Annotated in this window: 53 protein-coding genes (2 of these 53 running past the window's edge); 30 read left to right on the top strand and 23 right to left on the bottom strand. The window is 71.3% G+C overall.

The features are described 5' to 3' along the window. The 3 genes in view from mnmA to BN39_RS18505 are tightly spaced (at most 9 nt apart) and all read left to right on the top strand, a layout consistent with a single transcriptional unit that may run on beyond the window. On the top strand, positions 1–1,074 hold the 3' portion of the coding sequence (gene mnmA, locus BN39_RS18495) for a tRNA 2-thiouridine(34) synthase MnmA (RefSeq protein WP_019203937.1). 24 nt of this gene lie to the left of the window's left edge; the window shows 1,074 of its 1,098 coding nt (coding positions 25–1,098); its start codon lies off the left edge, out of view; the stop codon is at positions 1,072–1,074. A 2-nt stretch (positions 1,075–1,076) separates the two neighbouring features. Next, positions 1,077–2,084, top strand: coding sequence for a hypothetical protein (locus BN39_RS18500; RefSeq protein WP_019203938.1), 1,008 nt, complete (start codon positions 1,077–1,079; stop codon positions 2,082–2,084). A 9-nt stretch (positions 2,085–2,093) separates the two neighbouring features. Beyond that, positions 2,094–2,489, top strand: a complete 396-nt coding sequence (locus tag BN39_RS18505) for an Atu4866 domain-containing protein (protein ID WP_148281531.1) — start codon at positions 2,094–2,096, stop codon at positions 2,487–2,489. On the opposite strand, the gene BN39_RS18510 is transcribed toward BN39_RS18505, so the two are convergent. Both BN39_RS18510 and BN39_RS18515 read right to left on the bottom strand, forming a co-directional pair. Further along, a complete protein-coding gene (locus BN39_RS18510) occupies positions 2,470–2,898 on the bottom strand; it encodes an MmcQ/YjbR family DNA-binding protein (RefSeq protein ID WP_019203940.1) in 429 nt (142 codons plus the stop codon). The two genes, BN39_RS18505 and BN39_RS18510, sit on opposite strands and share 20 nt — an antisense overlap. Before the next feature lie 53 nt (positions 2,899–2,951). Continuing rightward, on the bottom strand, positions 2,952–5,225 hold the full coding sequence (locus BN39_RS18515; RefSeq protein WP_020693899.1) for a hypothetical protein: 2,274 nt from the start codon (positions 5,223–5,225) through the stop codon (positions 2,952–2,954). A gap of 326 nt (positions 5,226–5,551) precedes the next feature. Here BN39_RS18515 and BN39_RS18520 point away from each other — a divergent pair, with 326 nt between their 5' ends. After that, positions 5,552–6,415 (top strand): LLM class F420-dependent oxidoreductase, encoded by an 864-nt coding sequence (locus tag BN39_RS18520; RefSeq protein ID WP_019203941.1) that lies wholly within the window; start codon positions 5,552–5,554, stop codon positions 6,413–6,415. 68 nt (positions 6,416–6,483) lie between these two features. Here the strand turns inward: BN39_RS18520 and BN39_RS18525 are convergent, their stop codons facing one another. Continuing rightward, complete coding sequence (locus BN39_RS18525) at positions 6,484–6,915, bottom strand: hypothetical protein (RefSeq protein ID WP_019203942.1); 432 nt, start codon at positions 6,913–6,915, stop codon at positions 6,484–6,486. Between the two features lie 127 nt (positions 6,916–7,042). Between BN39_RS18525 and ligA the strand changes: the two genes are divergently transcribed. After that, a complete protein-coding gene (ligA, locus tag BN39_RS18530; protein ID WP_019203943.1) occupies positions 7,043–9,103 on the top strand; it encodes an NAD-dependent DNA ligase LigA in 2,061 nt (686 codons plus the stop codon). Further along, a complete protein-coding gene (locus BN39_RS18535) occupies positions 9,100–9,909 on the top strand; it encodes an IclR family transcriptional regulator (RefSeq protein WP_040768693.1) in 810 nt (269 codons plus the stop codon). The genes ligA and BN39_RS18535 overlap by 4 nt, the downstream gene beginning before the upstream one ends. On the opposite strand, the gene hutC is transcribed toward BN39_RS18535, so the two are convergent. Next, complete coding sequence (hutC, locus tag BN39_RS18540; protein ID WP_019203945.1) at positions 9,879–10,628, bottom strand: histidine utilization repressor; 750 nt, start codon at positions 10,626–10,628, stop codon at positions 9,879–9,881. The genes BN39_RS18535 and hutC overlap by 31 nt on opposite strands. Before the next feature lie 159 nt (positions 10,629–10,787). Here hutC and hutU point away from each other — a divergent pair, with 159 nt between their 5' ends. From hutU to hutG, 3 genes are read left to right on the top strand one after another with little or no spacing between them, the layout of a single operon-like run. Then, on the top strand, positions 10,788–12,455 hold the full coding sequence (hutU, locus tag BN39_RS18545; RefSeq protein ID WP_019203946.1) for a urocanate hydratase: 1,668 nt from the start codon (positions 10,788–10,790) through the stop codon (positions 12,453–12,455). Beyond that, complete coding sequence (hutI, locus tag BN39_RS18550) at positions 12,455–13,633, top strand: imidazolonepropionase (protein WP_019203947.1); 1,179 nt, start codon at positions 12,455–12,457, stop codon at positions 13,631–13,633. The genes hutU and hutI overlap by 1 nt, the downstream gene beginning before the upstream one ends. Then, positions 13,630–14,565: a formimidoylglutamase gene (gene hutG / locus BN39_RS18555; protein ID WP_019203948.1), complete on the top strand. Its 936-nt coding sequence runs from the start codon at positions 13,630–13,632 to the stop codon at positions 14,563–14,565. Before hutI ends, hutG begins: the two co-directional genes overlap by 4 nt. A gap of 250 nt (positions 14,566–14,815) precedes the next feature. On the opposite strand, the gene hutH is transcribed toward hutG, so the two are convergent. The 4 genes from hutH to BN39_RS18575 form a co-directional block, all read right to left on the bottom strand. Next, positions 14,816–16,351, bottom strand: coding sequence for a histidine ammonia-lyase (hutH, locus tag BN39_RS18560; protein ID WP_019203949.1), 1,536 nt, complete (start codon positions 16,349–16,351; stop codon positions 14,816–14,818). Next, a complete protein-coding gene (locus BN39_RS18565) occupies positions 16,351–17,727 on the bottom strand; it encodes an amino acid permease (protein WP_019203950.1) in 1,377 nt (458 codons plus the stop codon). Before BN39_RS18565 ends, hutH begins: the two co-directional genes overlap by 1 nt. Positions 17,728–17,850: 123 nt before the next feature. Then, positions 17,851–18,426, bottom strand: a complete 576-nt coding sequence (locus tag BN39_RS18570) for a class I SAM-dependent methyltransferase (RefSeq protein WP_019203951.1) — start codon at positions 18,424–18,426, stop codon at positions 17,851–17,853. Positions 18,427–18,445: 19 nt separating this feature from the next. Next, positions 18,446–19,099 (bottom strand): amino acid-binding protein, encoded by a 654-nt coding sequence (locus BN39_RS18575; RefSeq protein ID WP_019203952.1) that lies wholly within the window; start codon positions 19,097–19,099, stop codon positions 18,446–18,448. Between the two features lie 110 nt (positions 19,100–19,209). Between BN39_RS18575 and BN39_RS18580 the strand changes: the two genes are divergently transcribed. From BN39_RS18580 to gatA, 5 genes are all read left to right on the top strand, one after another. Continuing rightward, complete coding sequence (locus BN39_RS18580) at positions 19,210–19,821, top strand: antibiotic biosynthesis monooxygenase (RefSeq protein ID WP_019203953.1); 612 nt, start codon at positions 19,210–19,212, stop codon at positions 19,819–19,821. A gap of 59 nt (positions 19,822–19,880) precedes the next feature. Beyond that, positions 19,881–20,816: an AraC family transcriptional regulator gene (locus tag BN39_RS18585; protein WP_019203954.1), complete on the top strand. Its 936-nt coding sequence runs from the start codon at positions 19,881–19,883 to the stop codon at positions 20,814–20,816. Further along, on the top strand, positions 20,813–21,358 hold the full coding sequence (locus tag BN39_RS18590) for a dihydrofolate reductase family protein (RefSeq protein WP_019203955.1): 546 nt from the start codon (positions 20,813–20,815) through the stop codon (positions 21,356–21,358). Before BN39_RS18585 ends, BN39_RS18590 begins: the two co-directional genes overlap by 4 nt. Before the next feature lie 88 nt (positions 21,359–21,446). Then, complete coding sequence (gatC, locus tag BN39_RS18595; protein ID WP_019203956.1) at positions 21,447–21,755, top strand: Asp-tRNA(Asn)/Glu-tRNA(Gln) amidotransferase subunit GatC; 309 nt, start codon at positions 21,447–21,449, stop codon at positions 21,753–21,755. Further along, a complete protein-coding gene (gatA, locus tag BN39_RS18600) occupies positions 21,752–23,248 on the top strand; it encodes an Asp-tRNA(Asn)/Glu-tRNA(Gln) amidotransferase subunit GatA (RefSeq protein WP_019203957.1) in 1,497 nt (498 codons plus the stop codon). Before gatC ends, gatA begins: the two co-directional genes overlap by 4 nt. Before the next feature lie 119 nt (positions 23,249–23,367). Here the strand turns inward: gatA and BN39_RS22425 are convergent, their stop codons facing one another. The 5 genes from BN39_RS22425 to BN39_RS18625 all read right to left on the bottom strand — a co-directional run bounded on the left by BN39_RS22425 (position 23,368) and on the right by BN39_RS18625 (position 27,227). Continuing rightward, complete coding sequence (locus BN39_RS22425; RefSeq protein ID WP_159103264.1) at positions 23,368–24,264, bottom strand: DUF559 domain-containing protein; 897 nt, start codon at positions 24,262–24,264, stop codon at positions 23,368–23,370. A gap of 190 nt (positions 24,265–24,454) precedes the next feature. Beyond that, positions 24,455–24,886: a carboxymuconolactone decarboxylase family protein gene (locus BN39_RS18610; protein WP_019203959.1), complete on the bottom strand. Its 432-nt coding sequence runs from the start codon at positions 24,884–24,886 to the stop codon at positions 24,455–24,457. 74 nt (positions 24,887–24,960) lie between these two features. Further along, positions 24,961–25,440 carry an Rrf2 family transcriptional regulator gene (locus BN39_RS18615; protein WP_040768697.1) on the bottom strand — a complete coding sequence of 160 codons (480 nt, stop codon included), beginning with the start codon at positions 25,438–25,440 and terminating at the stop codon, positions 24,961–24,963. Positions 25,441–25,473: 33 nt separating this feature from the next. Then, positions 25,474–26,622, bottom strand: a complete 1,149-nt coding sequence (locus BN39_RS18620) for an alpha/beta-hydrolase family protein (RefSeq protein WP_148281532.1) — start codon at positions 26,620–26,622, stop codon at positions 25,474–25,476. 50 nt (positions 26,623–26,672) lie between these two features. Further along, positions 26,673–27,227, bottom strand: coding sequence for a phospholipase A2 (locus tag BN39_RS18625; RefSeq protein ID WP_148281533.1), 555 nt, complete (start codon positions 27,225–27,227; stop codon positions 26,673–26,675). 111 nt (positions 27,228–27,338) lie between these two features. On the opposite strand from BN39_RS18625, the gene BN39_RS18630 reads away from it, so the two are divergent. The 5 genes from BN39_RS18630 to gatB all read left to right on the top strand — a co-directional run bounded on the left by BN39_RS18630 (position 27,339) and on the right by gatB (position 33,239). Then, positions 27,339–28,634, top strand: coding sequence for a sensor histidine kinase (locus BN39_RS18630; protein ID WP_019203963.1), 1,296 nt, complete (start codon positions 27,339–27,341; stop codon positions 28,632–28,634). Between the two features lie 17 nt (positions 28,635–28,651). Then, positions 28,652–29,308 (top strand): response regulator transcription factor, encoded by a 657-nt coding sequence (locus tag BN39_RS18635; protein ID WP_019203964.1) that lies wholly within the window; start codon positions 28,652–28,654, stop codon positions 29,306–29,308. 58 nt (positions 29,309–29,366) lie between these two features. Further along, entirely contained in the window at positions 29,367–30,398 is a 1,032-nt protein-coding gene (locus BN39_RS18640) for an ATP-dependent 6-phosphofructokinase (protein WP_040768846.1), read from the top strand. Between the two features lie 101 nt (positions 30,399–30,499). Next, the gene (locus BN39_RS18645) at positions 30,500–31,702 is read left to right on the top strand and encodes a DUF4878 domain-containing protein (RefSeq protein WP_148281534.1); all 1,203 of its coding nucleotides are present in this window, start codon (positions 30,500–30,502) and stop codon (positions 31,700–31,702) included. Positions 31,703–31,727: 25 nt separating this feature from the next. Further along, positions 31,728–33,239 (top strand): Asp-tRNA(Asn)/Glu-tRNA(Gln) amidotransferase subunit GatB, encoded by a 1,512-nt coding sequence (gene gatB / locus BN39_RS18650; RefSeq protein WP_019203967.1) that lies wholly within the window; start codon positions 31,728–31,730, stop codon positions 33,237–33,239. Between the two features lie 21 nt (positions 33,240–33,260). Here the strand turns inward: gatB and BN39_RS18655 are convergent, their stop codons facing one another. Continuing rightward, entirely contained in the window at positions 33,261–34,397 is a 1,137-nt protein-coding gene (locus tag BN39_RS18655) for a sorbosone dehydrogenase family protein (RefSeq protein ID WP_040768848.1), read from the bottom strand. An 80-nt stretch (positions 34,398–34,477) separates the two neighbouring features. Between BN39_RS18655 and BN39_RS22430 the strand changes: the two genes are divergently transcribed. After that, the gene (locus BN39_RS22430; protein WP_148281535.1) at positions 34,478–35,683 is read left to right on the top strand and encodes a DoxX family protein; all 1,206 of its coding nucleotides are present in this window, start codon (positions 34,478–34,480) and stop codon (positions 35,681–35,683) included. 65 nt (positions 35,684–35,748) lie between these two features. Here the strand turns inward: BN39_RS22430 and ilvD are convergent, their stop codons facing one another. Both ilvD and BN39_RS22435 read right to left on the bottom strand, forming a co-directional pair. Then, on the bottom strand, positions 35,749–37,590 hold the full coding sequence (gene ilvD, locus BN39_RS18665) for a dihydroxy-acid dehydratase (protein WP_019203970.1): 1,842 nt from the start codon (positions 37,588–37,590) through the stop codon (positions 35,749–35,751). 83 nt (positions 37,591–37,673) lie between these two features. Continuing rightward, the gene (locus BN39_RS22435) at positions 37,674–38,207 is read right to left on the bottom strand and encodes a PH domain-containing protein (protein WP_019203971.1); all 534 of its coding nucleotides are present in this window, start codon (positions 38,205–38,207) and stop codon (positions 37,674–37,676) included. 298 nt (positions 38,208–38,505) lie between these two features. Between BN39_RS22435 and BN39_RS18675 the strand changes: the two genes are divergently transcribed. The 6 genes from BN39_RS18675 to BN39_RS18700 all read left to right on the top strand — a co-directional run bounded on the left by BN39_RS18675 (position 38,506) and on the right by BN39_RS18700 (position 44,196). Next, positions 38,506–40,479 (top strand): acetolactate synthase large subunit, encoded by a 1,974-nt coding sequence (locus BN39_RS18675; protein WP_019203972.1) that lies wholly within the window; start codon positions 38,506–38,508, stop codon positions 40,477–40,479. Continuing rightward, complete coding sequence (gene ilvN / locus BN39_RS18680) at positions 40,476–40,979, top strand: acetolactate synthase small subunit (protein WP_013127475.1); 504 nt, start codon at positions 40,476–40,478, stop codon at positions 40,977–40,979. The genes BN39_RS18675 and ilvN overlap by 4 nt, the downstream gene beginning before the upstream one ends. Positions 40,980–41,030: 51 nt before the next feature. Then, positions 41,031–42,032 carry a ketol-acid reductoisomerase gene (gene ilvC, locus BN39_RS18685; protein WP_019203973.1) on the top strand — a complete coding sequence of 334 codons (1,002 nt, stop codon included), beginning with the start codon at positions 41,031–41,033 and terminating at the stop codon, positions 42,030–42,032. Positions 42,033–42,124: 92 nt separating this feature from the next. Then, positions 42,125–42,724, top strand: coding sequence for a TetR/AcrR family transcriptional regulator (locus BN39_RS18690; protein WP_019203974.1), 600 nt, complete (start codon positions 42,125–42,127; stop codon positions 42,722–42,724). Further along, positions 42,721–43,089, top strand: a complete 369-nt coding sequence (locus tag BN39_RS18695) for a DoxX family protein (RefSeq protein ID WP_019203975.1) — start codon at positions 42,721–42,723, stop codon at positions 43,087–43,089. The genes BN39_RS18690 and BN39_RS18695 overlap by 4 nt, the downstream gene beginning before the upstream one ends. A gap of 99 nt (positions 43,090–43,188) precedes the next feature. Beyond that, a complete protein-coding gene (locus tag BN39_RS18700; protein WP_019203976.1) occupies positions 43,189–44,196 on the top strand; it encodes a diiron oxygenase in 1,008 nt (335 codons plus the stop codon). Position 44,197: 1 nt separating this feature from the next. Here the strand turns inward: BN39_RS18700 and BN39_RS18705 are convergent, their stop codons facing one another. From BN39_RS18705 to BN39_RS18720, 4 genes are read right to left on the bottom strand one after another with little or no spacing between them, the layout of a single operon-like run. After that, positions 44,198–45,019, bottom strand: coding sequence for an NAD(P)H-binding protein (locus tag BN39_RS18705; protein WP_019203977.1), 822 nt, complete (start codon positions 45,017–45,019; stop codon positions 44,198–44,200). Between the two features lie 9 nt (positions 45,020–45,028). Further along, entirely contained in the window at positions 45,029–46,441 is a 1,413-nt protein-coding gene (locus BN39_RS18710; protein ID WP_019203978.1) for an NAD(P)/FAD-dependent oxidoreductase, read from the bottom strand. After that, entirely contained in the window at positions 46,438–48,222 is a 1,785-nt protein-coding gene (locus BN39_RS18715) for a DUF3556 domain-containing protein (RefSeq protein ID WP_019203979.1), read from the bottom strand. The genes BN39_RS18710 and BN39_RS18715 overlap by 4 nt, the downstream gene beginning before the upstream one ends. Positions 48,223–48,249: 27 nt before the next feature. Continuing rightward, positions 48,250–49,725: a class I adenylate-forming enzyme family protein gene (locus BN39_RS18720; RefSeq protein WP_019203980.1), complete on the bottom strand. Its 1,476-nt coding sequence runs from the start codon at positions 49,723–49,725 to the stop codon at positions 48,250–48,252. A gap of 149 nt (positions 49,726–49,874) precedes the next feature. Here BN39_RS18720 and BN39_RS18725 point away from each other — a divergent pair, with 149 nt between their 5' ends. Genes BN39_RS18725 through BN39_RS18735 form a run of 3 tightly spaced genes read left to right on the top strand, consistent with a single transcriptional unit; the run spans position 49,875 to position 53,778 of the window. Next, positions 49,875–51,137, top strand: a complete 1,263-nt coding sequence (locus BN39_RS18725) for a helix-turn-helix domain-containing protein (protein WP_019203981.1) — start codon at positions 49,875–49,877, stop codon at positions 51,135–51,137. A gap of 38 nt (positions 51,138–51,175) precedes the next feature. Beyond that, entirely contained in the window at positions 51,176–52,762 is a 1,587-nt protein-coding gene (serA, locus tag BN39_RS18730; protein WP_040768703.1) for a phosphoglycerate dehydrogenase, read from the top strand. Next, positions 52,759–53,778, top strand: coding sequence for a 3-isopropylmalate dehydrogenase (locus BN39_RS18735; protein ID WP_019203983.1), 1,020 nt, complete (start codon positions 52,759–52,761; stop codon positions 53,776–53,778). The genes serA and BN39_RS18735 overlap by 4 nt, the downstream gene beginning before the upstream one ends. A 114-nt stretch (positions 53,779–53,892) precedes the next feature. Here the strand turns inward: BN39_RS18735 and BN39_RS18740 are convergent, their stop codons facing one another. Beyond that, a complete protein-coding gene (locus BN39_RS18740; RefSeq protein ID WP_371190639.1) occupies positions 53,893–55,119 on the bottom strand; it encodes an MFS transporter in 1,227 nt (408 codons plus the stop codon). Between the two features lie 96 nt (positions 55,120–55,215). Here BN39_RS18740 and BN39_RS18745 point away from each other — a divergent pair, with 96 nt between their 5' ends. Next, on the top strand, positions 55,216–55,989 hold the full coding sequence (locus tag BN39_RS18745; protein ID WP_040768705.1) for a fumarylacetoacetate hydrolase family protein: 774 nt from the start codon (positions 55,216–55,218) through the stop codon (positions 55,987–55,989). Between the two features lie 4 nt (positions 55,990–55,993). On the opposite strand, the gene BN39_RS18750 is transcribed toward BN39_RS18745, so the two are convergent. Continuing rightward, a complete protein-coding gene (locus BN39_RS18750) occupies positions 55,994–56,347 on the bottom strand; it encodes a universal stress protein (RefSeq protein WP_040768857.1) in 354 nt (117 codons plus the stop codon). A 50-nt stretch (positions 56,348–56,397) separates the two neighbouring features. Further along, on the bottom strand, positions 56,398–56,654 hold the 3' portion of the coding sequence (locus BN39_RS18755) for a universal stress protein (protein WP_019203987.1). The gene runs 97 nt beyond the window's last position; the window shows 257 of its 354 coding nt (coding positions 98–354); its start codon lies off the right edge, out of view; it ends in the stop codon at positions 56,398–56,400.

The following is a 56,654-nucleotide window of genomic DNA, read 5'->3' on the forward strand; positions in this document are numbered from 1 at the left end:
GGAGGCGTCGATTCGGCCGTGGCGGCGGCGCGCGCCGTCGAGGCCGGACACGACGTGGTCGGCGTGCACCTCGCCCTGTCCGAGGCTCCGGGCACCCTGCGCACCGGCTCGCGCGGCTGCTGCTCTAAGGAGGACGCGGGCGACGCCCGGCGCGCCGCCGATGTGCTCGGGATCCCGTTCTACGTCTGGGATTTCGCGGAGCGCTTCCGCGAGGACGTGATCGACGACTTCGTGGCCGCCTACGCCGCGGGCGAGACCCCGAACCCGTGCCTGCGCTGCAACGAGAAGATCAAGTTCTCCGCCCTCGCGGAGCGCGCCTACGCGCTCGGGTTCGACGCCGTGGCCACCGGCCACTACGCGCGCCTCGAGAGCGGCGAGCTGCGCCGCGCCGTCGACGTGGACAAGGACCAGTCCTACGTGCTGGCCGTCCTCACCGCGCAGCAGCTGGACCGCGCCCTGTTCCCCGTGGGCGACACCCCCAAGCCCGCCATCCGCGAGGAGGCCGCTCGCCGTGGCCTCGCCGTCGCGGACAAGCCGGACAGCCACGACATCTGCTTCATCCCGTCCGGCGACACCCAGGCCTTCCTGGGCGCCCGGATCGGCGTCCGCCCCGGCGCGGTGGTGGACGCCGCGACGGGCGAGCGCATCGGCGAGCACGAGGGTGTGCACGGTTTCACGATCGGCCAGCGCAAGGGGCTCGGCCTGCCGGGCCCCGCGGCCGACGGGGCGCCGCGCTACGTCACCGGCATCGACGCCGGTTCGGGCGAGGTCCGGGTGGGCCGGGGCGAGCAGCTCGACGTCACGCGGATCGTGGCCGACGGTGCCGTCTGGACCTCCGGTTCGGCACCCAGCGGTCCGGTCGAGGCGACGGTGCAGGTCCGGGCGCACGGTGGGCTGGCCCCGGTGACCGCACGCGCCGAGGGAGACCGACTGGTCATCGACCTGCACACGCCGCTGCGCGGGGTCGCCCCGGGCCAGGCCGCGGTGCTGTACGCGCCCGACGACACCCGAGGGGACCTGGTCCTGGGCTCGGGCACCATCCGCTCCACCGAACACGCCGCGGTGGACGCCTGACGATGACCGATCTCCTCGCGCCCCTGATCGGTTCCGCGACGGGAATCGGCTCGCATCCCGGCACGGACCCCCGGGAGGCGGCGGCCACCGTCGTGGGTGAGCTCGCCGTGCCGTACCTGCCCGAGCTCCCCGCCCGGGGTCTCGGGGCGGACATGATCGGCCGGTCCGCCGGGCTGCTGGTGGACATGGGCCTGGACACCAGCACCACCGGGTACCGGATCGGCGTTCCCGCCGGGCGGACCGCGCAACTCGTCGTCGATCACCTGCGGCGCGACCTCGACGCCCTCGAGGAGGCGTACGAGGTGGCCGGGCGCAGGGGGAGCGGCCTGGTCAAGACCCAGGCCGCCGGCCCGCTGACGCTCGCAGCGGGCCTGGAACTGCCCAACGGGCACCGGGTTCCGCGTGATCGCGGCGCCATGCGCGATATCGCCGATTCGCTCGCCGAGGGGCTCTCCCGGCACGTGGCGGACCTGCGCGCGCGGTGCGGCGCGGACGTGGTCCTGCAGCTGGACGAGCCGTCGATGTCCGCCGTGGTCCGCGGCGGGGTCCCAGCGCTCACCCGCCTGGACCCGATCCGCGCAGTCCCCGCGCCCGAGGCCGCGGAACTCCTGGCGCGGGTGTGCGAAGCCGTGGACGCACCGGTGCTGCTGCACCTGTGCGGCCCGGTGGAGTGGGACGTCGTCCGCCGGGTGCCCGTCGACGGTGCCCTGGTCGACGTCACGCGGCTGTCCTCCGCCGACTACGACGGCTTCGGCGCGCTGGCCGAGTCCGCGACCGTCGTGGGGCTCGGTGTGGTTCCGCCCGTGCCCGGCGACCGGCCCGTCGCGGCCGAGGAGGCCGCCGCACCCGCGCTGCGCCTGTACGACGAGATCGGGCTGCCCCGGCGCGATCTCGCCCGCGCGACGGTGACTCCGACGTGCGGCCTCGCCGGCGCCGCGCCGGAGCGGGTGCGCTCCGCCCTGGAGCTCGCCGTGCGCGTTTCGTCCGTGTTGCACGATCCGCCCGAGTAGGCTGCCCGCATGAGGCGTACAGGGGTTGTGGCCGGTTTGATCGTCGCCGGCGTCGTGTTGGCCGGCTGCTCGGGCGGATCGGATTCGGCGTCCGAGGCCCCGACGACGGCCGCAACCGGCACGTCGTCCGTGCCCGCAGGCGCGTCGGTGAGCCCCGGGGCATCGGCGCCCGCGGCGATTCCGGCGACCGTCCCGGGCACCTACAGCAACGGCGACTGGGTGGTCCGTCTCGCGGCGGACGGCACGTGGGAGGAGGACCTCCGCGGCCAGAAGAACGCGTACGGCGGCACCTACACGGTGGACGGCGACACGGTCCTGCTGCGCGACCGGGGCGGGTCCACCGAGACCGCCACCCTGCAGGGCGACGAGCTGAAGCTCCCGTCGATCACGCTCCGCCGGCAGTAGCCGGGCCGGCGCCCGCGTCCAGTAGGGCGACGGCGCGTTTCGGCGCGATCCGGCGGTAGCTCGCGTCGATCAGTTCGGTCACCTCGTCCCAGTCGACGGGGCCCACGGTGAGGTCCAGCCCGAGCCAGCCGGCCGAGGCCATGTACGCGGGGAGGTAGATCCGTTCGTCCTGCTCGAGTGCCGCGCGTTCGGCGGGATCGGCGATGAACAGGACGCTGGTGTCGCGTTGAAGGTGGGGCCTCGTCGCCGTCTTCTTGGTCCCGCCGCCGTACATCGCGAACATCTTGCCGCAGCGGAACGTCGGCCGGCCGTGCGCGACCTTCTCCACGGATTCGGGGAAGGCCAGGGCGATCTCCCGCACGCGGGCGAGTACCGGATCGTCGTCGGAGAACATGATCGGATGCGGCATGCCGCCGAGCCTAGCGCCCGGCGGCACGCCGCATCAGGTGGTTCCGCGGCGGATCAGGCGGCGGCGTCCGTCGTCGTGGCGTCCGTGTCGGCCGCCCCGGTGGTGCCGCGATCCGCGGTGTCCGAGGACGCCGAGCCGCCCGCCGGCGACGCGGTCTCCGCCGCATCGGCCGCCTCTGCGGACGAGGGCGCGGCCGAGGAATCCTCCGGCGCAGCCGGGGATTCGGCCGGCGGCGTGGCCGAGGAGTCCGCCTGCGGCTCGGACGGGGACGCCGTGGGCGACGACTCCGTGATCGACGGCGCGCCGGTGGCGGGCGCCTCCGCCACGGCGGTCGGGGTCGCCGGCAGGGCGGCGGCCGACGGGGCGGGGGACGACGCCCGGACCACCGGTTCCGATGTCGCGATCACGGGTTCGCTTGCCGCATCCGCCGACTCGCCGACCGTCGGGACCGGCGCCGAGGGCGTCGGTGCCGCCTCGGGCAGGGCGGCGGCGACCTTGGGGAGCGCGTCGGCGATGAGTTTCACGTCGTCGACGACGGTGACGCTCTTCGCCCACGACGACAGTCCGCCGATCGGGTCGAACGGCGTGATCGGCACCGTGCCCAGGCCGAACGGGTTGTCCAGCTCCACCAGTCCGATCCGCGGGAACAGGCCTGCACCGGTACCGTCGGTGACCCGGGTGAGCGTCGGCAGGCCCAGGTAGTTCGGGCGCACGGTCCCGTTCACCTCGACCGCCGGGAACAGGGTGAGGCGGTAGCCCAGCCAATCCAGGGTGAGCGGCGAGCGCAGGCCGTAGTCGCTCGTCAGGAGGTATCGGGTGCTGGTGCCGTCCGCGGTCGTCCGCACGTCCTGGGTGAAGCGCACGAAGTCCTTCGTGACCTTGATGCGCTTCTCCTCGGAGAGGAGGGCCGCCACGGCGTCCTTGACGAACGGGTTCGCCAGCAGGGCGGTCACCTCGGAGAGGGGCGCCTTGCTGAGGTCGCCGCCCGCTACGGCGGTGAGCAACTCCATCACGCCTGGTGTGAGTACCTGGCGGAGCGCGTTGCCCTGGCCGAGGAACAGCGACGTGGGATCGGTGAGGCCCCACTGGGTCTGACGGCTCTGCCCGTCGACGGGGGCGCGCAGGTCCTTGTAGTAGTCGAAGAGTCCCAGGTAGTTCCCGCACTCTCCCAGTCCCGACGCGGAGGCCGACGTACCGACGCCGAGGCAGCTGACCTCCTTGAGATCGGGCAGGGTGATGCCCTCGACCGAGTCCATGATCGTGGTCAGGTCCATCCCGGGCGGGAGCATGTTGAGTTTGGCGGCGAGGTCCAGGATCTTCATCGACTTGATCCGGTCGAAGTCGAGCGGCGCGCCGAACCAGTCGAGCCCCACCTTGCTCGTGTTCATGTTGAGAGCCATGGCCAGGCCGAGGTTCGCGTACGCCTTCGAGACGGCGTCTGCGCCGTCTGCGCCGGCGAGGGCGAGGCCGAGCGCGTTCGGCGCCTCGGCGCGCGCCGTCCCGCCGTTCATGGCGAGGGCGAAGGCCAGGCCCTTGCCCGCGATGGTCGAGAAGCCCGACAGCGGGACACGCGGATCGAGGACGGTGGGCACGCTGTAGTCGTAGGTGCGGGAGTTGAGGAGGCCGGCGATCTTGAGGGCCTCGGTCCGGGTCGCCAGGTTCGCGTCGACGGTGCGCTGCTGCCAGCCGCCGGTGCACAATCCGAGGAACGTGCCGCCCGGGCAGAACCGTTCGGACACCGGCTTCACCGGGAGCGCGGCCGCGGCCGCGACCTGCTCCAGGGTGGTGTACTCGCCCATCGCGGTCGGGTCGACCTCCCCGAGATTGAGGATCTTGAGGCCCGTCGCGATGAGGCCCGTCGGCTTCACCGCGAGGACGCTGAGGATGCCGAACACGGTCTGATCGCCCATCGGCACCTTGGCGATGAGGAGGTTCATACTCGGACCGAGATCGACGGAGATCTGATCGGCGAGGGCGCCGAGATCGATCCGGCCCGGCAGGACAGCCGCCATGCCGGTGCCGGTGGCACTTCCGCAGTCGACGTTCGCGCCGCCGCCCGCGGAGCCGCCGCCGGCGAGGGCGCCGGTACGGCACGACTCGACGAGGGACGCGACCGCCGGATTGTCCAGCAGCGCGAGGAGCTTCTGCGGATCCACATCGCTGAGGTCGAGGCCCGCGAGCGCCGCCCCGATGTCGCCGCTGCTGAGGTCGAGACCGGAGAGGTCGAGGGTGCTGATGTCGATTCCCAGGTCGCTCAGCGACGTCCCGCCGATCGTGATCTCACCCTTCGTTCCGGTGTCGGCGGCGGAGGCGACGGGAACGCCCATACCTCCTACCAATGCGAAGGAGGCGACCGCGGCGACCGCGCCCGCGCGCCACATGGAGGTGCGTCGGGTCGCTCGTCGGTGAGAACGTTGTGACCTGCGCCTGATTGCTCGATTCGACGAGTTGACGATGGGGGTGTCCGGTGTGATCGACATGGAGGACTTCCTTGGCTCGACTGACCTGGGTCGATGACAGCAATGGCTGTCATGGGAGGACTTTAAGCCTGCAACGTGATCTGTGTCACGGGTATTCGCGTCATTGGTAAATATCCGATTTGTTTGCGACAAAACTTCCCTGCCGAACGATTGAAACGTGTTCTACTTCGGGGATGGTGGAACACGGTGTACGCGTGGGAATAGTCCAGTTCACGTCGGACAAGGGGGTGCCTCCACACAGGCTCGCGCCGCTCGTCGAGGCGGCCGGCTTCGCCTCGTACTTCGTGCCCGAACACGGACATATCCCCACTCGTCGCGATGCGGCGCACCCGGGGACGGGCACCTCGGAGCTCCCCGACGAGCGTTACCTGCGCACCCTCGATCCGTGGACCTCGCTGGCCGCCGCGGCCGCGGTGACCGAGCGCATCGAACTCGCGACCGCCGTCGCGCTTCCCGTGCAGTCCGATCCGATCACCCTCTCCAAGACGATCGCCACCGTCGACCACCTGTCGGAAGGGCGCGTGACCCTCGGCGTCGGATTCGGCTGGAACCTCGATGAGCTCGCCGACCACGGCGTCCCCGCGGGCCGCCGCCGGACGATGCTGCGCGAATACCTGCAGGCGATGCGGGCGCTGTGGCGGGACGAGGAGGCCTCGTACGACGGCGAATTCGTCTCCTTCGGGCCGAGTTGGGCGTGGCCCAAGCCGCCCGGGGCCGTCCCGGTCCTCGTGGGCGCGGGCGGCACCGACAAGAACTTCGCGTGGATCGCCAAGTACGCGGACGGTTGGATCACGACGCCGCAGGATCGGGGGATCGGCGAGGCCGCGGGGCGACTCGCGCGGGCGTGGCGGGAGAACGGGCGCGACGGCGCGCCGCGCATCGTCGCCCTCGACGGCCGACCGGATCCCGCCCGACTCGCCCGATGGGCGGACGCCGGGGTCACGGACGTGCTGTACCCCGTGGACGATTCGAGCGAGGAGGCGGCGGAGAGGTACCTGGAGGGGCTCGCCACCGCGATGGGGCCGGCCCTGAGGTGAGCCCGGGTGCGCGCGCCCGGTCGTGATCCGCTCCGCGAGCGGCTCGCCGCCGAGCTGGGCCGGGGACGTCAGGCGATGCGCGCGACCCCGTGGCACTCCAGGACGGGCGGGTTGATCCCGATCCTGTTGACGCGCACCGTGAACACCACCGTGCCCGAACCGGTCGGCACGTGGTTGAACACGGCCCGGCCCACCGGCGTCGGGGAGGTCGACGCGGTGCCGCGCAGCCCGGTGTTCGTGTTGCGCCACGACAGGGCGGCGTGCCAGTCGGTGTCGGTCCTCCACGGGTTGGCGACCGCCGTGACCATCATCCGGCCGGGGACGATCGTCGGAGTCTTCAGCGGCTCCGAACGCAGGGCGGTGCGGCCCTGCGCCTCCACGCCCGTCGGGTTGCTCGAGCAGACGGGGCCGACATCGGCGGCCACCGGGCCCGCGGTGGTGAGCGTGGCGGCGGTGCCGCAGGCGGCCGTGGCCGCGGCGACGATGCGAACGATGCGCATGGCGCGTTCCTTCCGTCGTGGGACCTCGGGGCACCGCGGGCTGGATACCCCCTACGAGGTACTTCGCAGCGCCCGGGCGGCCCGTTACCGCGCCGGGGTGTCGGACCCCTCGACTAATCTGGCACGCATGTCGAAGGAACTGACCGAGGACGACCGGCGCGCGTGGCAGGAGCTCGCGGAGGAGGTCCGCGGACACCAGTTCCGGTACTACGTGCAGGACTCGCCGGTGGTCTCGGACGGCGAGTTCGATGCGCTGCTGCGCCGGCTGCAGGACATGGAGTCGGCGTTCCCGGAGCTCGCGGTCGCGGATTCGCCCACCAAACTGGTCGGCGGCGGCTTCTCGACGGAGTTCACCGCGGTGGACCACCTCGAGCGGATGATGTCGCTGGACAACGTGTTCGACGAGGGGGAGCTGCGCGACTGGATCGCCCGCATCCAGAAGGAGGTGGGCTCGGAGGTCGTGTTCCTCACCGAGCTCAAGATCGACGGTGTCGCCCTCAACCTGGTCTACGAGGACGGGAATCTGGTCCGCGGGGCCACCCGCGGCGACGGCCGCACCGGCGAGGACGTCACCCTCAACGCGCGCACCCTGCGCGAGGTGCCGCACCGGCTCACCCCGTCGGACGAGTTCCCGATCCCGTCGGTGCTCGAGGTGCGCGGCGAGGTGTTCTTCCGGTTGTCGGACTTCGAGGAGCTCAACGCGGGCCTCGTGGCCGAGGGCAAGCCCCCGTTCGCCAACCCCCGGAACTCCGCCGCCGGCTCACTGCGCCAGAAGAACCCGCAGGTGACGTCCCGCCGCAGGCTGGGCATGATCTGTCACGGCCTGGGCCGGATCGAGGGCGGCTGGGCCCCCGCCTCGCTGCACGACGCGTACCGCGCGCTCGCCGCCTGGGGACTGCCGGTGTCCGAGCACACCAAGCAGGTCACGAGCGCCGACGCGGTGGTGGACCGCGTCTTCTACTGGGGGGAGCACAGGCACGACCCCGAGCACGAGATCGACGGTCTCGTGGTGAAGGTCGACGAGATCACCCTGCAGCGCCGGCTCGGCGCCACGTCCCGCGCCCCGCGCTGGGCGATCGCCTACAAGTACCCGCCGGAGGAGGTCACGACCAAGCTGCTGGACATCCGGGTCAACGTGGGCCGCACCGGCCGGGTCACGCCGTACGCCTACATGGCCCCCGTCACCGTCGCGGGTTCCACCGTGGAGTTCGCGACGCTGCACAACGCGTCCGAGGTGCAGCGCAAGGGCGTGCTCATCGGTGACACCGTGACCATTCGCAAGGCCGGTGACGTGATCCCCGAGGTGCTCGGGCCCGTGGTGGACCTGCGCGACGGCACCGAACGCGCCTTCGTCATGCCGGTCACCTGCCCCGAGTGCGGGGCGACCCTGGCGCCGTCGAAGGAGGGGGACGCGGACATCCGCTGCCCCAACACCGAGACCTGTCCCGCGCAGCTGCGCGAGCGCCTGTTCTACCTCGCCGGCCGGAACTGTTTCGACATCGAGGGCCTGGGCTACGAGGCGGCCACGGCGCTCACCGCATCGCCGGTGCTGCACAACGAGGGCGACGTCTTCTCCCTCACGGAGGACTCCCTGCAACAGGTGCCCCTGTTCACGAACGACGACGGTGCGCTGTCCGCCAACGCCCAGCGCCTGCTGGCCAATCTCGCTGTGGCCAAGCAGAAGCCGCTGTGGCGGGTGCTCGTGGGCCTGTCGATCCGGCACGTCGGGCCGTCCGCCGCGCGGGCGCTCGCGCAGGAGTTCGGCAGCCTCGACGCCATCGCCGAGGCGGACGTGGACAGGCTCGCCGACGTCGACGGCGTGGGCCGCACGATCGCCGAGGCCGTGATCGATTGGTTCACGGTCGATTGGCACCGCGAGATCGTCGAGAACTGGCGCGCCGCGGGCGTGACGCTGGAGGACGAGCGCGACGAATCGGTACAGCGCACGCTCGAGGGGCTCTCGATCGTGGTCACCGGTTCGCTGCAGAACTTCTCCCGGGACGAGGCCAAGGAGGCGATCCTGGTGCGCGGCGGCAAGGCCGCGGGCAGCGTCTCGAAGAAGACCGCCTACGTGGTGATCGGGGATTCGCCGGGGTCCAAGGCCGACAAGGCCGAACAGCTCGGAGTGCCGATCCTGGACGAGGCCGCCTTCGAGAAGCTGCTCGCCGAGGGGCCACCGAGCGAGTGAGCGCATCTCCCGCGGTGGGCCGCGCCCTCGACATCCTGCTTCTCCTGGCCACGAAGCCGGGGCCGGTGTCGGCGGCGGTGCTCGCCCGGGAACTCGAACTGCCGCGCTCCTCGGTGTATCACATCCTCACGGTGCTCCAGGACCGCGGATTCGTCGTGCACCTCCCGGAGCAGAACGGCTACGGGCTCGGCGTGACGGCGTTCGAGATCGGGTCCGCGTATCTCCGGCACGCACCGCTCGAACGGCTGGCGCAGCCCATCCTGCACCGCCTCGCGATCCAGCTGGGACAGGCTGTGCACCTGGGGGTACTGCACGGGAGCGAGACGCTGTACCTGCTCAAGGAGCGCCCGTCGTCGGGGCCCGCGGCGGAGGTCTCCCTGATCACCGACATCGGAGTGCGGCTGCCCTCGCACCTCACCGCGAACGGCCGCGCGATCCTGGCCGCGCTGCCGGAGCCTCAGGTCGCGGCCCTGTACACGCGGTCGGCGTCGCTCGTCAGCCGCACCGGCCGCGGCCCGCGCAGCCTGGCCGCGCTGCACCGGATACTCGCCGAGACGCGCGAGCGGGGCTGGGCGGGCGAGGTGGAGGAGGTCACGCCGGGCCTGCAATCGGTGGGCGCGGCGGTCTTCGACCACAGCGGCCATCCCGTCGCTGCGCTGTCCACCACGTGGAGCCGATCCCTGGCGCTGCCCGAGCCCGGCACCGTCGGACATCTGTTGCGTGAGGGCGCGATGCGGCTGACCACGCGGATCTCGGGGCGTTCGCCGGAGCAGGGCTACGCGTCGAACACGCCCTCCAGGCGGTAGCGGGTACCCGGGTGCAGCAGGCGCGCGGCGGAGACCACCCTGTCGTGCGACCAGGTGCGGCGCCGGATCAGGAGGCCCGCCTCGTGCTCGTCGAGCTGCAGGAGGCGGCGCTCCTCGGCGCCGGGCACGACGGCCTCCACCACGTGCTCACCGCGCATGAGCGGCGCGATGTCCATGAGGTAGGCGTGCGGCGTGCGATGCGTGAAGTCCTGCGCCAGGTAGTCGGGCGCCTGCGCGGGCACCACGAGCCGGTCCTCCAGCTGGATGGCGCGGTCGTCCTCGTAGTGCACGAGCACCGAGTGGAAGACGCGTGCGCCCTCCGGCACGTCCAGGTCGACCGCCGCCCGTGGATCGGCGGATTCGGCTGCGAGCGTGAGTACGTCGGCGCGGTGGCGGTGGCCGCGCGCCACCACCTCGTCGGCGATCGAGTGGACCTCGAAGAGTGCCGAGCTGGCCTTCGGTTTCGCGACGAAGGAGCCGACCCCCGCCGTGCGGACCACCAGGCCCTCGGCGGTGAGCTCGCGCAGCGCGCGGTTGACGGTCATCCGGGACAGGCCCAGGGAACTCGCGAGCTGTGTCTCCGCCGGGAGCTGTTGGCCCTCGGTCCACCGCCCGGTGCCGATCTGTTCGACGATGAGGTCCTTGAGCCGGCGGTAGGCCGGGCCGGGCAGGCGGTGCGCGCGAAAGAGCGACGCGACCTCCGTGTCCTGAATCGTCACCGCCGAACCTCCTCTGCCGTGCAAAGCCTACCCGGCGCACCGTCGACCAGATCCTGTCTCGGATCCGAGACTAATGGGTGTCGGGCCTGGCCGGGATGGGGCGGCGCGACGTGTCATGGATCACGACAGCCCGACCCGTCCCTTCGAGAGGACCGCCCCATGACCCACGACTTCTCCGCCGGCGCCCGCCCGGTGCGCGCCCCGCACGGCCTCGAGCTCGCCTGCCGCGGCTGGCAGCAGGAGGGCGCGATGCGCATGTTGATGAACAACCTCGACCCCGAGGTTGCGGAGCGCCCGGACGATCTCGTGGTGTACGGCGGCACCGGCCGGGCCGCGCGCAGCTGGGCCGCGTTCGACGCCATCGTCGCCACGCTGAAGACCCTCGACGACGACGAGACGCTGCTCGTCCAGTCCGGCAAGCCCGTCGGCGTGTTCCGCACCAACGCGTGGGCGCCGCGGGTACTGCTCGCCAACTCGAACCTGGTGGGTGACTGGGCGAACTGGGAGCACTTCCGCCACCTCGAGGCCGAGGGCCTCATGATGTACGGCCAGATGACCGCGGGCTCCTGGATCTACATCGGTAGCCAGGGCATTCTGCAGGGCACCTACGAGACCTTCGGCGCCGTGGCGCGCAAGAGGTTCGGCGGCACTCTCGCCGGCACCATCACGCTCACCGCCGGCGTGGGCGGCATGGGCGGGGCGCAGCCGCTCGCGGTCACCATGAACGACGGTGTCGCGATCTGCGTGGACGTCGACGAGTCGCGCATCGACCGGCGCATCGCCCACGGCTACCTCGACACCAAGGCCGCGTCGCTCGACGAGGCACTGGAGCTGGCGATCGCCAAGCGCGACGCCCGCGAGCCGCTGTCGATCGGCCTGGTGGGTAACGCCGCCGAGGTCTTCCCGGCGCTGCTCGCGCGCAAGGCGCCCATCGACATCGTCACCGACCAGACCTCCGCGCACGACCCGCTGTCGTACCTGCCCATCGGCATCGACGTCGAGGACTGGCAGAAGATGGCGGAGAAGGACGCGGTGTACTTCACCGAGCAGGCCCAGAAGTCGATGGCCGCGCACGTCAAGGCGATGGTCGAGTTCCAGGACGCCGGCGCCGAGGTCTTCGACTACGGCAACTCGATCCGCGACGAGGCCCGCAAGGGCGGCTACGACCGCGCCTTCGAGTTCCCCGGCTTCGTGCCGGCCTACATCCGCCCCCTGTTCGAGGAGGGCCTCGGCCCGTTCCGCTGGGCCGCCCTCTCCGGCGACCCGGAGGACATCGCGAAGACCGACAAGGCGATCCTCGAGCTGTTCCCCGAGAACGAGCACCTCAAGCGCTGGATCACCATGGCGGGGGAGAAGGTCCACTTCGAGGGGCTGCCCGCCCGCATCTGCTGGCTCGGCTACGGCGAGCGGCACCGCGCCGGCCTGAAGTTCAACGAGATGGTGGCGAACGGCGAGATCGGCCCGCTGGCCATCGGCCGCGACCACCTCGACTCCGGATCCGTCGCCTCGCCCTACCGCGAGACCGAGGCGATGGCCGACGGCACCGACGCGGTCGCCGACTGGCCGCTGCTCAACGCGCTGGTCAACACGTCGTCGGGCGCCTCCTGGGTGTCGATCCACCACGGCGGCGGCGTCGGCATGGGCCGCTCCATCCACGCCGGCCAGGTGTGCATCGCGGACGGCACCGACCTGGCCGCGCAGAAGCTGGAGCGCGTCCTCACCAACGACCCGGGCATGGGCGTGATCCGCCATGCCGACGCCGGCTACGAGTACGCGAACGAGGTCGCCCGCGAGCGCGGCGTCCGCATCCCCATGCAGGAGAACTGATGTCGGCCGGGTGGACGCTGATCGACGGCATCGGCACGCTGGTCACCAACGACCCCGAGGCGGGCGAGGGACGGCTCGGGGTGATCCGTGATGCCGCCGTCGTGATCGGCGACGGTGCCGTCCAGTGGGTCGGCCCGTCGGCCCGAGTTCCCGACGGTGCCGCCGGCACCCGGATCGACGCCGGCGGCCGAGCAGTGCTGCCGGGTTTCGTGGACAGCCACTCGCACACCGTGTTCGGCGGCGACCGGGCCGAGGAGTTCGCGGCGCGGATGACCGGCGCCGCGTACGGCGCGGGCGGCATCCGCACCACGATCGCAGCGACCCGCGGAGCCTCCGACGAAGCGCTCTCGGCCAACGCCGCACGGCTCGCGGCGGAGGCACGGGCGCAGGGGACCACCACCCTGGAGATCAAGACCGGATACGGCCAGACGGTGCGCGACGAGTCGCGGAGCCTCGACGTGGCCGCGGGGGTCTCCGACGAGGTGACGCTGCTCGCGGCGCACGTCGCGCCACCCGAGTTCGCCGGGCGCCAAGACGATTACGTCGCGATGGTGATCGACGAGATGATCCCGGCCTGCGCGTCACGCGCGAAGTGGATCGACGTGTTCTGCGAGGAGGGCGCGTTCACCGAGGAGCAGTCGCGGGCGGTGCTCTCCGCGGGCGCCGCGGCGGGGCTCGTGCCGCGCGTGCACGGCAACCAGCTCACCTACGGCGCCGGCGTGCGGCTCGCGGTGGAGTTGGGCGCGGCCTCCGTGGACCACGTCACCTACACCACCGCCGAGGACGTCGACGCCCTCGCGGGCGGGAGCACCGTCGCCACCCTGTTGCCCGGAGCGGACTTCAGCACCCGGAACAAGTACCCCGACGCGCGTGCGCTCCTGGACGCCGGCGTCACGGTCGCCCTTGCGGCCGACTGCAATCCGGGCACCAGTTACACCACGAGCATCCCGTTCTGCATCGCCCTCGCGGTGCGGGAGATGCACATGAGCCCGGACGAGGCGGTCTGGGCCGCCACGGCGGGTGGAGCGGCTGCTCTGCGCCGTACCGACGTCGGCGCGCTGCGCCCGGGCATGCGGGCGGACCTGATGGTGCTCGACGCGCCGTCGCACCTGCATCTGGCGTACCGCCCGGGCGTGCCGCTCGTGTCGCGCGTCTTCGCGGCGGGAGTGGCGCTGTGACGGTGGATCGCGCACCGTCGGACTGGACGGGCCGGGACGACGGCCCCGGCTCCGAGCACCTGCGCTGGCACAACGCCGTGCGTACGGGGGCGCAGGGCCGCGGAACCACGCTCATCGGCTTCGCCTCCGACGCCGGGGTGGTCCGGAACCTGGGGCGCCCCGGTGCCGCAAGCGGTCCCGCCGCGCTGCGCAGTGCCCTGGGATCGATGGCGCTGCAGTCGGACCCGGGGATCGCGGATCTCGGCGACGTGGTCGTGACCGGTGACGACGACCTCGAAGCGGGACAGGCGCGGCTCGGCGCGGCAGTCGCGTCCGTGCTCGACGGCGGCGGACTCCCCGTCGTGCTCGGCGGCGGCCACGAAGTGGCGTACGGCAGCTACCTGGGTATAGCGGACTCGCGCGCCGTCGCCGACGGCGCGCGCCTCGGTGTGCTGAACCTGGACGCGCACTTCGATCTTCGCGACGCACCTCGGCCCAGCTCCGGCACTCCGTTCCGGCAGATGGCGCTGCGCGAGGCGGGGCTCGGGAGACGCCTGGACTACGCCGTCGTGGGGATCTCGCAGCCGGGCAACACGCGCGCGCTGTTCGACGAGGCCGAGCGACTCGGCGTGCGGTACCTGCAGGACGACGAGTGCGGCGTGCTGTCGATGCCCGCGGTCGAGGCGTTCGTGCAGGACTTCCTCGCCGGCGTCGACGCCGTCTACCTCACGATCGACCTCGACGTGCTGCCCGCGGCCGTCGCTCCGGGCGTCTCCGCCCCAGCGGGACTCGGCGTTCCGCTGGAGGTCGTCTCGCGGGTGTGCGACGTGGTCGCGGCGAGCGGTAAGCTCCGCCTTCTCGACATCGCCGAGCTGAACCCGTCGCTGGACGTCGACAACCGCACGGCCCGCACCGCCGCCCGGCTGATCCACCGCATCGTCACCCGCCGCTGAACGGTTCGTGGACCGCCACAACGGGGACCACGCTTCTGTGGGAAGCCGCCAAGCGGAAGGGCGGGCGTGCCGGCCCCGGTGGCGTCGTCGATCTGTGGTCTGAGCACAGGGGGCCGGCACGGCCCGGATGGTGGGGCCATGTGCACGACGCATGGCCCCACCATCTGATCCTGCTTCTCACCTGCGAAGACGGGGTCATGCTTTGCGCGCATGGCCCGAGCGGCCATCTCACTCTCGTGACCGCGTCCGATCAGGACAGCGGGCCCGTGACCTTCTCCGCTGCGTCGACGAGCGCACCGGACGCGGCGAGCTCGACAACGGCCTCGATCTCGGGTGCGAGATACCGATCCGTGCCCGGGCCCTCGACGCGGCTGCGGATGAGGTCCCGCACCGCACCGGTCGCGGCGGCGGGCTCGAGGGGCGCGCGCATGTCGATGGCGCGGGCCGCGGTGAGCGCCTCGATCGCGAGCACCCGGGTGAGGCCGTCGATGGCGCGGCGCAGCTTGCGGGCGCCCGACCAGCCCATCGACACGTGGTCCTCCTGCATCGCGGAGGAGGGGATGGAGTCGACGGAGGACGGGGCGGCGAGCCGCTTCAGCTCGGAGACGATGGCGGCCTGCGTGTATTGCGCGATCATGTGCCCGGAGTCCACGCCCGGATCGTCGGCGAGGAACGGCGGCAGGCCGTGATTGCGGGCCTTGTCCAGGAATCGGTCCGTGCGGCGCTCACTCATCGACGCCACATCGGCCGCGACGATCGCCAGGAAGTCCAGCACGTACGCTACGGGCGCGCCGTGGAAGTTGCCGTTCGATTCGACCCGCCCGTCGAGGGTGATGACGGGATTGTCCACCGCACTGGCGAGTTCGTACCCGGCCACGGTCTCGGCGTGGGTGACGGTGTCGCGGGCGGCACCCGTGACGATGGGCGAGCAGCGCAGGGAATAGGCGTCCTGCACCACGGTGGTGTCCTCGCGGTGGCTCGCGACGATCGGCGAACCGTCCAGCAGGCGCGTCATGTTCGCCGCTGCCAGCGCCTGGCCGGGCTGCGGGCGGAGGGCCTGCAGATCGGCGGCGAAGACGCGGTTCGTGCCCATCAGGCCCTCGACGCTCATCGCGGCGGTGATGTCCGCCAGCTTCAGGAGGCCGCGCAGATCGTGGCACGCCATGACGAGCATGCCGAGCATGCCGTCGGTGCCGTTGATGAGCGCGAGCCCCTCCTTCTCCTCCAGTACGACCGGGGTGATGCCGGCCGCGGCGAGGGCGTCGGCGGCGGGGACGAGCGCACCGTCGGCCGTGCGGACATCGCCCTCGCCGATGACGGCGAGGGCGCAGTGGGCGAGCGGCGCGAGGTCACCGGAGCATCCCAGGCTGCCGTACTCGTGCACGACGGGGGTGATGCCCGCGGTGAGCATCGCGGCGTACGTCCGCGCCACCTCGGGGCGCACGCCGGTGCGCCCGGTGGCCAGCGTGGACAGGCGCAGCAGCATGAGGCCGCGGATCACCTCGCGCTCGATCTCCGGGCCGGACCCGGCCGCGTGCGAGCGGATCAGGCTGCGCTGCAGCTGCTTGCGCAGCTCCATCGGGATGTGCCGGGTGGCGAGCGCGCCGAACCCGGTGGACACGCCGTACACCGGCTCGGGGCTGTCGGCGAGCGCGCGGATGTGTGCGCGGGTCTCGGCCATGGCGTCCAGCGATTCCCGGGACAGTTCCACGGCGGCGCCCTCGCGGGCGACCCGCAGGACGTCCTCCGGGCTGACGGCGCCGATGCCGACGGTGACGGTGGTCATCAGATCTTCTCCAGTTCGATCGAGGGGGTACGGGGGAGGAAACGGAACGCCACGGCCAGTATGCCCAGCCAGGCGGCGCCGACGTAGAGAGCGACGCGGGTGTCGTCGCTGAAGGCGAGGAGCACCGTGACGAACACGAGGAAGGCCATCGTCACGATCTGGCCGTACGGCCACAGCGGTACGGGGAACTTCAGCCCCGCCTCCTGCTCAGGAGTCATCGATCGCCGCGACTTGTACTGCGCCGCCAGGATCATCAGCCATACGAAGATGGTGGCGAAGGTGGCGATCGACGCGATGACTGCGAACACGTTCTCGGGGATCAGCCAGTTGAGCACGACGCCCACGAGGAGGGCGCCGGCCATGATCACCACGGTGAGGTACGGAACGCCGTTGCGCGACACCTTGGTCAGCGCCTGCGGGGCCTGTCCGCGCTGGGCCATACCGAACAGCATCCGGCCGGCGCCGAAGACGTCGCTGTTGATCGCGGAGAGCGCCGCGGTGATGACCACGACGTTGAGCACCGCCGCCGCGGGGCCCACGCCGAGCGCCTCGAAGATCTGCACGAAAGGACTGCGCTCCTCGCTGATCTCGTCCCACGGGATGATCGCCATGATCACGGCGAGGGTCAGCACGTAGAACAGCAGGATCCGCACGGGGACGGTGTTCACCGCGCGCGGGATGGTCTTCTCGGGGTCCTGCGCCTCGCCGGCGGTGATGCCGATGATCTCGCTGCCGCCGAACGCGAAGATGACGATGGCGAAACAGCCGAGGAATCCGCCGATCCCGGTGGCGAAGAAGCCCCCGTGCGACCAGAGGTTCGAGACGCCCTGCGAGGTGTCGTGCAGTCCGAAGCCGAAGATCAGCACGGCGACGCCGCCGGCGATCATGGCGATGATCGCGGCGATCTTGACCAGGGTGAACCAGAACTCGAGCTCGCCGAACGTCTTGACCCCCACCAGGTTCACGGCAGCGATGAAGAAGATGATCGACAGGACCCAGATCCAGCGCGGGACGTCCGGGAACCAGAAGCCCATGTAGACACCGAACGCGGTGACGTCGGCGAGGGCGACCACGATCATCTCGAAGATGTACGTCCATCCGGTCATGAATCCGGCGAGCGGCCCGAGGTTCGCGGAGGCGAACTCGCCGAACGACCCCGCCACGGGATTGCGGACCGCGAGCTCGCCCAGGGCGCGCAGCACGACGTAGATCGCGGCGCCGCCGATGATGTACGCGAGCAGGACGGCCGGACCGGCGGACTGGATGGCCTGGGCCGAGCCGTAGAACAGGCCCGTGCCGATGGCGGAGCCGAGCGCGATGAATCTGATGTGCCGCGCGGACAGGCCGCGCACCAGCGTGGAACCGAGATCGGTCACGGGGACTCCTAGCGGGCGATCGGGGGTGTGCGGTGAGTCACACGCTGATATGTATAGCGCTGTATATACAAATACGCAAGGGGGTGTCCGAAAGCGCCCGAAAGGCGCCGCGCGGTGGTCGTGTCAGGCCTTCGTGGCGCGGAACCGTGCCAGGCCCGGGGAGTGCGCGACGGACAGGTCGCGGAGCGGCAGCGCGGCGAGTGCCGGCTCGAGCTCGGAGCGCTCGATGAACCGGTGCGGCGACCGGTCCAGGCGGTGCACCACACGGGCCGCCGCCGTGGAGAGGAGGTCGTAGCCCGCGAGCGTGCCTCCCGGGCGCAGTACTCGTACCGCCTCGGCGAGCGCCTCCTCCCAGTCGATCACATGGTGCAGCATGAGAAAGGAGACCACGGCGTCGAAGGAGCCGTCGTCGAAGGGGAGGTGGGTCGCGTCGGCGACCCGAGCCGAGATCCTGGAGTCGGCGCGGACCACGTTCGCGCGGGCCGCGGCGACCATCGCCGGGTCGAAATCGGTCACGGTGAGCGTCGTTCCGTCCTCGCTGCCCGCGACGAGCCCTGCGGCCATCGCACCGCTCCCGCCCCCGATCTCGAGGACGCTCCCGCGGGGACGGAAGCCCTGCAACGCCCAGGGGAGGATCACGTGCCGCGCGGCCGCGCGCCACACCGGGGTGCGGCAGAAGATCGCCTCGGCCTGCGACATCGACGGCAACGGGCTGCTCCTACTTCACCAGGACCGTCGCGACGATGCCGGCGAGGTAACCGAGGCGGGCGACCTCGGACGGGCGGAAGTCCGGGCCGCCCGGGCGGCCGACGAGCACCACCTTGCCGATCGCTCCGAGCGGAGCGGCGGCGAGCTTGGTGTCCATCTGCTGCCAGGTGTCCGGCACCCAGTCGGCCTCGGCGTCGAGCGCGGCGGGGCCCGAGAGCGGCAGGAAGTCGAAGTGCGGCGGGCGCGTCTCCGGCAGGCCGGAGGAACCGAACACCGGCCAGTCCGTGTCCGGATTGTTGGCCAGCACCGCGCACCAGCCCACCCGCAGCACCCGGGGTACCTGGTCCACCAGCATCTGCAACTGATCGCGTCCCGCGCCGGCGACCTTGTCGATCAGCTCCAGTTCGCGGTGCGTGTCCAGGACGCCCGCGTACGGGCGGATCGAATCGACCTTGATCCCGTCGAGCGCCTCCGCCGCGGTGATCAGCGTGTCGGGGAGCGACTGCGGGCCGAGGTCGACGACCAGATCGTCGACCGCGTAACCCTCGCCGCGCTCCACGACGTCCAGCGAGAGGATGTCGGCGCCCACCGAACCGAGGGCGACGGCGAGTGAGCCGAGGCTGCCGGGCCGGTCCGTCAGGCGTACGCGTAGGAGGTAGGACACGCGTCGATTGTGGCATCACGCTCCGGCGGACGCAGATCCTGGCGCGGCGTCGGCAAGATCACACCCCTCCCGGTTGGTGCCGGGGAGCCCGGGACCCGACACTGATGTGCATGCCCACCGACACCCACTCGGAGGCGCCCGCGGCCCACAAGGCCTCGCTCACCTCCGTCGCCCGACGCATCGCCCCCGGCCGCGAACACGACTTCATCGCCTGGACCGATGCCGGAATCGCGCTCGCCCGCACGTATTCGGGATTCCTCGGCGGCGGCTGGGTCCGCTCCGTGGACGAGCCCGATGAGTACTTCGTGATCTACCGCTTCGGCTCCGACGACGAGCTCGCCGCATGGCAGCGGTCCCGTGTCCGCAAGCACTGGCTGGAGCGCGGCGAGGGGATGGCCGTGGAGACGGCCACCCACCGGCTGTCCGGGATCGAGGGCTGGTTCTCGCCGCAGGCGGACGGAAGCACCGGTGACGGGCCCGTCGCCGCGCCCGTCACCGTCGTGCCGCCGCGCTGGAAGCAGGCCGTCGCCATCTGGCTCGGCTTCTTCCCGCTGTCGCTTCTGATCAACTTCCTCGTGCTGCCGCACCTGGACTTCCTGCCGGGGCACGGCTGGGGCCTCGTCGGTCGCACGCTCGTCGCGACGCTGATCAACACGCCGCTCATGGTGTTCCTCGTGCTGCCGTGGGTCACGGCCAGGATCAAACCCTGGCTGGAGAGGTAGCGGCTGACCGAGCAAGAACGGTCAAGCGACGGCGGCGCCGGGCGGTCGATACTGGTTGCATGCCCGAACCCGCCGATCCTCTGCGCCGCCTCCTCGAGGCCGTCCTCGCCGACCCGCACGACAGCCTCGACGCCATGGCCGCCGGCGCCTACACCTCGCCCTTCCACTTCTCCCGGCTGGTGAGCTCCGGGGCGGGGGAGTCCCCGGTCGCCCTGCGCCGCAGGGTGCTCCTGGAACGCGCGGCGTGGCAGCTGCAGCGCGGGTCGACGGTGACCGACGCGGCCTTCGCCGCCGGGTACGAGTCCGTCGAGGGGTTCATCCGCGCCTTCGCGCGGGCCTACGGGCACTCGCCCACGGGACTGCCGCGCACCGTCGGGCACTGGCTCCCGGCGCCCAACGGCCTGCACTTCCACTCGCCGACCGTGCTGTACGTCGATGCCACAGAGGGGCACGAGGATTCGGCGGGCGACGTTCTCGCGCTGCAGGTCCAGCACGACGCCGCCGACATCGGAGCGCTGCTCGACGCCGCAGCGCGGCTGCCCGGCGACGAGTACCACAAGGCTCGGCTCCCCGGATCGCGTCCGCGGAGCTGGGACGGACCCGACGAGTCACTCGCGCAGGTGCTCTGGCATCTCGTGCACAGCGCGGAGCCCTGGCTCGCGACCATCGCGGGCGACCCGGATCCGCAGCGCGACCCCGACGACGCACCCGTTGCGCTGCGGGCGCACCACGACCGGATCTCCCCGCAGTGGCTCGCCGTGATCCGCGACATCGAGCGGCGCGGAGCCTGGGGCGACCGGGTGATCGACGCGCTGTGCGATCCGCCCGAATCCTTCCTGCTCTCACAGATCGTCGCGCACGAACTGACCTTCTCGGCGCACCGTCGTCTCCTGGCCCGCTGGATGCTCGCGGACGCCGGCGTGGCCATGGACACCGCCGAGCTCGACCCCGATCCCATCATCTGGCACCGAAGAATCACGGGAGGAACGTCATGACGTCCTACAGCTACTACACCGCGTCCACCCTCGACGGCTTCCTCGCCGACGAGAACGACAGTCTCGCCTGGCTTCTCAGCCAGCCGATCGACGACGGCGGGCCGCTGAACATCGAGGAGTTCATGGCCGGGATCGGCGCGATCGCCATGGGATACACCACCTATCAGTGGGTCGTCGACCACATCGCCGAATCGGATGAGCTGTGGCCGTACGCGGACTACCCGACGTTCGTCTTCACCCATCGGGAGCCCGAACTCCTGCACGAGTCGATCCGCCTGATCGCCGGGGATCCGGCGTCGCACCGCGCCGCGCTGGAGGCGGCGGCCGGGGACAAGGGCGTGTGGGTGGTCGGTGGGGGCGACCTGGCGGCCCAGTTCGCCGAGGCGGGGATGCTCGACGACGTCGTGATCAGCTACGCGCCCGCCACCGTCGGTTCCGGGCGGCCGTTGTTCCCGCGGGCCTTCGACTTCGAGCTGGTCGAGTGGGCGCGCAACAAGGCCTTCCTCTGCGGCCGCTACCGCGTGGTGGGCGCTCGGGACTGACGATGACAGGCGACACCGGCGCACCGTCGGGCGTCGTGACACACGCCTGGTAGCCGGTCGGTTCGCGGCGCCGCATAGGATCAGGGGCATGTCTGCCATCTCCCGGGACGAGGTCGCGCACCTGGCGCGGCTGTCGCGCCTCGCCGTGACCGACGACGAGCTCGACGTGTTCGCCACACAGCTCGATTCGATCCTCGAGCACGTGAAGGTGGTGACCGAGGTCGGCTCCGACGACGCCAACGCCGACGTCGCGCCGCTCACCCTGCCCGTGGGCAACGTGAACGTGAACCGGCCCGACGCCCCGGTCGCCGGGCTCACCCCCGAGCAGGCGCTCTCCGGCGCACCCAACCGCGAGGGCGACCGCTTCGCGGTGCCGCGCATCCTGGGGGAGGAGTGACCGTGACCGACCTGCGTGCCACCACCGAGATCACCGGCTCCACCGCCGCCGACCTCGCCGCGAAGATCGCCTCCGGCGACCTCAGCTCCGTCGAGGTCACCCAGGCCCACCTCGACCGGATCGCCGAGGTCGACGGTGACCTGGGCGCGTTCCTGCACGTCTCGGGCCAGGAGGCCCTCGCCGCCGCCCGCGCCGTCGACGAGGCCCGAGCCCGCGGCGACGAACCCGCCTCGGCCCTCGCGGGCGTGCCGCTGGCGCTCAAGGACGTGTTCACCACGACCGACGCGCCGACCACCTGCGGGTCCAAGATCCTCGAGGGCTGGACGCCGCCCTACGACGCGACAGTCACCGCCACCCTGCGCGCCGCCGGTATCCCGATCCTCGGCAAGACCAACATGGACGAGTTCGCCATGGGCTCGTCGACCGAGAACTCCGCGTACGGCGTCACCCGCAACCCGTGGGCGCCGGACCGTACCCCCGGCGGCTCGGGCGGCGGCAGCGCCGCGGCCCTCGCCTCGCACGAGGCGCCGCTCGCCATCGGCACCGACACCGGCGGCTCCATCCGGCAGCCCGCGTCGCTCACCGCGACCGTCGGCGTGCGACCCACCTACGGCGCGGTCTCGCGCTACGGGCTCGTGGCCTGCGCGTCGTCGCTGGACCAGGGCGGCCCGTGCGCGCGCACCGTGCTCGACACCGCGCTGCTGCACGAGGTCATCGCCGGGCACGATCCGCGCGACTCCACCTCGCTCGACGCCCCGGTGCCCGATGTGGTCGCGGCCACCCGGGCCGGCGCAGTGGGCGACCTGACCGGCGTGCGCGTCGGACTCGTCAAGGAATTCGGGGCGGAGGGCACGGAGGCCGGCGTGCAGGCGTCCTTCGAGAAGGCCGTGCAGCAGCTGCGCGACCTGGGCGCCGAGGTCGTCGAGGTCTCGCTGCCCACGCTGCAGTACTCGCTCGCCGCGTACTACCTGATCCTCCCGTCGGAGGTCTCCTCGAACCTCGCCCGGTTCGACGCGATGCGCTACGGCCTGCGCGCCGGCGACGACGGCAGCCACTCCGCGGAGGAGGTCATGGCGCTCACCCGCGAGGCCGGCTTCGGACCGGAGGTCAAGCGGCGCATCATGATCGGCACCTACGCGCTGAGCTCCGGCTACTACGACGCCTACTACGGCAGCGCCCAGAAGGTGCGCACGCTGCTGGCCGCCGACTTCGCGAAGGCCTACGAGAAGGTGGACGTCATCGTCTCGCCGACCACCCCCACCACGGCGTTCAAGCTGGGGGAGAAGGTCGGCGATCCGCTGGCGATGTACCTGTTCGACCTGTTCACGCTGCCGACCAACCTCGCAGGGCACTGCGGCATGTCGGTGCCCTCGGGGCTCTCCGGCGACGACGGGCTCCCCGTCGGGCTGCAGATCCTCGCGCCGGCCCAGGCCGACGACCGGCTCTACCGCGTGGGCGCCGCCTACGAGGCCGCCCGCGGCCCCGTCGCCTGAGTTCCCGCCCGGGGCCGCCGCGCGGGCCGGCGGCCCTCGACGGAACTTAACAGCGTTAGCCCAGACGGCGTCCTGCGGAAACGTCTGCATCGAGTGCTACCTACTCGCTGGTAGGTGGGTCAAGCGTCGTACCCGCATGCGGCGAGCGCGGAGCGGACGCGGCGCAGCAACACGTCGGGCCGGTGCGCGAGGGGGCCGGCGGTGACGATGATCAGCTTCCAGCCCAGGTCGCTCTCGAGGGAGTTCCACCGCTCGACATCGCGCTCGTGCTGCTTCGCGTCGCGGTGGTAGGCGCCGTCGTACTCGACCGCCACTTTGTGCTCTTCGTCGGCCAGGTCGAGGTAGTACTCCCCGTCGAGCACGGGGACCTGCGGGATCATGGTGGTGAGGCCTGCGCGATGGAGGGTCAACCGCGAGAACGTCTCCCAGGGCGACTGCGCGCGGCCGTCAGCCTCGGCGAGCACGTCGCGGATGCGGCTGCCCCGCCACCATTCACGTCGCTCGAGCTCGGCCTCGATCTGCGCCCGCGTCGCCATCGCCGGGCGCGCCACCCACGCCGGACGGTGCGCCGTGGCCGGCCTGCCGAGCACCCGCAAGCACTGATCCGCGGCGGCGATGCCCTCGTCGCCGGCGGTGTACCGGATGAGATCCATCGTGGTCCGGAGCGGTGACGTGCACGGCAGCCCGTAGCGGACGACCACCTCGCTGGGCGTGAACTCCGCGGTGCGGCTGACCACGCCGCGGCGACGGATCTGCTTGGGGCCCAGGACCTCGACGAAATCGCGCGACTTCGCCATCGAATGCAGGTGTAGCCGCGCCGCCGTCCACCCGCACAGCACCGCCCCGAGGTATTCGCGGACCATCGCCGTCGCCAGATCGCCCACCTCGCCGCCCCGCGCACGACGGGGCACCCGGTATCCGGGCGTGATGCATCGGTAGTCGGTCTCCGCCGCGTACCGGCCGAGCTCGGCGATCAGGTCGCCGGACCGGTGCACCTCGCGCTCGAACGCCCCCATGTCCATTGGACGCATCGGGGCTCGCCGAGGTTCCCTCGGGCGTGTTACTCGCGGGTAGCTAGCAAGCGATGCAGACGTTTCCACAGGACGCCGTCTGGGCTAACGCTGTTAAGTCAGGAAGCCGGGGGGGCGACGGGGTGCAGGGGCGACGGGGTGCGCGTGCGGGGGTCGACGGGGTGGGGTGGCGCGGTCAGGGGGTGGGGTGGAGGTGGGTGGTGATACCCAGCATGTTCCATGTGTTGATGGTGCCGACGGCGACGAGCAGGTCGGTGCGGCGCTCCTCGCCGAGCAGGCGGCCCGCCTCGTCCCAGAGTGCGTCGTCGACGGGATCGATTCCACCCGTGAGGCGTTCGACGAAGGCGAGGGCGACGCGCTGCGTCTCGTCGAAGAACGGGCTCTCCTCCCATGCGGCGACGCCGTGGATCGTGCGGGTGGGCGTGCCGAGGCGCTCCAGGTCGGTCGCGTGCATGTCCACGCAGTAGGCGCAGCCGTTGATCTGCGAGGCGCGCAGCTTGATCAGGTCGTACAGGACCTTGCCGAGCGATTTCGCGAGCCTCCCGTCGAGGGCGATGAGCGCCTTGTAGGTCTCGGGCGACGACGTTGCTCCGGGGGTGCGGGACATGGCGGTTCCTCTCATTAGTGGATACTCGATATCCAGGTTTTGAACGGGTTGATGGGCTTGTGGGGGACTGTGTCTCAGGCTCCGTCGAAGTGTCGTCGTGCGGCTTCCGCCACGCGACGCGGGGTGGCGCCCGACAGATCGGCGATCGATGTGGTGGCCAGTTCGCGGCGCCACGCGAGCTCCGCGCCGCGCATCGCGTGGGCGATGCCGCAGGGCTTGGTGAACTCGCTGCGCGGGTTCCCCTCGTTCATGCCGCGCTGCCGGATCTCGGTGCACGCGAACGCCGCCGTGGAGCCCTCGATCGCGGCGACGATGTCCATCAGCGTGATCTCGGATGCCGGGCGTGCCAGGCGGATTCCGCCGCGCCGGCCCGAGACGGACTCGGTGATCCCGGCCCGCGCCAGCGCCTGCAGCTGCTTACCGAGGTAGGCGGCGGGCAGGTCGTAGGACTCGGCGAGGCGCGAGGCGGGAACGGGGGTGAGGTCGCCCTCGTCGAGCCAGTGCAGCAGCACGCACGCGTGCGCCGCCCACTCGACACCCTCGTTCATCCTCATGCCCACTCCTAATCCTGGACATAAGATATCTGGTTAAGCCGCGGAGGGCAACCGGACTCCGCGAACCAGGTCCGCGCCCTGCCGCTCGTCGTACCGGTGCCCCAGGCCGGGCGGGGGAGCCGTCGCCCCGAGCAGGTCCGCCGTCGCCTGCACGAACGAGAGCACGGGTGCCCAGGGCGGGCGAGGGGTGGCGCGCCCCGGAGTCGTCGCCTCGCGGTCCGGCGGCTCCACCAGCAGCGACGGGGACCAGATCCCCACCGGATCGGAGGCGTTCAGTTGCACCGGCCCCACAATCGCCACGCCCGCGGGCGTGCCCGACTGCAGCGTCGACAGCACCGTCACTCCCAGCTGTTCCGCGCGCTCCCGCGCGGCGACCACGCCGACGGCACCCAGGCTCTGACCGAACAGCCGGACCGCGGCGCCCGGCGCCCGGTGGTGCAACGCCTCGATGACGGCGGCGGATGTACTCGCCGCCGCGTCCCGGTGCAGGACGAACGACTGCCAACTGGGTTGCTGCGTGTACTGGACGGCGATGATCGTGCTGTCTCCGCGCAGTGACTCCTCGACGCCGCGTACGAAATGCGGGTCCACCCAACCGGATCCGGTGGGAACCGCGATCACGATCGGGTGCCGCAGGCCGCCCGACGCGATCATCCGGTCCACCGCGGAGGCGGCCCGTGCCGCGGGGGTGGCCCCGTCGGACAGCGCTCCGTAGACGCGGATGCCCGGTGTGGCGGAGGTGATCTCGGCGAATCGCTGTGAGTGCGGGCGAGAATCGACGGGGGTGGCCGTGGCGGGCGCGGCGACGCTCACCGCGCCCGCCACGCCGACGATCATCGCGACGACCACCGTCCGGGCGCGGCGGCGGGACGCCCACACCGTCGCGACGAGGAACGGCACGCCCAGCACCGTCACGACCAGGACGGCGAAACCGGCCGGTCCCACCGATGCCGTGCCCGAGGCCTCGCGCAGCGCGTTCTGCCACAGCAGCCAGACCACGGCGGCGATCGTGGTGGCGTACACCGCGAACCGGGTGGATGCCTCCGATGGTGATGCGCCCCAACCGAACCGGCGTGCGATGAGGTGTCCCAGTGCCGCCCCCAGCGCGCCCAGAACCAGCGTGACCGCCGCCTGCACCACGAGGGTGCGCGGCAGCTGATTCGGGTACAGCGAGATCGCCACGGCCACTGCGTAGCCGGAGAGGACGCTCGCGCGGGGACGGACTACCGCGTTCACAGCCGTCCGCCCGCGGTGAGCCAGCTGGCCGCGAGATCGCGGGCTGACTCATCGCGTGGCGGACCGTCGTGCTGGCGCCAGGTGTTGGCGCGCACGGACAACATCACGACATCGGCGACGTGGGAACAGGACTGGCGCTGATCGACGGGGCGAGAGCCGCACGCGGACTGCAGCCGGTCCTCGAAGGCGTCGTCGATCCGGACGCGGGCCCAGGCGCCCAGTGGGCGCCCCTGAGCGTCGGCGTGGCGCAGGAGGTCGTACCCCAGATCGTGCGCCTTGCACGGGGCGTCGAAGCCACTCGGCAGCGGCAGCACCGAGGAGCATCCGCCGTGCGGATTGACCGCGAATCCGGGCCCCGGCTCCGCGCGGTAGGAGAATCCGGGCGGCATCGCGGCGGCCTGGGCGGCGGCCGACGACTCGGGCGCGGTGACCGCGCGCACCGCGGTTGCGGTGGCCTCGTCCTCGATCCCCTCCGCGGAGGCGGGCAGGGACAGGCCGAAGGACAGGGGGACGGCGAGGACCGCGGCGGCGGCGACGATACGGCTTGACATGGCCACGACGCTCGCAGCGCGACGCGGACGACCGGATCGGCTGCGAGAGCGGTTCGATATCACCCGAAAGTATGAGGACGCCCGGCGTCGCGCGCACATAGCGTTCTCCTCATGATGAAGACCAGCAGGATCGAGCGGGTCGGACGGGCGACGGTACGCGCCGGCCGCTACCTGGACCGACAGAGCGCTCTGCACATCGCCGACCCCGGCGGAACCCTGCACGACACCCCGCTCGGCACATTCCTGTCCCGCAAGGTGAACTGGCTGTTCCTCCTGGTCGCACTGATCATGTGGGCCGTGGCTTGGCCGACGCTCAACGAGCAGTTCCACGTGCCGGCGATCTTCCTGCCGATCATCAGCGGACTCTCGGTGCTGCCGCTCGCGATCGCATGGGCGCACCCGCGAACGGCGTGGGTGATCATCGCATCAACCGCTGCACTATTTCCAATGCTGTGGTTCTTCACACCCAAGTACGACTGGGAGTGGGGCTGGCAGGTGTCGCTCATCATCGCGATGCTCGTCTCCACCGTGCTCGTCTACCTGCGGGCCACGCCGCTCGACGCCGCGGTCGTCTGGGCCGCCTCCTCGCTGCTGTTCTGGGTGAACGCGCAGCCTGGCACCGGCGGGGGCTGGGTAGCCGGTCTGACCACTGCCTTCGTGGTCTGCATGCTGCTGCGTCTGGCCCTGCAGTCGCGCAGCCGGCTGGAGGAGCAGACCGAGGTGAGCGAGCTCGAACGCGGCCGCCGTGCCGTCCTCGAGGAGCGGACCCGCATCGCCCGGGACCTGCACGACATCGTGGCGCACCGGATGTCCCTCGTGGTGGTCCAGGCGCAGACCGCGCAGTACCGCGTCCCGGGCGTGTCGGAGCGGGCGCTCGCCGAATTCGACGGCATCGCGGTCGCCGCCCGCGAGGCCCTCAACGAGGTCCGCGCCCTGCTCGGCGTGCTGCGCCTCGACGACACCTCCGCGCAGCTCGCCCCCGCCCCGGGGCTCAGCGGCGTCGACGAGCTCATCGACGGTGCCCGCGCCGCGGGGGTCGCCGTCGACTACCTGCCCCTGCCCGATCCCTCCGCCGTCGGGGAGGGCGCCGCGATGGTGGCCTACCGGATCGTGCAGGAATCCATCGCCAACGCCACCCGGCACGCCCAGGGCGCGCCGATCACCGTCGCCCTCACACTCGACACCGGGGAGCTGAACCTGCGGGTGGAGAACGGCCCGCGCGTCTCCGACGCCGACCTCGGAGGCCCCGGGCTCGGCCAGGGGATCCCCGGGATGATGGAGCGGGCGCGGTCCGTGGGCGGTTCGCTCACCGCGGCACCCGTCGCGGGCGGCGGCTTCGCGGTCCGCGCCACCCTTCCGGCGCGGCCCGAAGCGCGGCCCGAAGCCCGGCCCGACGCGCAGCACTGAACGGCTAGGGTCGGTTCGTGCCCATCACCGTTTTCATCGCCGACGACCAGGCCATGGTGCGGCAGGGCTTCGGCGCCCTGCTCGGCGCCCAACCCGACATCTCCGTCATCGGCGACGCCCCCGACGGCAAGGTCGCGGTCGCCGAGGTCGCGCGCCTGAGACCCGACGTGGTGCTCATGGACGTCCGCATGCCCGAGATGAACGGGCTGCGCGCCACCGAGGAGATCCTCCGCCGCCACGACGGGATCCGGGTGCTCATGCTGACCACCTTCGACATCGACGACTACGTGTACGAGGCGCTGCGCGTGGGCGCCTCCGGCTTCATGCTCAAGGACGCGCCCGCCGAGGAACTGGTGCGCGCGGTGCGCGTCGTACACGAGGGCCAGTCGCTCCTCGCCCCGTCGGTCACCCGGCGGATGATCGCCGAGGTCACCGCCGCCAGGGCGCACCGTCGGCCCGCGCCGCCGGAGCTCGCCACCCTGACCCCGCGCGAGCGGGAGGTGCTCGAGGCGATCGCGGCCGGCCGCTCCAACGCCGAGATCGCCACCGCGCTGTTCGTCTCCGACCAGACCGTGAAGACCCACGTCAGCAAGGTCCTGCAGAAGCTCGGCCTGCGCGACAGGGCGCAGGCCGTCGTCTACGCCTACGAGACGGGGGTCGTCACGCCCGGGTGAACTACTGGTGCGTTGTGATGACACCCCGCGCCGGGGCGGGCAAGATCGTTCCATGAGCATGCGCATCGGAGTCCTCACCGGCGGCGGCGACTGCCCCGGTCTCAACGCGGTGATCCGCGCGGTCGTCCGCACCTGCGACTCCCGCTACGGATCTTCGGTCGTGGGCTTCCAGGACGGCTGGCGCGGCCTCCTCGAGAACCGGCGGGTCCACCTCGCCAACGACGACCGCAACGACCGCCTGCTCACCAAGGGCGGCACCATGCTCGGCACCGCGCGCACCCACCCCGACGTGCTGCGCGAGGGCCTCGACGGGATCAAGGAGACCCTCGACGACAACGGGATCGACGTGCTCATCCCGATCGGTGGCGAGGGCACGCTGACCGCGGCGTCGTGGCTCGCGGAGGAGGGGGTGCCCGTGGTGGGCGTCCCCAAGACCATCGACAACGACATCGACTGCACCGACGTCACCTTCGGTTTCGACACCGCCCTCAGCATCGCGACCGACGCCATCGACCGCCTGCACTCCACCGCCGAATCGCACCAGCGCGTGATGCTGGTGGAGGTCATGGGCCGGCACGCCGGCTGGATCGCCCTCAACTCCGGCCTCGCGTCCGGCGCGCACATGATTCTCATCCCCGAGGTGCCGTTCGACGTCGAGGAGCTGTGCCGGCTGATCAAACGCCGTTTCCAGCGCGGGCACTCCAGCTTCATCGTGGTGGTCGCGGAGGGCGCCAAGCCCGCCGAGGGCACCATGGAGCTGCGGCTCGGCGGCCTCGACGAGTTCGGCCACGAGCGGTTCACGGGCGTCGCTCACCAACTGGGCGCCGAGATCGAACAGCGGATCAACAAGGAGGTCCGGACCACCGTGCTCGGGCACGTCCAGCGCGGCGGAACCCCCACCCCGGCGGACCGGGTGCTGGCCACCCGCTACGGCGTCAACGCCGCCGACGCCGCGCACGCCGGGAAGGTGGGCAACATGGTCTCGCTGCGCGGCACGTCGATCGGACTGGTCCCGCTCTCCGAGGCGGTCAAGCAGCTCAAGCGGGTCCCGCGGGAGCGCTACGACGACGCCGCCGAGTTCTTCGGCTGACGGTCGCTCCGGGCTCGACGGTCCGCGGTCGGGCGGACCGTCGCGGGTGGCACTGGCCGGGCGGAAGCGACCGTTAAGCGGCCGCCCGCATGCTGACGGCCATGAACACCACTCCTCCCGCGAACCAGGGCTTCCCCGGACAGAACCCCGCCGACCCGCACCAGGAGACGCAGCTGCGCCCCACCTGGCACGGCGGTGAGCCGCCTCAGCAGCCCTTCCCGGCCGCGCAGCCGTCGTATCCCGCGCCGTACCCGCCGTACACCGCACCGCAGGGCGTCGTCGGCCCGGGCGGCCCCGGCGGCCCCATCGGGCCCGGCGCGCCGAAGAAGCCGCGGCCCGGTTGGTTGATCCCCGCGATCATCGGCGGCGCCGCGCTGCTGCTGGTGATAGTCCTGATCGCCGGGATCGCCCTGATCCGTGGCGCCGGGGGAGGAGGCGGCGACACCGCGTCGCCCGGCGCCACCGTCAAGGCGTACTTCGCGGCCCTCCAGGCCGGCGACGCGAAGAAGGCGCTGAGCTACGGCAAGGCCGCCCCCGCGTCGACCGAACTGCTCACCGACGAGGTGCTGCGCAAGCAGACCGGCATCGCGCCGATCAAGGACGTGACGATCGTCAGCGAGGAGGGCGGCTACATGGGCAAGGTGCATCTCACCGTCACCATCGGCGACGTCGCGTACGACGAGGAGATCACCCTGGAGAAGGTGGGCGACGAGTGGAAGCTCGCCGCCGCGGCCGTCCAGACCAAGCCGTACTTCTCCTACGACACCGACAAGGCCAACCTCACGGTGCTGGGGAAGGACCTGCCGGCATCCGGCGTGGTGTACACGTTCCCCGGCACGCTGGACCTCGGCTCGAAGAACACGAACCTGGCCGTGAAGAAGGACGACGGCGGCAGCGGCCGCAACACCGGGCAGGCCTCGGTCAAGGGGCTGTCGATGTTCGGTTCGATCAGCTCGGGTGCCTCCGTCCAGTTCGCGCTGAGCGACCCTGCGAAGGCCTCCGCACGCGAGCAGATCGGCGCCAAGTACGCCGCGTGCGCCGCGTCCAAGGACCGCGCACCGTCGGGCTGCCCCCAGGCCGACTTCACCGGGGAGAACGGCTCCTACACCTGGACCCCGCCGAACGCGCAGGAGGTCGTCCTCGACGACACCGTCCGGGACGGCTCGGTGACCTTCACGGACCGTCGCGCGTGGACCTTCAGCGCCATGGGGCGCGACGGTCGCCCCGTCACCGGCAGCGACACCGGTTTCGTCTACGGGACCGTCACCGTCACCCAGGACGCGGTGGCCGTCTCGGTCCGGTGACGGCGCGCCGATTAGGCTGGAGGGCATGAGTGCCGAGCTTGCCGATGTCGACCTTCCCGAGTACGCGGACGTCGTCGCCCGCTACGAGCCCGTGATGGGTATGGAGGTCCACGTCGAGCTCGGCACGGCCACCAAGATGTTCTGCGGGTGCGCCACCGCGTTCGGCGCCGACCCCAACACCCAGGTGTGCCCCACGTGCCTCGGGATGCCCGGCGCACTGCCCGTCGTGAACGACGAGGCCGTGCGCTCGGCCATCCGCATCGGCCTCGCCCTCAACTGCTCGATCCGGCCCAGCTCGGTGTTCGCCCGGAAGAACTACTTCTATCCGGACCAGCCGAAGAACTACCAGATCAGCCAGTACGAGGACCCCATCGCGTACGACGGCTACATCGACGTCCCGCTCGAGGACGGCAGCACCTGGCGCGTGGAGATCGAGCGCGCGCACATGGAGGAGGACACCGGCAAGTCGACGCACATCGGCTCCGCCACCGGCCGCATCCACGGCGCCTCGCACTCGCTGCTCGACTTCAACCGTGCGGGCGTGCCGCTCGTCGAGATCGTCACCAAGCCCATCGAGGGCGCGGGGGAGCGGGCCCCGGAGATCGCCCGGGCCTACGTCACCGCGCTGCGCGACCTGCTCGCCTCGCTCGACGTATCCGACGTCCGGATGGACCAGGGCTCGATGCGCTGCGACGCCAACGTCTCGCTCAAGCCGGCGGGCGCGAGCGAGTTCGGCACCCGCACCGAGACCAAGAACGTCAACTCGCTGCGCAGCGTCGAGGTGGCGGTGCGGTACGAGATGCGGCGCCAGGCCGCGGTTCTCGACGGGGGCGGCGAGGTTGTCCTCGAGACCCGCCACTTCCAGGAGGGCGACGGCACCACCACGCCGGGCCGCCCCAAGGAGACCGCCGAGGACTACCGCTACTTCCCGGACCCCGACCTCGGCCCCGTCGCGCCGGCCGACGAGCTGGTCGAGAGCCTGCGCGGCACGATCCCGGAGCTGCCGTGGCTGCGCCGCGCCCGTATCCAGGCGGACTGGGGCCTGTCCGACGAGGTCATGCGCGACCTGGTGAACCTCGGCGCCATCGACTCGATCATCGCGACCGTCGACGCGGGCGCCACTCCGGACGCCGCCCGCTCCTGGTGGGGCAGCTTCCTGCCGCAGCAGGCCAACACCCGGGAGGTGGAGCTGCCCGCGCTGGCGATCACCCCGGCGCAGGTCGCGCGGGTCATCGCGCTCGTCGATGAGGGCAAGCTCACCAGCAAGCTGGCGCAGCAGGTGATCGTCGGCGTGCTCGACGGAGAGGGCGAGCCCGACGAGGTCGTCGCCGCGCGCGGGCTCGAGGTGGTTCGCGACGACGGCGCACTGCAGAAGGCCGTCGACGAGGCGCTCGCCGCGAACCCCGACATCGTCGAGAAGATCAAGGGCGGCAAGGTCCAGGCCGCCGGCAAGATCGTCGGCGACGTCATGAAGGCCACCCGCGGTCAGGCCGACGCCGCCCGCGTCCGCGAGCTGGTCCTCGCCGCCTGCGAGTAGCCCGGCACGCGCCGGACCCGCTCAGTCCTCGCCGTCGGCGGGGCTGCCGCCGGGCTGCGGAAGCAGCACCACACGGTCGTCGGTGGGCGCCACCGGGTTCGGCTTGTTCGTCGTGACGCCCTGCGGAAGTCCCTTGGGCCCCAGCGCGAGACGGCCGAACAGGCCGTACTCGGTGCGACCCACCAGCTGCTGCGGCTCCCGGTCCGCGGTGGTCGAACCGTCGGGCAGCATCACCATCTCGACCTTGCCGGCGCGGCTCTCGCTGACCACCACCGCGCCCTTGGTGACGGCGCAGCCCGCGAGGCCCGGGCGGTCCGGCCAGCTCCACGCCACCGTCGCGGCGGAACCGGGCGACACCACGCGGAGGCGGTCCTCGGTGAGCCCGTGATCGGCCACGAAAACGGGTCCGCCGGCGGGGGCACGGCACAACGACGGGCGGATGCCGCCGTCGTTCGCCAGCACCTGCGGCCGGGCGGGGGAGACGGTGCCCGGTGACTCCAGGACGAGGACCTTGCCCGCCAGCGATCCGGGATCCTTCGCGGCCGCGGCGTCGCCCGCGTTGCCTGTCGCCACCACCAGATCGCGGCCCACGAACAGCAGTGACCCGGTGTTCCCGGTGGGGCCCTTGGGGATCCCGGAGAGGATCACCTTCGGCTCGTCGCCCGGGGTGACGCGTACCACGCGATTGTCGGTCGCCGTGCTCACGTAGGCGTAGAAGAGGCGGTCCTCCTCGTACGACGGGGACAGCGCGATCGACGTGAGGCCGCCGTCTCCGGAGGCGTCCACGCCGGGCACCCGCAGCACCTCGGTGTTGGGCAGGTCGGTCGTCGTGTACTTGATCGCGCCGCCCCGCTCGGAGACGTACGCGTGTTCCAGGACGGGGGTGGTGATGAGGGACGTGGGCTCCGTGAGGCACGTGGCCAGCACGTTCGCATCCTGATCGATGCACGGGCCGGGCGGCTTCCGCGTCGCGCTGCCCGGGGGCGGCGCGGGCCGGGGCGTGGTGGTGGTCGCCTCGCCGGTGGGCGGACCGGTGAACGGCGCGGCTTCACTGCCGCCGAAATCGGCGCACCCGGCCGTGGCGAGCAGAGCGACGAGCGGCACCGTCACCGCCGCGCGCCGCGCCCTGCGCAGCGCGCGTCCGGACCCCTCACTCATGCCCGCCACCCTACCGATCGGTGCAGGCGATCGCGGTTCGCTCCCGGTCGTCCGGGCGCGCGCCCTCTACTCTGGGGTGCGTGAGCGACAAGGACGGAAACGAGACAGAGCCGAACGAGGGCAAGGCCGGGTCCCCGATGGACTTCTCCTCCACCGGCGAGCTGCCGCGATTCGGGGAACGGCATCCCACCGGCGGATTCGTGCTGGATCCCCATGACGATTCCGATACGGGCATCGGGCCCGTGCTGCCCCGCTACCGGGACGAACCCTCGGCCGACGCCGGGAGCACGGTGTCGAACCCGTCGACGGCCCCCACCGGCACGCCGGCACCGGGCGTGGCGGCTGCCGCCTCCGGTGCGTCGTCGGCCGACGCGCCGACGGTCGCGTCCCCGGCCGGTGCGGCGCCCGCGGGAGCGCACGCCGCGGCGGAGTCCGCACCCGACAGTGACCTCGCGGCTGCGATCGCGTCGGCGAACGCCGCCACCGAGGCGATCTCCACGAGCGACGCCCCCACCGCCCGTGCGACCCAGGCGGGGATGACGAGCGACGAACGCGACGAGTTCGGCAGGCTGCACAACCGTCGCCGCGGCCGCGAGCGGGCCGCACAGGCCCGCGCGGAGGCGGAGGGGATCCCGCTCGAGGCCGCGGCCACCGAGCCGCTGGCACCGCCGCAGGGCCGTCGCTTCGGAAAGCCGGTGGGTGACGAGTCGGCCGAGTTGGAGGCCGCCCGGAAGGCGGCCAAGCGCGGTACCACCGACCTCGGCCTCCTCGTGCTCCGCGTGGCGGTCGGCTTCATCCTGGCCGTGCACGGCGCGCAGAAGCTGTTCGGCGTCTGGGGCGGACCCGGTATCGACGGATTCACCCAGTACCTGCAGAACGGCAGCGACCCGACGGTCGGCTTCGAGCGGTTCACCAAGATCATCGCGATCGCCACCGGCGTGGTCGAGATGGGCAGCGGTGCGCTCCTCATCGTCGGCCTGCTCACGCCGATCGCCGCGGCGGGCGCCGTCGGCGTGATGCTGTCCGCCGTGCTGTTCAAGCTGGCCACGCTGGGCCAGGGCTTCGTGTTCTTCTCCCAGAACAAGGGCGTCGAGTTCGAGCTGCTGCTGCTCGCCGCCGCGGTGGCCATCGTGCTCACGGGCCCGGGCAAGCTGTCGCTGGACTTCAACAGGGGGTGGGCGCGCCGCCCGCACGTGGGGTCGGTGGCCTGGCTGGTCATCGCCGTCGCGGCCGCGGTCACCGTCTGGATCCTGCTCAACGGGGCCAACCCGATCGCCCCGCGCTGACGCGCCGACGACGATGCCCCCGGTCCGCGGACCGGGGGCATCGTCGTGACGGGGGTATCAGCCGATCAGGGAACGTGCCGCACCGCGCCGCGGTCCGCCGAGGTGGCGAGGGCCGCGTAGGCGCGCAGCGCCGTGGTGACGGTGCGCTGCCTGTCCTTCGGCTGCCAGGGGCGCTCCGACGCCTCCATCTTCGCGCGGCGACGGGCCAGCTCCTCGTCGTCGACGAGGACCTCCAGCGCGCGGGTGTGCACGTCGATGCGGATGCGGTCGCCGTCCTCGACGAGGCCGATGACGCCGCCCGCGGCGGCCTCGGGGGAGATGTGCCCGATGGACAGGCCCGACGTGCCGCCGGAGAAGCGGCCGTCGGTGATCAGCGCGCACACCTTGCCCAGGCCGCGCCCCTTGAGGAACGAGGTGGGGTGGAGCATCTCCTGCATGCCGGGGCCGCCCTTGGGGCCCTCGTAGCGCACGACGACGACGTCGCCGGGGGTGATCTCCTTACCGAGGATCTTGGACACCGCCTCCTCCTGCGACTCGACCACCACGGCCGGGCCCTCGAAGGTGAACAGCTCCTCGTCGATGCCCGCCGTCTTGAGGATCGCCCCGTCGACCGCGATGTTGCCGCGCAGCACGCAGAGCCCGCCCTCGACGGTGTAGGCGTGCTCGATGTCGCGGATGCAGCCCGACACCGCGTCGGTGTCCAGGCTCTCCCACTGGTTCTTGGTGGAGAAGGGCTGCGTGGTGCGCACGCCGCCCGGCGCCGCGTGGAACAGCTCGAGGGCCTCGTCGGTGGCCTTGCCGGAGCGGATGTCCCAGTCGTCGAGCCACTTGTCGAAGGAATGCTCGTGCACCGTGTGCACGTCGGTCTCCAGCAGGCCGGCGCGGCGCAGCTCGCCGAGGATGGCGGGGATTCCGCCGGCGCGGTGCACGTCCTCCATGTGGTAATCGCTGTTCGGCGACACCTTGGACAGGCACGGCACCCGGCGGCTGACCTCGTCGATGGTCGACAGGTCGAAGTCGACCTCGCCCTCCTGCGCGGCGGCCAGGGTGTGCAGCACGGTGTTGGTCGATCCGCCCATGGCCACGTCGAGCGCCATGGCGTTGCGGAACGCCGCGGGCGTCGCCACGTTGCGGGGGAGCACGGACTCGTCGCCGTCCCGGTAGTACCGCTTGGCGGCCTCGACCACCACGTTGCCGGCCCGCTCGAACAGCGCGCGGCGGGCGGCGTGCGTGGCCAGGGTGGAGCCGTTGCCGGGGAGCGCGAGGCCCAGGGCCTCGGTCAGGCAGTTCATCGAGTTGGCGGTGAACATGCCCGAGCAGGAGCCGCAGGTGGGGCACGCGGAGCGCTCGACCTCGCTGAGCCCGGCCTCGTCGATCGCGTCGTTCGCGGACGCGGAGATCGCGGTGATGAGGTCGGTCGGGGCCTTCGCGACGCCGTCCACGATGACGGCCTTACCGGCCTCCATCGGGCCTCCCGAGACGAACACGGTGGGGATGTTCAGGCGCATCGCCGCGTTGAGCATGCCGGGCGTGATCTTGTCGCAGTTGGAGATGCAGACCAGCGCGTCGGCGGTGTGCGCGTTGGCCATGTACTCGACCGAATCGGCGATGATCTCGCGGCTGGGCAGGCTGTAGAGCATGCCGCCGTGGCCCATCGCGATGCCGTCGTCCACGGCGATGGTGTGGAACTCGCGGGCGATGCCGCCCGCGGCGCGAACGGACTCCGCGACGATCTCGCCCATGTCCTTGAGGTGCACATGGCCGGGCACGAACTGCGTGTAGGAGTTCGCAATGGCCACGATCGGCTTGCCGAAGTCGCTGTCCGTGAGGCCGGTGGCGCGCCAGAGCGCGCGGGCGCCTGCGGCGTTGCGGCCGACGGTGGTGGTGCGTGAGCGGAGCGGTGGCATTGCTTCTCGCCTCGGATCTTCGTCTCGTGCTGGCTGATTTCTCTACGGTCCCCCGTGGACAGGAAGTGCCTGCCCGGGCGGGATTATTCCCCGTTGATATCGGGGATCCGGCCGCCGGAGGCGACCGAGACGCGGGGGAGCTGGCTGACGGTGACGGCGGGTAGTCGCACCTCGGAACCGTCGGTGCGGACGGCGTACACCGCACCGTTGCGTCCGATCCTAATGCCCGACACCTCGTCCCAGCCGATCGCGGTGGTGCCCGGGATCCGGACGGACCGGATCCCGTCGGGTCCGATGACGGTGCGGACGCGCAGGATCCAGACCGCCACGAGCAGCGGGACCAGCAGCACCGCCCAGCCCAGGACCTGCAGTCCCATGCTCGCGGTGCCGCCGTCCACGGCCCGCCCGACGGTCCACGGGCCGGCGATCGGTGCCAGGCAGACGGCGAACAGGGCGACGCCGAGCAGCGCGATGCCGGGGTGCTTGAACACGACGCGGTCGCCGGCGTTGAACGGCACGGCCGTGTCCGAGGTGTGGTCGGTGGTGACGACGCGCGTCGCCTCCGTGGTCGCGGTGCTCGTGTCCGATCCGCGGGTGTCGTCGGGGCTGCTGCTCATAACACGCATTGTCGCACGCGTCAGCAGCATCTCAGTATCTGAGACGTGCTTGCCACCTGGTTTGACGCGCGACCACGCGTGCGCCTAGTTTCACTGGTGTGAAACACAGCTACCAGCTCCTCGTAATCGGTCGGCGCGTCGCCGCCTGAACCGGTTACATCCGTTTCGCACCAGCATCGACGCGCCACCCTCGCTCAGCCACCGCTGACGGGGGTTTTTTGTTGCCCGGATAGTCTCCGGTCCGACGAGATCAGCGCGTGAAATGTCCAGCATCGCAAGAGCACGAGAAGGTCAAGCCGTGAGTGCACCTACCGCTCGGCCCCACCCAGGGCAGAAGCCCGGGGCCCGCAAGCCCGGCGCCGGTACCCCCGGCGCGCATCCCGCCGCCCCGAAGTCGAACGTCGCCGACGTCGCGCACAGCACCCTCGACGGTGCGCGTCACGTCGCCCCCGAGCGCGTCACCGGCGCGCAGTCGGTCGTCCGGTCTCTCGAGGAGATCGGCGTGGACACGGTCTTCGGCATTCCGGGCGGCTGCATCCTCCCGGTCTACGATCCGCTCCTCGATTCGGAGAAGGTGCGGCACGTCCTGGTGCGGCACGAGCAGGGTGCCGGCCACGCCGCCACCGGCTACGCGCAGGCGACCGGCAAGGTCGGCGTCTGCATGGCGACGTCGGGTCCCGGCGCCACGAACCTGGTGACGCCGCTCGCCGACGCGCAGATGGACTCCGTCCCGATCGTCGCGATCACCGGCCAGGTCGGCCGCCCGCTGATCGGCACCGACGCCTTCCAGGAGGCCGACATCTCGGGCATCACGATGCCCGTGACCAAGCACAACTTCCTGGTGTCCGACGCCGCCGACATCCCGCGGGTGATCGCCGAGGCCTTCTACCTGGCCGAGAGCGGCCGCCCGGGCGCGGTGCTCGTCGACATCCCGAAGGACGTGCTGCAGGAGGAGACGATGTTCTCCTGGCCGCCGCAGATCGACCTGCCGGGCTACCGCCCCGTCACCAAGCCGCACGGCAAGCAGATCCGGGAGGCCGCGCGCCTGATCGCAGCCGCGCAGTCGCCCGTGCTCTACGTGGGCGGCGGCGTGCTCAAGGCCAACGCCTCCGACGAACTGCTCAAGCTCGCCGAGCTGACCGGCATCCCCGTCGTGACCACGCTGATGGCGCGGGGCGTGTTCCCGGACAGTCATCAGCAGCACATGGGCATGCCCGGCATGCACGGCACCGTCGGCGCCGTCGCCGCGCTGCAGCGCTCCGACCTCCTGGTCACCCTGGGCGCGCGGTTCGACGACCGCGTCACCGGCCAGCTGGACTCGTTCGCGCCCGACGCGAAGGTCATCCACGCCGACATCGACCCGGCGGAGATCGGCAAGAACCGGTTCGCCGACGTGCCGATCGTGGGCGACTGCAAGGACGTCATCAGCGAGCTGATCGCCGCGATCTCCGAGGACCGGGCGACGATCGACGCCCCGGACCTGAGCGCCTGGTGGGCGTACCTGGACGGGATCCGGGACACCTTCCCGCTGGCGTACAACCGGCCGTCCGACGGTGCCCTGAGCCCCGAGTTCGTGATCGAGCGCCTCGGCGCCGCCGCGGGCCCGGACGCGATCTACTGCGCGGGCGTCGGCCAGCACCAGATGTGGGCCGCGCAGTTCGTCAAGTACGAGAAGCCGCGCACGTGGCTCAACTCGGGCGGCCTCGGCACCATGGGTTACGCGGTCCCCGCGGCTCTCGGCGCCAAGATGGGCGCGCCCGAGAAGGAGGTCTGGGCGATCGACGGTGACGGCTGCTTCCAGATGACCAATCAGGAGCTCGCCACCGCCGCCATCGAGGGCGCGCCGATCAAGGTCGCCGTCATCAACAACGGCAACCTGGGTATGGTCCGCCAGTGGCAGACGTTGTTCTACGAGCAGCGCTACTCGAGCACCGACCTCTCCACGCACTCGATGCGGATCCCGGACTTCGTCAAGCTCGGCGAGGCCCTGGGCTGTGTGTCCTTCCGCTGCGAGCGCGAGGAGGACGTGGACGCCGTCATCGCGCAGGCGCGGGAGATCACCGACCGCCCGGTGGTCATCGATTTCATCGTGGGCGCCGACGCCCAGGTGTGGCCGATGGTCGCCGCCGGAACGAGCAACGACGAGATCATGGCCGCCCGGGACATCCGCCCGCTGTTCGACGAGGACGACGCGGCCGACGAGCCCGCCGTGATCCACGCCGTCGCCTCGCGCCCCGATGCGGCGACGCTGCCCAAGGAGGAGCAGAAGTGAGCACCACGCACACACTGAGCGTTCTGGTCGAGGACCGGCCGGGTGTGCTCGCCCGCGTCTCCTCGCTGTTCTCGCGCCGCGGCTTCAACATCGAGAGCCTCGCCGTGGGCGGCACCGAGCTCAAGGGCGTCTCGCGCATGACGATCGTCGTGACCGTCGACGAGCTGCCGCTGGAGCAGGTCACCAAGCAGCTGAACAAGCTCGTCTCGGTCCTGAAGATCGTGGAGCAGGACTCGACCACGTCGGTCGCCCGCGAGCTCATGCTCATCAAGGTGCGGGCCGATGCCACCTCGCGCGGCCAGGTGACCGATACGGTGGACCTGTTCCGAGCGAAGATCGTCGACGTCTCGCCCGACTCGGTGACCATCGAGGCCACCGGTACGCCGGACAAGCTCGACGCGCTGCTGGCGGTCCTGGATCCCTTCGGGATCCGCGAGATCGCCCAGTCCGGCGTCATCGCCCTGGGCCGCGGTCCGAAGTCGATCACCGCGACCCGCTAGATTAACTACTGCAAAAACGAGAAGGGACACCGAACCACAGTGGCAGTCGAAATGTTCTACGACGAGGACGCCGATCTCTCGATCATCCAGGGCAAGAAGGTCGCCGTCATCGGCTACGGCTCGCAGGGGCACGCGCACTCGCTGAGCCTGCGTGACTCCGGCGTGGACGTGCGCATCGGCCTCAAGGAGGGCTCGAAGTCGCGCGCCAAGGCCGAGGAGCAGGGCCTGACCGTGGGCACGCCGGCCGAGGTCGCCGAGTGGGCCGACGTGATCATGGTGCTCGCGCCGGACACCGCGCAGGCGTCGATCTTCAGCGAGGAGATCGAGCCGAACCTCAAGGACGGCGACGCGCTGTTCTTCGGCCACGGCCTGAACATCCACTTCAAGCTGATCGAGGCGCCGGCGAACGTCACCGTCGCGATGGTCGCCCCGAAGGGCCCCGGCCACCTCGTGCGCCGCCAGTTCGTCGACGGCAAGGGTGTTCCCGCGCTGATCGCCGTCGATCAGGACCCGCAGGGCAACGGCCAGGCGCTCGCGCTGAGCTACGCCGCCGCCATCGGCGGTGCCCGGGCCGGCGTCATCAAGACCACCTTCAAGGAGGAGACCGAGACCGATCTCTTCGGTGAGCAGGCCGTGCTGTGCGGCGGCACCGAGGAGCTCGTCAAGACCGGTTTCGAGGTCATGGTCGAGGCCGGTTACGCGCCGGAGATGGCCTACTTCGAGGTGCTCCACGAGCTCAAGCTCATCGTCGACCTCATGTACGAGGGCGGCATCGCGCGCATGAACTACTCGGTGTCCGACACCGCGGAGTTCGGCGGTTACCTCTCGGGCCCGCGCGTCATCGACGCCGGCACGAAGGAGCGCATGAAGGAGATCCTCAAGGACATCCAGGACGGCACCTTCGTCAAGCGCCTCGTCGCGAACGTCGAGGGCCGCAACAAGGAGCTCGAGGGCCTGCGCAAGGAGAACGCCGAGCATCCGATCGAGGTCACCGGCAAGAAGCTGCGTGATCTCATGAGCTGGGTGGATCGCCCGATCACCGAGACCGCCTAGGCTCACCCCGCACCAGGCCGGAGCCCCGTCGACCCCCTCGTGGTTCGACGGGGCTCTTGCGTGTCCGGGGGTCTGGGGCTAACGTACTGAACGTGTTCAGTGAACGTGTTCATTCCCGGGCGGACGCGAAACGCGAGACGCGGTCGAAGGTTCTCGCCGCGGCCGACGCGTTGTTCCGCTCCGACGGGTTCGCGGGCACCACGATCCGGCGTATCGCCGCCGAGGCCGGTGTCAGCGTCGGCACCGTGATGGCGGTGGGGGACAAGGACGCCCTGCTCATCGCCATCGTCGACGAGTGGATCGCCGCCGTGCACGCCGAGCGCTCGCCCGGCGAGCCGCTCCCGGCGCTCTCCGTCGACGAGGCGGTCGGCCGACTCGTGGGCACGGTCGCGCCGTTCGTCACCTACTTCAACGACGACGGGGACCTCTCCCGCGAGTACGCCGCCGTGCTCGCCCGCGGAGGGCACCGCTCGCGCACCTTCGGCGACCTCGCGGGCGAGCTGCGCGAGGATTTCGCGCGGATCTTCCGCGCCGCCGGGCATCGCGACCCCGACGCCGCCGCGCGCACCCTCTACTTCGTCTACATCGGCCTGTTGTTCACCACGTCCGGTGACGCGATCACGCGGCAGCAAGCCGCGGCCGGCCTCGTCGAGGCCGTCGAACAGATTCTCGGAGAAGGAGTTACGCGATGACCGCCGCCCTGATCGACACCCCGCGACTGCCCTGGCTCACAGTTCTGCTGGCGGTCGCCCTGCTCGGCGACGCGCTGCTGTCCGTGCGCCCGCCGCAGTTCATCCAGGACTGCCTCGACGGCGTGCGCTTCCCTCGCGACTGGTGGTGGACCCTGATCGCGATCAAGCTCGTCGCCGGCGCGGGGCTGCTGGCGGGCCTGCACTACCCGGGGGTGGGGTTCGCGGCCAACGCCGGCGTCGTCGCCTACTTCGTGTGCGCCGCCGTCGCGCACGTGCGCGCGCGGTTCCTCGGCTCCACCTTCTGGGTGAACTGCCTCGGGATGCTCACGTTCTCGCTGGTCGTGCTGCTGATCTCGTACCTGTGAGCAAGATCGATGCACGGAACAGAAGAAACCAGCACTGCTGAATGATAGGCTCCGGGGAAACGGCTATCACCGCCGAACCGCGCACGAAGGAGTGAATCGATGCGGCTGGCACTGACCCACATGTCGCGCACCATGGGCGACCCGTTCCCCGGGCAGGCGGAGTACGAGCAGACCCTGACGGACCTCTCCGAGGCGTCGGTGCGCCGCAACTTCGATCCGTACGTGGACATCGACTGGGACGCGCCGGAGCTCGAGATCACCCCGGGCGACCCCCGCTGGGTGTGCGATGCGCGGTTCGATCCCATCGGCCGGCACCCCTGGTACCAGGCCCAGCCGCTCGAGAAGCAGATCGAGATCGGCATGTGGCGCCAGGCCAACGTGGCCAAGGTCGGCCTGCAGTTCGAATCCATGCTGATCCGCGGCATCATGCAGTACACGGCGGCGCTGCCGAACAACTCGCCGGAGTTCCGGTACGCCACCCACGAGGCGAAGGAGGAGTGTCAGCACACGCTGATGTTCCAGGAGTTCGTCAACCGCGTCGGCAAGGACGTCCCGGGCGGCAGCTGGTTCCTGCGCCGCATCTCGCCGGTGGTCCCGCTGTTCGCGACGATGACGCCGCTGTACTTCTACATGATGGTGCTGGGCGGCGAGGAGCCGATCGACCACCTGCAGAAGCAGTTCCTGCGCTCGTCCGCCGAGCAGCACCCGGCGATGACCTCCATCATGCAGATCCACGTGGCGGAGGAGGCGAGGCACATCGGCTTCGCGCACCAGCTGCTGGAGCATCGCATCCCCACCCGCGGCCGTCTCCCGCGCCTCGTGCTCTCGCTCATGCTGCCGCTCACCATGCGGGTCATGGTGACCATGATCATGATGCCGCCCAAGCAGTTCTGGGAGACCTTCGACATCCCGCGGTCGGTGAAGAAGGACATCTTCTGGCGCTCGCCCGAGTCGCAGCAGATGAAGCGCGACGTGTTCGGCGACGTGCGCATGATGGCCGAGAAGTGCGGCCTGATGAACCCGCTGTCGAAGCTGATGTGGCGGATCTGCGGCATCGACGGCCGCATCTCCCGTTTCCGCAGCGAGCCCGCCTACGCCGCGCAGTAGCTCAGCGGAACGCCTCGTCGTTGTCGGCCACCCAGTCCACGTAGGAGCGGGCCGGGTGGCCGGCCAGCGTCGGAACGGCGTCGGTGACGGCGATGCCGTGCTCCTGTGCGTGGGCGAAGGACCGCAGCAGCCCGTCGACGGCCCACCGCGGTACGCCGGCCCCGCCGAGACGCGCCCGGACCTCGTCGGGGGACACCGCGCGAACCTCGAGGGTGCGGCCCAGCCGGTCGCCGATCGCCGCGATCTGCCGGCGGGAGGACAGTGCGTGCGGACCGGTCAGCGTGATGGTGCGCCGCAGTGCGGGCCCCGTGAGGGCGGCGGCCAGGGCGTCGGCCACGTCCCGCTCGTCGACGGGGGCGGTCGGTACGTCGGGGAACGGGGTCTCGACGGTGCCGCCGGCGCGGATCGCCGCCGCCCACCAGTGCGCGGTGTTGAGCGCGAACGGCACTGATCGCACGACGGTCCACGGTGCCGGGGACCCCGTCACCAGCGCCTCGAGCGGCCGGTACCGCTCGCCCGTCGGGCTTTCCGGATCGGCCGCCGACGCCGAGGACAGCAGCACGACGTGGCCGACCGCGGCCGCGAGCAGCTCGGCGAGCCGGCTCTCCGGAGCGTCGCCGAGCGCCGAGGTGGTCACCAGGACGGCGTCGCAGCCCTCCACCAGGGCGGCGGCGTCCGTGCCGGTCGGGACGACCTCGGCGCTCGGTATCGCGGCCGCCCGCGGATCGCGGCTCGTGGCGCGGACGGCGACGCCGGCTTCCGCGAGGGTGGACACGACCCTCCGCCCGACGACTCCGGTCGCGCCCATCACCAGCGTCCGCATGCCGCAAGGCTACCGGCCGAGGCGGTCCAGCGCGCGCGTCGCGGCGTGGAGGCCGCACATGCCGTGCGCGCCGGGGCCGGGTGGCGTGGCCGCGGAGCAGATGTACATGCCCGGCACCCCGAGATCGTAGGGCTGCACCGTGATCCGCGGACCGAACACCAACTGCAGCGGGTCCTTGGACCCGGTGTTGATGTCGCCGCCGACGAAGTTGGGGTTGTAGCGCGCCATCTCGGTTGTGGAGCGGACCGCGGTGCCGACGATCCGCTCGCGGAATCCGGGGGCGAAGCGTTCGATCTGGGCCACGATCGCGTCGGTGGCGTCGCCCGAGAAGCCGTTCGGCACATGCGCGTACGACCACAGCGGATGCACATCGCCCACGCTGCGCGACGGATCGGCGAGGTACTGCTGGCCGACGAGGACGAAGGGGCGTTCGGGCATCCGCCCGGCCGCGATCGCCCGCTCGGTCGCGGCGACCTCGCCGAAGTCGCCGCCCAGGTGGACAGTGCCCGCCCGGCGCGCATCCGGATTGGTCCAGGGCACGCCGTCCTGGACGGCGAAGTCCACCTTGAACGCGCCCGGACCCCGCCGGAACCGATCGAAGGCGCGGCGCACCCGCGGGGGTAGCCGGCCGCCGAGGACGCGCGAGACCTGTTGCGGGTCGAGGTCGAACAACGTCAGATCGGTTCTGGGGACGTTCGCCGCCGTCACCCGCACGCCCGTCTCCACCCGGCCGCCCAGATCCTCGAACTCGGCGAGCAGGGCCGAGGCGATCGCCCCGGACCCGCCCTCGGCGACCTGCCAGCCCGCCGCGTGCCCGGCCGTCAGGATGCCCTTTCCGATCGCCGAGCTCATCGGCTCGTGCAGGGGACGGAAGGCGTGTGCGGCGACTCCGCCCCACAGCCCCCGCGCCTGGGGAGTCCGGAAGGCCCGGGCCAGCGCGGCGGCGGGGAGGGGAGTTGGCGCGCCGAAACCGGCCAGTGCCACCGGGTGTCGGGGCACGCGCAGCAGTGGGCCCAGCATCGACGGGCCGATCCTGTCGAAGTTCTCCACCGGCCGGCCGAAGAGCGCCCGCCAGGCGGCACCGTCGCGCCCGAGCTCGGCCGCCGTGTCGTCGACTGTGCGCCGCAGCACCCCGGCGGTCCCGTCGTCGAGGGGATGCACGCACTCGAGTTCGGCCGAGCGCCAGCGCAGCCCGCGCCGCGCGAGGTCGATCGTGGCGAGGAACGGAGAGCCGACCGCCATCGGGTGGATGGCGGCGCAGTGATCGTGGATCAGCCCGGGCACGATGCCCTCGAAGGAGCGCAGGCCGCCGCCGACGGTGTCGCCGGCCTCCAGGACGGTGGTCTTGACGCCCGCGCGGGCCAGGGTGATCGCGGCGGCGAGCCCGTTGGGCCCGCTGCCGACGACGGTGCCGGTGGTCATGCCCGCGACCCTAACCCGGCGCCGAGGGGGAAGCGCTCGTGGTCCGCTGACCAGGTGATCTCGCAGGCGACGGGGCCGTCCGGCAGCCAGGGCTGGGTCGTCACGCACTCCGTGACGTTCCACCGGCCGCGCGCGACGACGCCCAGCGCGGCGTCGATGATCTTGAAGTCCTGGTTGAAGCGGGTGATCGGCTGTGACTCCGCCCAGACCACGATCAGCTCGCCGGGTTCGAAGCCGGCTTGCTCCTGCACCGCGGCCACGAGAGTCTCGTCGTGCAGGTGGCCGTCGCCGAAGTTGAAGCCGATCAGGGTGTTGCACACCAGTTCACCCTCGCGCAGCGTGCGCTGCTCGACGTCGGGCACGTGGCTCAGCAGCGTCGAGAACAGGCCGCGGCCGTTGCTGTGCAGGGCGCGCCAGCCGAGGCCCATGTTCATGAGCAGTTCCGCCCACTCGCGGTCGACGCCGGTGGCGACGAACTGGTCGACGGTGCTGGTCGTCTGCCGCTGCACCCGGTTCAGCTTCTCCTCGGCGCCGGGCGCGAAGGCCCACATGCCCGTCGCCCAGTTGCCGGCGTACTGCCGCAGCGAGGGCAGGAAGGACACCTTGTCGGGGCGGATGTTGCCGAGCACCGGGAAGAACACGAGCGCCGCGAGGATCACCAGGACGAGCCACGACGGCGACATGTCGAGAATCGAATAGCCGTCCTGTGCAGGGAATCCGACGAACAGGAACAGGGCGGTGTACGCGAACAGCAGGTTCCATTCGAGGGGGACCGCCAGCGGGAAGGTGGAGATGATGAACAGGTGGTAGCACACCATGAACACCGCGCACACCACGGTGAGGGTCCGGTTCATCGAGAACAGCAGGATCAGCGGTGCGACGATCTCCACGGAAGTGCCGAGTCCCTCGGCCATGAACCGGGCGAGCCGCGACGGCAGCAGGTCGTGCGGCGCGTTGCGGTAGTGGGCGCGGCGCAGTCCCCTGAAGGGCATGCACGGAGAGTTGGAGACCATCACGGGGATCACGTTGATGAAGTGCTTGCCGATCTTCGACATGCCGGCGCCGACCCAGACCACCACGATGAGCAGCTTGAGCCCGACGATCATCGTCGCGAAGGAGAGCAGCGGGAGCAGGCCGAACATGATCATCGCCGGCATGTACTGCTCGCCGCGCGCGGCCAGGAAGATCGTCTTGTCCCGCAGGCCGATCAGCACGAGGAGGGCGACCGGGGCGATCATCAGCCAGGGCGCCACCAGCTCGTACGGCGAGGAGTCGGTGACGACGACGCCGGGGAGCGCGATGCCCAGAACCAGCGAGGCGAGCAGTAGCCAGTACAGGCCGACGTCGAGTGCGGTGCGCCGCGTCCCGGCGGTGCCCGGGACCCAGGTGTAGGGCCGCAGCCGGATCGTTCCCGTGCGGGCCCAGAACCGGATCCCGCCGGTCATCGGCTTGATCTTGAAGGTCAGCGGCCCCCAGGCGCCGGCGACGCCGATGGCCTCCAGCAGGGTGGTCCACAGCACGAGCTTCTGGTAGACGATCGGCTGGTTCCACCAGGCCGATACCTCCCAGAAGTGCAGGCCGGACGTGGCGGTGGCGAGGACGACGCCGCCGAAGGCGTACAGCACCAACAGTTTCACGACGTAGATGACGAACGCGACCTTCTGGGTGCCGAAGCCGTGATCCACCCACCGCTGCGTCGCGAACCGGAGCCGGTCCTGGAGCGGCCGGGTGATGAACTCGGCCGGATCGACCTCGGGGAGGTCGGGTTTCATGAATCCCATGACGATGTCCTTACGGGGAGGGGTGGATCAGGCGGGGGCGACGGTGGCCGCATCGAGTCGGCGCAGGGAGGGCTTGTCGATCTTGCCGACGGGGTTCTTCGGCAGCGTGTCGAGCACGGTGATGGCGACGGGCTGCTTGTACTTCGCGAGCTGCTCACGGGCGTGCGCCGCCACGGTGTCGACGTCGAGCCGCACGCCGGGAGCGGCGGAGACGTAGAGCACCGGCAGCTCGCCGTACTTCGCGTCCGGCCGGCCGATGACGGCCGCCTCGGCGACGCCGTCGACGCCGTACACCGTGGTCTCGATCTCCTTGGGGTAGATGTTCTCCCCGCCGCGGATGATCATGTCCTTCGCGCGATCCACCAGGCGGAGGTAACCGTCCTCGTCGAGGACGCCCACGTCGCCGGTGTGCAGCCAGCCGTCGACCACGGTCTTCGCGGTCTCCTCGGGCCGGCCGAGGTAGCCGCGCATGATGTTCGGCCCCGCGAGCAGCACCTCGCCCGGCTCGCCGATCGGGACGTCCGCACCGTCGGCCCCGGCGATCCGGATCCGCTGGCCCGGGAGGGCCACCCCGACGGTGCCCGCCTTGCGGACGCCGTCGAGGGGGTTGCACGTGGCGGCGCACGTGCATTCGGAGAGCCCGTAGCCCTCGATCAGAGGGAAGCCGTAGCGGGCCTCGAAGCCAGCGAGCAGTTCCCGGCTCGCGGGCGCCGCACCGCACACCCCGAAGCGCACGTTCGACAGGTCCGGGCGCACCTCGGGCGGGAGGCCGGCCAACATCGTGTAGATCGTGGGCACCGCGGAGAAGTAGGTCGCGCCCGTCGCTTCGAGCACGTCGAAGAAGGTGCGGGGCTCGAACCTGCTCGCGATCGTCACGCGCCCGCCGCCGCGCAGCGGGTTCAGGGTGGACACGACGATCGCGTTGACGTGGAACAGCGGCAGGATCAACAGGCTGTGATCGTGCTCGTCGAAGGCGAAAGCGGCCGAGGACATCTCGCTCATCGCCAGAAGATTCGCGTGGTCGAGCATCACGCCCTTGGGGCGCCCGGTGGTACCGGAGGTGTAGATCAGCAACGCCAGGTCCTCCGGCGCCGCCACCGGCTCCGCGGCGTCGGGCACGCGGCCCAGGAGGGAGTCCGCGGCGACGACGGTGACCCCGGCGGGGGAGTCCTCGTCGGTGACGAGCACTGCGGCTCCCGCATCCCGCACCTGGTACTCGACCTCGGGGCGCGCCAGGTACGGGTTGATCGGCGTGGCCGCGGCGCCCAGGCGCCATGAGGCGAACAGGGTGACCACGAGCAGCGCGGTGTTCGGCAGCTTCACCGCGACGACGTTGCCGCGACCGATCCCGGCGGCGCGCAGGGCCGTCGCCGCGCTGCGGACCGCGGCGTCGAACGCGGCGTTGTCCAGGTCGAGTGCGTCGTCGGCCACCGCGGGCGCGTGCGGCGCCGCCGCGGCGCGCACCTCGGGCAGGTGGGCGAAGGTGGGGAATGTGAAGGTCACGGTGGCTCCTGTTCCGGTGGGTACACCCAACGGTAGGGCGGTCGTGACCGCCGTCACATCGTCCACGGGCGACGAGATGTGAGGCGAGTTTCGTCCTCAGAGGACGAATTCTTGGTGGTCTCGGCGGCCCGGGCCTCTAGGATTTGGTGATGGATTCCGATGCGCCGCGGCAGCTGATCGCCCGGGTGTTGAGCGAGGCGTCGCGCCGGGAGGTGTCCGACGCCATGACCGAGCGGATAGCGGCCGACCTCCCCGGCCTGCGGGACGACGACGCGATCTTCGGATCGCTGGCCGCGAGCGTCGAGGCCAATGTCGAGAACGTCACGCACGCGGTCGTTCTCGACGTCCCGGTGGAGCGGATCGAGGTCCCTCTCGCAGCGCTCGAGTACCCGCGGCGCGTCGCTCAGCGCGGTCTGGCCGCGACCTCGCTCGTCCGGGCCTACTACCTCGGCCAGCAGACGATGATCGCCCTGATCGGCGAAACCCTGGACGCGGATCGCGAGGCGGCGCAGGACCTGCGGGAGGCCGCCATGCGCTGGCTCGTGGGCTGGTCCTTCGACTACAACGACGTGGTCACCCAGCGGGTCCTGGACGAGTACGAGGCGGAGCGGGCGGCATGGGTCGACGCCCGCAGCGGCGCCCGGACGATGCGGGTGCTCGAGGTGCTCGAGGGCGAGGTGCCCAGCGTGGCCGCCGCGTCCGCGAGCATCAGGTACCCGTTGCGCGGCCGGCACATCGGGCTGGTCGCCTGGTACTCCGAAGGTGTCGACGAGGTCGAGCGGATCGAACGCTTCCTGCGTGAGCTCGGCGCCGCGGCCGGAGCGGCGGCACCCCCGCTCACGGTGGCGGTCGACCGCCTCACGGCCTGGGCCTGGCTGCCGGTCGCCGACGGCGATACCGCGATCGCCGCCGCCCGGGAGTTCATCGCCGCCGGCGCCGATGCGCCGAGGGTGGTGCTCGGGCCGCCCGGGGAGGGGATCGACGGGTTCCGTACGACCAACCGCGCGGCGCGGGAGGTCCGCCGGGTCGCGGATGCGACGGCCGCGCCGCTGCTCGTGGCGACCGATCCGGGGGTGGGCCTCGCCGCCCTGGTCGCCCAGGACGTCGGCGCCGCCCGCACCTGGGCCGACGGGGTGCTCGGGGAGCTGACCGGGGGCAGTGCCGCCGACGAGCGGCTGCGCAGCACCCTCGAGATCTTCCTGCGCACCGGCGGCAGCTTCAAGGCGACGGCCGAGCAGCAGCTCCTGCACGCCAACTCGGTGAAGTACCGCGTGCGGCGGGCGATCCAGCGCCGGGGCAGGGCGATCGGCGACGACCGGCTCGATGTGGAGGTGGCGCTCGCGGTGCGCCGGATCTTCGGGCCGCACGCTCCCGGCAACCCGGCGCGGACCGTCGCCGACGCAGGTCATTAAGCTGACCGTGCAACCGGCACCGTGAATGAGGAGCGCAAGTGACCCGTCCCGTGGTATTGATCGCCGACAAGCTGGCACCGTCGACAGTGGAGGCGCTCGGCGACGACGTCGAGGTCAAGTGGGTCGACGGCCCGGATCGCCCGGCCCTGCTGGCCGCGGTCCCCGAGGCGGACGCGCTGCTGGTGCGCTCGGCCACCACCGTCGACGCGGAGGTGCTCGCCGCCGCCACCAAGGTCAAGATCGTCGCCCGCGCCGGCGTCGGCCTGGACAACGTGGACGTGCCGGCCGCCACCGAGCGCGGCGTGCTCGTGGTCAACGCGCCCACGTCCAACATCCACACCGCCGCCGAGCACGCCGTGGCCCTGATGCTGGCCGCAGCGCGCCAGATCCCCGCCGCCGACAAGACCCTGCGCGAGCACACCTGGAAGCGCAGCTCGTTCAACGGTGTCGAGATCCTCGGCAAGACGGTCGGCGTCGTCGGCATGGGACGCATCGGTCAGCTGGTCGCGCAGCGCCTCGCCGCCTTCGAGACCAAGATCATCGCGTACGACCCCTACGTCAGCCCGGCCCGCGCCGCGCAGCTCGGCATCGAGCTCGTCACGCTGGAGGAGCTGGTGGAGCGCGCCGACCTGATGACGGTGCACCTGCCGAAGACCCCCGAGACCAAGGGCCTCATCGGGCGCGAGCTGCTGGCCAAGACCAAGAAGGGCGTGATCATCGTCAACGCCGCCCGCGGTGGGCTGGTCGACGAGCAGGCGCTCGCCGACGCGATCACCTCGGGCCACGTGTTCGGCGCCGGCCTCGACGTGTTCGAGACCGAGCCCTGCACCGACAGCCCGTTGTTCGAGCTGCCTCAGGTCGTCGTGACCCCGCACCTCGGCGCCTCGACCTCGGAGGCGCAGGACCGCGCCGGCACCGACGTGGCCGCGAGCGTCAAGCTGGCGCTGGCCGGCGAGTTCGTGCCGGACGCCGTGAACGTGAAGGGCGGCGCCGTCGACGAGGAGGTCGCGCCCTGGCTCGAGCTCACCCGCAAGCTCGGCGTGCTGCTGGGCGGCCTGCCCGGCCCGCTCCCGGAGAAGCTGGGCGTCACCGTCCGCGGCGAGCTGGCCAGCGAGAACGTCGACATCCTGCAGCTCTCGGCCCTGCGCGGCCTGTTCTCCTCGGTCATCGAGGAGCCGGTCACGTTCGTCAACGCCCCCGCCCTGGCGGAGGAGCGCGGGGTCACCGTCGAGCTGGAGAAGCTCTCGGAGAGCCCGAACCACCGCAGCCTGGTCGACGTGCGCGCGGTGTACGGCGACGGGACCGTGCAGAACGTGTCGGGCACCCTCTCGGGCCTGGCGCAGGTGCAGAAGGTCACCAACATCAACGGCCGCAACTTCGACCTGCGCGCCGAGGGCCTGAACCTGTTCGTGGCCTACGGCGACAAGCCCGGCTCGCTGGGCAAGATCGGCACCGTCCTGGGCGACGCGGGCGTGGACATCCAGGCCGCGGCCCTCAGCCAGGACGCCGAGGGCACCGGCGCCACCATGCTGCTGCGCCTGAGCCAGCCGATCTCGGCAGACGTGCAGAAGGCCGTCGGCGAGGCCGTCGAGGCGACCACGATCGCGGCGGTGGACCTCTCGTGAAGCTCGCGGTGATCGGCGGGGACGGCATCGGCCCCGAGGTGACGGACGAGGCGCTCAAGGTGCTCCGCGCCGTGGTCGGCGAGTTCGAGACCACCGACTACGACCTGGGCGCCCGGCGTTACGAGCGCAACGGCGAGCTGCTCACCGACGAGGACCTCGCCTCGCTGCGCGAGCACGACGCGATCCTGTTGGGCGCCATCGGCGATCCGCGCACGGTGCCGCCGGGCGTCCTCGAGCGCGGCCTGCTGCTGAAGATGCGGTTCGCGCTGGACCACCACGTGAATCTGCGGCCGTCCAAGCTGTTCCCGGGTGTCGAGTCGCCCCTGAAGGATCCGGGCGAGATCGATTTCGTCGTGGTCCGCGAGGGCACCGAGGGCGCGTACACCGGCAACGGCGGCGCGATCCGCGTGGGCACCCCGCAGGAGGTCGCCAACGAGACGTCGGTGAACACCCGCTTCGGCGCGGAGCGCGTGGTGCGCTTCGCGTTCGAGCTGGCGCGCACCCGCCGCAACAAGCTGACCCTCGTGCACAAGACCAACGTGCTGGTGCACGGCGGCGGCCTGTGGCAGCGCACCGTCGACGACGTCGCGCGCGAGTTCCCGGACGTGGCGGTGGATTACAGCCACATCGACGCGGCCACCATCTACCTGGTGACCGACCCGTCGCGGTTCGACGTGATCGTCACGGACAACCTGTTCGGCGACATCCTCACCGACGAGGCCGGCGCGGTCTCCGGCGGCATCGGCCTCGCCGCGTCGGGCAACATCGACGCGACGGGCATCAACCCGTCGATGTTCGAGCCCGTGCACGGCAGCGCGCCGGACATCGTGGGCCAGGGCGTCGCGGATCCGACGGCGGCGATCCTCTCCGCCGCGATGCTGCTGCGGCACCTCGGCGACGAGGTCGGCGCGCAGCGGATCGAGGAGGCCGTGACCGCCGATCTCGCCGCCCGCGGCGACGCCCCGATCCGGACCACCGAGGTCGGCGACCGCATCGCCGCCGCCCTCAGCGCGTAACCCGGCGGCGGACGCCCGCTCGCGCTGTCGGGACGGGCACCGTCGTCCCCGCCTCCCTGACTTAACAGCGTTAGCCCAGCTCGACACGCCGGAAAGAGCGGGGCTCTACTGCTGTTAAGTCCGGTTGGGGGTGCCCGACGGTGCCGGCTCGCGCGTGACGCCGTCGCGGGGCGTCGCGTCGCGGGGGACCAGGGGGAAGGCGACCAGGGGCGCGAGCCCGACGATGGCGAAGGCCGCGGCGAAACCCGCGGTGTGGATCAGCCCACCGAGGATCGGCCCCGCCGCGGTGGTGACGAGGAACTGCCCGGTGTTCTGGATCCCGAGCGCCCGACCGCTGTAGAACGGCCCGGCCTTCTCGGCGATGGCGGTGAACGCCAGACCGTTGTCCGCGACGGTGACCACCGACGCCACGAGGAACACCAGCACTGCGACGGGGGAGCCGACCGCGGTCAGTGCGCCCAGCGCGCCCATGGTCAGCGCGGCCGCGAGGGCGATCCATCGGATGGGGGAGGTGCGGGAGCCCAGCCTGTCGGACCACGTCCCCGCCGCGATGCGGCCGAGGGCGCCGAACAACTGGCTCGCGGACACCAGCAGGCCCGCGGTGGCGGGGGCCCAATGCATCCCGACGATCAGCCAGGTGATGCCCCACGTCCACACGGCGCCCTGGGGTAGGACGAGCAGCAGTGAGACCGCGTGGATCCGCACGAGGAACGAGTCCTCGCGGTACGGGTTCTCCCGCGCCTCCGCCGCGGCGGCGCCGGATTCGGGCCGGGGCGGGTCGACGATGAAGGCGAACACCAGGATCACCGACACCACGGCGACCGTGAGCGGCACCGTCATGGCCCAGGTCAGGCCGACACGGCTGGCGAGGTACGGCATGGTCAGCGACAGCAGGGCGATGCCGAGCGGCTGCGAGGTCTGGCGGATGCCCATCGCCGTGCCGCGGCTCGACGCGGGGAACCAGCCGACCACGATGCGACCGCTGGCGCCGTTGCCGCTCGCGGCCATGGCGGACGAGACGAACAGCCCGCCCGCGATCACGGGAAGGGGCGCGCCCGCGGCGAACCCGGAGACCGTGGCCGCCAGCCCGATCGCCGCTCCCGAGAGGCTGACGAGGAGGACGCGGCGCTCGCCGTACCGGTCGATCATCGCGCCCCACACGATGGTGGTGAGAAGCAGGCCCGCGGGGGCGGCGGCGGCGAACAGGCCGGCGCGCTGGACGGGGAGCCCGTCGTGGATGAGCTGGGGGATGAGGAACGCGGTGCAGTTGACGGTCGCGGTGGTGGTGATCGCGGCGGTCATGGAGACCACCAGGATCCACCATCGGCGGGCGGCGGACATCTCCATCACTACTCCCAACCAGTGAGACAACAAGCTTACTATCTGAGACGAAGCCTAGCGGATCGAAGTATCCCGGCCAAACGGTAGGCTCGGCGTATGCGCCTTGCACGAATCGCCAGCAGTGACGGTGTCGCCTTCGCGGCGATCGAAGGGGATCCGGAAGATGGTGCCCGGGCCCGCGAGATCGCCGAACATCCTTTCGGCACACCGACTTTCACGGGCCGCAGTTGGGCCCTCGACGATGTGCGGCTGCTGGCCCCGATCCTCGCCAGCAAGGTGATCTGCATCGGTAAGAACTACGCGGCGCACGCCGCGGAGATGGGTGGCGAGGCGCCGAAGGATCCGGTGATCTTCATCAAGCCGAACACGTCGATCATCGGCCCGCTGGCGCCGATCAAGCTTCCGCGCAGCTCCCAGCAGGTGGACTACGAGGGCGAGTTGGCCGTCGTGATCGGCCAGCCCTGCCGCGACGTGGCGGCCGAGCGCGCGAAGGACGTGATCCTGGGCTACACCGTGGCCAACGATGTGACCGCCCGGGACCAGCAGCGGCACGACGGGCAGTGGACCCGCGGCAAGAGCTACGACACGTTCTGCCCGCTGGGGCCGTGGATCGAGACGGAGTTCGATCCGGCGGACGCCCGGATCTACACGGAGCTCGACGGAGAGATCAAGCAGGACTCGCGCACGTCGAAGATGATCCACTCGATCGGCGACGTCGTGGAGTGGATCAGCTCGGTGATGACCCTGCTGCCGGGCGACGTGATCCTCACGGGGACGCCGGAGGGCGTCGGCCCGATCACCGCCGGCCAGCACGTGGCGGTCACCGTCGAGGGCATCGGCACCCTGACCAACCTCGCCGAGGACCGCTGAGAGGTCAGTCCGTCTTGACCGCGAGCACGGGGACGGGCGAGCCCAGGATGAGCCGCTGACTCACGCTGCCCAGCAGCGCCTTCCCCACGCGTGACCGGCGCCGGACGCCGATCACCAGCCGCTCGGCCCCGTACTCGGCGATCGCGTCGAGGACCGCGTCCGCGGGATCGCGATCGGCGCGGCCGGCGCGCTCGACCACCGTGACGCCGCCGTCCACGGCGACGCCCGCCACGTCGAGCGGGGTGAGCCCCACGTTGACCGCCACGAGGTCGGTGCCGAGGCGCTGCGCCTCGGCCGCGGCGGCGGCGAGGGCGGCGGGCCCCTCGGCGCTCTCCGGTACGGCGACGACGATGGTCATGGCGAGCACCTTACCGGCGCCCGCCACGACCATCGACCGATGCGAGGCCCTCAGTCCGCCTTGACCGCGAGGACGGGGATGGGCGAGTTGAGGATCAGCCGCTGGCTCACGCTGCCGAGCACGGCCTTGCTCACCGCGCTCCTCCGGCGCACGGCGATCACGAGCCGCGTGGGGCCGCGCTCCTCGATCTCGTCGAGCACGGCGTCGACGGGGTCGCGGTCGCCCCGGCCGGTGCGTTCGACGACGGTGACCGGAACGGATTCGTCGAGTCCCGACAGGTCGAGCCTCGTGATCCCGATGTTGACGG

Source organism: Tsukamurella sp. 1534 (genome assembly GCF_000312385.1).
Lineage (GTDB): Bacteria > Actinomycetota > Actinomycetes > Mycobacteriales > Mycobacteriaceae > Tsukamurella.

Bases quoted from the DNA above. Each gene is read 5' to 3' on its own strand.
- BN39_RS18500 (WP_019203938.1), top strand. From the start codon at position 1,077: ATGACCGATCTCCTCGCGCCCCTGATCGGTTCCGCGACGGGAATCGGC.
- BN39_RS18505 (WP_148281531.1), top strand. From the start codon at position 2,094: ATGAGGCGTACAGGGGTTGTGGCCGGTTTGATCGTCGCCGGCGTCGTG.
- BN39_RS18510 (WP_019203940.1), bottom strand. From the start codon at position 2,898: ATGCCGCATCCGATCATGTTCTCCGACGACGATCCGGTACTCGCCCGC.
- BN39_RS18515 (WP_020693899.1), bottom strand. From the start codon at position 5,225: ATGGGCGTTCCCGTCGCCTCCGCCGCCGACACCGGAACGAAGGGTGAG.
- BN39_RS18520 (WP_019203941.1), top strand. From the start codon at position 5,552: ATGGTGGAACACGGTGTACGCGTGGGAATAGTCCAGTTCACGTCGGAC.
- BN39_RS18525 (WP_019203942.1), bottom strand. From the start codon at position 6,915: ATGCGCATCGTTCGCATCGTCGCCGCGGCCACGGCCGCCTGCGGCACC.
- ligA (WP_019203943.1), top strand. From the start codon at position 7,043: ATGTCGAAGGAACTGACCGAGGACGACCGGCGCGCGTGGCAGGAGCTC.
- hutU (WP_019203946.1), top strand. From the start codon at position 10,788: ATGACCCACGACTTCTCCGCCGGCGCCCGCCCGGTGCGCGCCCCGCAC.
- hutI (WP_019203947.1), top strand. From the start codon at position 12,455: ATGTCGGCCGGGTGGACGCTGATCGACGGCATCGGCACGCTGGTCACC.
- hutH (WP_019203949.1), bottom strand. From the start codon at position 16,351: ATGACCACCGTCACCGTCGGCATCGGCGCCGTCAGCCCGGAGGACGTC.
- BN39_RS18570 (WP_019203951.1), bottom strand. From the start codon at position 18,426: ATGTCGCAGGCCGAGGCGATCTTCTGCCGCACCCCGGTGTGGCGCGCG.
- BN39_RS18580 (WP_019203953.1), top strand. From the start codon at position 19,210: ATGCCCACCGACACCCACTCGGAGGCGCCCGCGGCCCACAAGGCCTCG.
- BN39_RS18585 (WP_019203954.1), top strand. From the start codon at position 19,881: ATGCCCGAACCCGCCGATCCTCTGCGCCGCCTCCTCGAGGCCGTCCTC.
- BN39_RS18590 (WP_019203955.1), top strand. From the start codon at position 20,813: ATGACGTCCTACAGCTACTACACCGCGTCCACCCTCGACGGCTTCCTC.
- gatC (WP_019203956.1), top strand. From the start codon at position 21,447: ATGTCTGCCATCTCCCGGGACGAGGTCGCGCACCTGGCGCGGCTGTCG.
- BN39_RS22425 (WP_159103264.1), bottom strand. From the start codon at position 24,264: ATGGGGGCGTTCGAGCGCGAGGTGCACCGGTCCGGCGACCTGATCGCC.
- BN39_RS18610 (WP_019203959.1), bottom strand. From the start codon at position 24,886: ATGTCCCGCACCCCCGGAGCAACGTCGTCGCCCGAGACCTACAAGGCG.
- BN39_RS18615 (WP_040768697.1), bottom strand. From the start codon at position 25,440: ATGAGGATGAACGAGGGTGTCGAGTGGGCGGCGCACGCGTGCGTGCTG.
- BN39_RS18625 (WP_148281533.1), bottom strand. From the start codon at position 27,227: ATGTCAAGCCGTATCGTCGCCGCCGCCGCGGTCCTCGCCGTCCCCCTG.
- BN39_RS18630 (WP_019203963.1), top strand. From the start codon at position 27,339: ATGATGAAGACCAGCAGGATCGAGCGGGTCGGACGGGCGACGGTACGC.
- BN39_RS18640 (WP_040768846.1), top strand. From the start codon at position 29,367: ATGCGCATCGGAGTCCTCACCGGCGGCGGCGACTGCCCCGGTCTCAAC.
- BN39_RS18645 (WP_148281534.1), top strand. From the start codon at position 30,500: ATGAACACCACTCCTCCCGCGAACCAGGGCTTCCCCGGACAGAACCCC.
- gatB (WP_019203967.1), top strand. From the start codon at position 31,728: ATGAGTGCCGAGCTTGCCGATGTCGACCTTCCCGAGTACGCGGACGTC.
- BN39_RS18655 (WP_040768848.1), bottom strand. From the start codon at position 34,397: ATGAGTGAGGGGTCCGGACGCGCGCTGCGCAGGGCGCGGCGCGCGGCG.
- ilvD (WP_019203970.1), bottom strand. From the start codon at position 37,590: ATGCCACCGCTCCGCTCACGCACCACCACCGTCGGCCGCAACGCCGCA.
- BN39_RS22435 (WP_019203971.1), bottom strand. From the start codon at position 38,207: ATGAGCAGCAGCCCCGACGACACCCGCGGATCGGACACGAGCACCGCG.
- ilvC (WP_019203973.1), top strand. From the start codon at position 41,031: ATGTTCTACGACGAGGACGCCGATCTCTCGATCATCCAGGGCAAGAAG.
- BN39_RS18695 (WP_019203975.1), top strand. From the start codon at position 42,721: ATGACCGCCGCCCTGATCGACACCCCGCGACTGCCCTGGCTCACAGTT.
- BN39_RS18700 (WP_019203976.1), top strand. From the start codon at position 43,189: ATGCGGCTGGCACTGACCCACATGTCGCGCACCATGGGCGACCCGTTC.
- BN39_RS18705 (WP_019203977.1), bottom strand. From the start codon at position 45,019: ATGCGGACGCTGGTGATGGGCGCGACCGGAGTCGTCGGGCGGAGGGTC.
- BN39_RS18710 (WP_019203978.1), bottom strand. From the start codon at position 46,441: ATGACCACCGGCACCGTCGTCGGCAGCGGGCCCAACGGGCTCGCCGCC.
- BN39_RS18715 (WP_019203979.1), bottom strand. From the start codon at position 48,222: ATGGGATTCATGAAACCCGACCTCCCCGAGGTCGATCCGGCCGAGTTC.
- BN39_RS18725 (WP_019203981.1), top strand. From the start codon at position 49,875: ATGGATTCCGATGCGCCGCGGCAGCTGATCGCCCGGGTGTTGAGCGAG.
- BN39_RS18740 (WP_371190639.1), bottom strand. From the start codon at position 55,119: ATGTCCGCCGCCCGCCGATGGTGGATCCTGGTGGTCTCCATGACCGCC.
- BN39_RS18745 (WP_040768705.1), top strand. From the start codon at position 55,216: ATGCGCCTTGCACGAATCGCCAGCAGTGACGGTGTCGCCTTCGCGGCG.
- BN39_RS18750 (WP_040768857.1), bottom strand. From the start codon at position 56,347: ATGACCATCGTCGTCGCCGTACCGGAGAGCGCCGAGGGGCCCGCCGCC.